The sequence below is a fragment of the Drancourtella sp. An57 genome, assembly GCF_002161525.1.
GTDB classification, from domain to species: Bacteria; Bacillota; Clostridia; order Lachnospirales; family Lachnospiraceae; genus Sellimonas; species Sellimonas catena.
Genome location: NZ_NFHY01000011.1, coordinates 1 through 57,671 on the forward strand (window position 1 = coordinate 1; position 57,671 = coordinate 57,671).

The window sequence follows — 57,671 nt, forward strand, 5'->3', positions numbered from 1 at the left end:
ATTCCGTGACTTCGGAGCCACTCAATCCGTTGCATAGAGCCACCCATTCCGAATGTCGGAGCCACCCATATGAGAAGGTGAATCCGCTGTTGAGAGCCACCTCTTAAAGCAATACAATGGTCCCAACGGATGAATCCGTAATACTTTGAGAGGAGGACGATTCAATGTCCAAAGAGAAACCTATTTTACAAATGCTTAGGGATGGATACAGCCAGCGACACATTGCCAGTTTTCTGCATGTATCCAGAAACACGGTGGCAAGGGTGGCTAAGGCTGCTTCCGAACGCCAGTTATCGAATGATGTGTTGGAGTCCATGGATGAAGTAGAAATCCGCCATACACTTTTTCCGGAAGAAGCATTGATCCCCACACTAGTTACGCCTGATTTCCCGTATATCCATAAGGAATTATTGAAAAACGGCGTAACACTGAAGCTTTTGTGGCAGGAATATGTGGACACCTGCCGTAATACCGGCAAGCCTCCCTATGGCTATTCCCAGTATTGTAAGTTATATCAAGATTATGTTACACAGCATAAACTTACCATGCATATCCAACATAAACCTGGTGATAAACTTATGGTTGACTGGGCCGGAACCGCGCTGCCCCTTTATGATAAGACCACAGGGAACAGCAGGAAGGTCTATCTTTTTGTAGCAACGCTGCCTTTCAGCATGTATTGTTATGCACAGGCCTGCGGCACCATGAAAGAGGAGGACTGGATCAATGCACATATCGCTATGTATGAATTCTTTGGCGGTGTCACCAGGATCCTGACTCCGGATAATCTAAAGGTGGGAATCCTGAGCAACAGGAAATATGAAGATCCTGTGGTCAACCGCTCTTACCAGGAACTGGCAGATCACTATCACACAGCATTGCTTCCGGCACGGGTGTTGGCGCCTCGCGACAAAGCAGCCGTAGAGGGAAGTGTTGGTAACCTGACTTCCCACATCATTGCCCGTCTGCGAAACCGGAAATTTTTTGATCTCCATACGATGAACACGGCAATCCGCAAGGAATTGGATCGGTTCAACGATACTCCTTTCCAGAAAAAAGATGGATCACGCCATTCTGTATTTCTGGAAGAAGAGGCTCCCTTTTTACAGCCACTTCCTAAATATCCGTACGAATTCGCTCAATGGAAATCAGCTACTGTTCAGTTAAACTATCATATCGCTATCGATTTCCAGAATTATTCAGTTCCTTACGAGTATGTTCGTAAAAAAGTAGATGTCAGATACACCAAAAACAGCATTGAGATTTACTATAAAGGAAACCGGATCTGCAGCCACAAACGTCTTTATGGACGCCGTGGACAGTATTCCACAGTTGTGGAACATATGCCTGTCAATCATCAGCTATACAGCGAATGGGATCAGAAAAGGTTCCTCAAATGGGCAGATGGGATCGGCGAGGCAACCCATCAGGTCATTCAGGGGATCTTTGATTCCTACCGGATTGAGGAGCAGGCCTATAAAAGCTGTCTGTCTCTTTTGAAACTGGCTGATAAATACAGTACAGAAAGACTGGAACATGCCTGCCGGGCAGCACTGGAGAGAATTCCAAGCCCGCGTTATAAAAACATTCGTCTCATCCTGGAATCCGGCAATGACAAAGTTGCTGACCCGTCAAACCGATCTGCCGTGACCAGCTATGACGAAAGCTATGCCCTGGTCCGGGGAGCATCTTACTACGGAGGTGGCAGCCATGAAAAATGATACATTGAAAAAGTTAAAGGCCATGAGACTTCCTGCCTTTGCAGAAGCTTATGAAAAACAGATCGCTCAGGAGAGCGACTATGAATCTATTTCCTTTCATGAACGTCTCATGCTGTTGGTGGATGCAGAATACGATTCCAGACATAACAATAATATCAAGAGATTGATTAAAAACGCAAAGTTTTCTGACGCATCGGCATTTCTTGGAAACATTGAATATCTGCCAGACCGGCATTTGAACCGGGATCTTCTGGAAAGCCTGGCGGATAATGACTACATCCGGCAGGGATTGAATGTCATCCTGATTGGAGCTACGGGTTCGGGCAAAAGCTTTATCGCTAATGCGCTGGGAGTGAATGCCTGCCAGTCAGGATACAAAACCAGATATCTTCGTCTTCCTGAATTGTTCAGTGAACTGGAAGCAGCAAGGATACAGGGGAAATATCATCAGGTAATGAAACAGCTGCAAAAACTCCCACTCGTGATACTCGATGAATTTCTTTTGATCCCTGCCTCCGATCAGGAACAAAGAGATCTTCTGGAACTAATGGAATATCGCTGTGGTCAGACGTCCACTATCTTCTGTTCACAGTTTATGCCTGAAGGGTGGCACGAAAGGCTGGGCGGCAGTGCTCTCGCCGATTCCATCCTTGACCGCATCATCCCTTCTGCTTACACTATGCGGATTGACGGAGATGTTTCCATGAGACAAAGGAAGAGAGTAATCAAGAGTTAGATCATCTTATCGGGAGCCATGAAGAAACTCATGGCTCCCTTCATCGGACGACTGGCTCTCGCTAACGGATCCGGTGGCTCTATTTCATGAGATTGGGTGGCTCTGCCACCGCAGAATATTCAATTATCAATTCCGTTTTAATCTTAAGAAAATCCACTTTATCTTCTTCAGATACTCCACAAAATCTCATCCACATTACTAATTAAATTTACCTCTCAGGTTCATTTGATTTCTTGACCATTCACCAATTATACGCTATAATAAATTTACCTCGCAGGTAAATCGAATCGAGGTGACCTATTGAAAATCACATACAGGACTAAAAAACTTGAAAAGATCTGCACGGATGTTTCACAGGCAGAAAAAAAGCACGGAAAGCAAACAGCAAACATTATCGAAATCGTGGATTATCACTAAACTAACTATGCGCAGCACTCAAAGGGGGAAACTATCATGGTAAAGAGTCGTACTTACATTGCCACGCCACCGGGGGCAACCATCAAAGAACAATTAGAAGATCGAGATATGAGCCAGAAAGAATTTGCAATTCGTATGGATTTATCTGAAAAACATGTAAGCAAATTGATTCACGGAGAGGTTGCTTTGACACCTGATGTCGCGGAGCGTCTGGAACTGGTTTTAGGAGTTCCAGCAAAGTTCTGGAACAATCTGGAGATCATCTATCGTGAGAAGATACTGAAAGCAAATGCAGAAAATCATATGGAACAGGATATTGAGATTGTCCAAAAGCTTCCCTACCGGGAAATGGCTAAAAACGGGTGGATTCCAGATACTCGTAAATCAACCGAAAAGGTAATCCATCTCAGAAAGTTTTTTGAGGTGGTTCAGCTTACCCTTATTGAAGATGAAAAGCTCAACAAAATCGCATGCAGAAGGCTGTCTTCTACTTCCAAAAGTGACTACGCTTTTTTAGCCTGGGCTCAGCAGGCAAAGCGTGAAGCAAGATCCCGCGAAACTGCTCCGATCAATCTGAAATACTTAAAAGATTCTCTCTCAACTATACGAGCTATGACTACTCTTGCACCTGAAGTTTTTGCTCCGAATCTGATACAACTTTTATCCAACTGTGGAATTGCCCTGATCTTTCTTCCACATATTGGCGGCTCCTTTCTTCATGGTGCTACACTTCAGGACGGAAATAAAATCGTGATGGGTCTAACCGTCCGTGGAAAATTTGCTGACAAATTCTGGTTCAGCCTATTTCATGAAATCGGACATATTTTAAATGGTCATCTTAATCAGCCGCATGGAACTTCAAAAGAAGATGAGGATACAGCGGATCAATTTTCCAAAGATATCCTGATCCCGGAACAGGAGTTTCAAATGATTGTTTCAAAAGGTGATTTTTCAAGAAATGCATTACTCCAATATGCCGTGGAGTTTGGAATTGATGTCGGCATTCTTGTCGGCCGATTGCAGAAAGAAGAGCTTATTGGATATACAGATCTGAATGATCTACGCTCAAAATATGAATTGAAATAGAAAAACTCTCCATACCAACCGGGCTCCTGTTTCCCTTTGATATGGAGAGTTTTATTTTTAGATCAGCTATCTATTTAAGGTACAGTATTAATCTCTCTCAAATAAATCTCTTGTATAAACTTTGTCTCTTACATCATCCAGGCAGGAATCGTAACGGTTTGCGATGATCACATCACATTCTTTTTTGAATGTTTCCAGATCATTCTCCACCTTACTTCCAAAGAAAGTAGAACCATTTTCCAGTGTCGGCTCATAGACAACAACAGTTGCTCCTTTTGCCTTGACTCTCTTCATAACACCCTGAATGGAACTCTGGCGGAAATTATCGGAATTGGATTTCATAGTCAGACGGAATACGCCGACTTTGACTTCCTTTTCTTTTTCCTGTGACCAGCTGCTGTTTGCCTCGTATGCACCTGCAATCTCAAGCACTCTATCCGCAATGAAATCTTTTCTTGTACGGTTGGATTCTACAATCGCTTCGATCAGATTGTTCGGAACATCTGCATAATTTGCAAGAAGCTGCTTCGTATCTTTTGGCAGACAGTATCCACCATATCCAAAGGATGGATTGTTGTAGTGGCTTCCAATTCTTGGATCCAGACATACTCCATCAATGATCTCCTTTGTATTTAAGCCTTTCATTTCTGCATAAGTATCCAGCTCATTAAAATAGGAAACACGAAGGGCGAGATATGTATTCGCAAACAATTTCACCGCTTCGGCTTCCGTAAATCCCATAAATAACGTGTCGATGTTTTCTTTGATTGCGCCTTCCTGAAGGAGCTTTGCAAAGGTATGAGCTGCTTCTGTTACCTTCTCATCCTCCGGATCGATTCCGACAATGATTCTTGACGGATACAGGTTGTCATACAATGCTTTGGATTCCCTTAAAAATTCCGGGCTGAAAAGAATGTTTTTGGTCTGGTATTTTTCCCGGATCTGCCGTGTATAGCCGACCGGAATCGTACTTTTAATAATCATCATAGCATCCGGATTAACTTTCATCACCAGTTCAATAACAGATTCTACTGCCGATGTGTCAAAAAAGTTCCGTTTGGAATCATAATTTGTTGGTGCTGCAATCACAACAAAATCTGCATCCCGATATGCACTTTCTCCATCTGTAGTAGCAATCAGATCCAGTGTATGATTTGCCAGATATTCCTCAATATAATCATCCTGAATCGGGCTTTTTTTCTGATTAATCAGTTCTACTTTTTCCGGAATAATGTCTACCGCTGTAACATGATGATGCTGTGCAAGTAATGTTGCAATAGATAATCCTACATAACCAGTTCCGGCTACTGCAATTTTTAACTCATGAAATTCCCTCATATTCATATTCCTTTCTCTTTCACTCTTGTTTTATTTGTTCATATAAAATTCCCGGTACCACTCGGCAAACTTACGCAGTCCTTCCCGAAGCGGGGTGGACGGTTTAAAACCAAAATCGCGTTCCAATGCGGAGGTATCTGCATATGTAACCGGAACATCTCCCGGCTGCATTGGTACCAGTTTTTTATGAGCTTCAAAATCATAATCTTCCGGAAGAACGCCTGCACGTATCAATTCCTGCTGAAGAATATCAACGAACTCAAGCAGATTTTCCGGATTACTATTTCCGATGTTGTATACTGCATACGGAGGAACCGGCAAACCATCTTCCCCGGTTCTTTTTTCAGGCGGTGCTGCCATTACACGCTTCACGCCTTCCACAATGTCATCTACATAAGTAAAATCCCTTTTACAGTTTCCGTAATTAAAGATCTCAATCGTTTTTCCTTCCCGAAGTTTATTGGTAAAACCAAAATAGGCCATATCCGGTCTCCCGGCTGGCCCATAAACGGTAAAAAATCGTAATCCCGTGGAAGGAATGTTATAAAGTTTGGAATAAGCATGCGCCATCAGTTCATTGCTCTTTTTAGTCGCCGCATAAAGGCTGACCGGATTGTCTACTTTATCTTCTGTACTGTACGGAACTTTTTTATTGGATCCGTATACACTGGATGAAGAGGCATATACAAGATGTTCTACGCCCGGCTGTCCATTATCGTAAGAATGACGGCACGCCTCCAGAATGTTGTAAAATCCAATCATATTGGATTCAATATAAGCGTCCGGATTCGTAATAGAATACCTGACGCCTGCCTGTGCTGCTAAATTGACTACGATTGACGGTTTATATTCATCAAATATCGCATTAATCTGATCCCGGTCTGAAATTGAGCCCTTAATAAAAGTCCATGTCGAATCTGGTTTTGATTCTGACATGGACTTGATTTTTTCTAATCGATATTCTTTTATGCTCACATCATAGTAGTCATTCATGTTGTCGATCCCGATGATATGTACCGGGTCGTCAGATCTTAGAAGTTCTAAGACTAGGTTGGAACCGATGAAACCAGCGGCTCCGGTGATTAGGATCACCTGATGATTCATTTCTAAAGACTTTTTCATTTAATCCACTTCCTTTTTACATTTTCCAACATAGATAAAACAAATTCATTTTTTGATTTTATAAAATATGTCAAACTCAATAAGCAATATACTAATGCACCAATTGCAACTTCGCACATCAAACCTATTACATTTTTTTCCAGAACTTGTTCTGAGGCTTTTACTACTATGCTCATAATAATCCCAATCGTTAAAAATGGAATTCCAAGTTTTAGATATTTTTTTATTTTAACCTCTTTTCTTAACCAAATTGCCTGTATAATGCTAACAGAAACCTCTGCTGCTACGTTTCCGAATACCGCCCCCATTGCGCCATAATATGGTATTAAAATAATATTGGCTACAATATTAATTAATGCACCACCAACAATCGCAAATGTATATACAATATCTTTTCCACGCGGAATCAAAAACTGTGTTCTTAATACATTCGCAAATGCATAAAATGGAATAACAATGGCATTAATTGCCACCAGTCTTGATGCCTCAGTAAATTCTTCTCCCCAAAACACAGGTGCAAATGTTTCTGATACAGACATTAATCCAAAGCATAGCGCAAAGGCAATACACATAATTAGCGGAATAGTTTTTTCTAGATAAGCCATTCCCTTTTCTTCGTCATTGTTTTTAAACATATTAGACATTTTCGGAAGCATTACATTACCAAACGCTATAATTAAGCTCATTGGTATATTGATAAGCTTTTGCGTATTATCAAAAAGCCCTAGTTGATATTCCCCTGCTATATTTCCTAAAATTATTTTTGATAATACTTGATAAATACTAGAAGCAGCTAATGGGATGAATAATAGACAAAGTGGTTTTAAATGCCGAAAACTTGATTTTACGGATACTTTACATATACTAACTTCTTTTTTCAATACAATCCATAAATAAAGCTGTGCAAATAAATTACCTAAAGCCATAATCCAAATATAAATAATCAAATCACTATTTGATCTCACAAAAGCAAATATTGATAGAACTGTAAGTATTTTTATAATTGTATTTCGCTTAACAGTAACATCAAATTTTTCCATTCCGAAAAAAAACCAATTTAGGTCAAACACAGATCCTAATACGTACATGGCTTGGAGATATGCATACATTTTATTTTCATTTACAAAAAAACTTACATAGAACAGATACAAGACAAAAACAATGCCCGATGTAATTAAATGTATACACAATATTTCTGAAAAAACTTTAGCCAACTCGGTTTTAGAGTTTTTTGTCTGTGCGATCTTTCTATTTCCATAATACTTGATCCCCAATAATGCAAATAGAGAAAAATAGTAAGCTACTGAATATGTATAGGAATAAATTCCTAAATTTTTTGCTCCTAATACCCTTGAAACATACGGGGAAGTAATTAATGGCAAAATTATAACGAGAATCTCATAGGCACTTTGGTATAAGAAATTCTTTTTTACACTAGCCATCCTAATTAGTTCCCTCTCACTTTCTTAATAATTTTTTTTCCTACATATTTAGTTTTTTCAATCTTACATTTAATATCATTTTTTCTCTTTTCTTTTTGAGTAAATTGTTTATTTTCTTCTACAAGTTTATGGGACAAAAATTCTTTCATCTCCTCATTTAACCAACTGCCGTCTTGAACCTTTCTATCACGCATTTCAGAATAATACGGAGTAGCCATTTCAGGAATTACTCCCAATGTTAATAAAGCATGCGCGTTATGACAATGTGGCTGAGAACACTTATTACCAACTGCTAAAAATGTAATCGGCTTAGATATATCTTCAAAAATATTCTGGGTGTATTGGCTCGCATAACATTGTGTCGTTATTCCATTTCCGGCATTGACCCATAATGACCAACATCCAGCATAACAATATTCCTTTCTCTTAACATTAAATGTAGACATTTTAAATCTAAATAATTCCGAGTCAAAAGTATTCCAAATTTTATAATAATCTTCTTTTGTATGATCAGATAATATAGGTAATCTAGGATCACTAGATTTTCTTGCAACAGTTACGTGACAATATGCTCCAAACTGTTCCAAGCAGAACTCTTTTATTTCATCAATGTATGGTATTAGTTCATCATAAGGTGTCATTTCAACAGAAATTGACATACCTGCTTCTTTTACTTTGCGAACATTGTTTACAAAATCATCTAATTTGTTTGTTCTTTTAAATTCCAGATAATGGAATGAAAATTTAAAGCCAAGTTGTTTTCTATATTTTTCTGGAATATTTAAGAATTGATCGAATCTTTTGCTTACTGTACCATTTGTAACAATCATAATATAATGACCTTGTTTTAGTAATTCATAAGTAATATCTACCACTTCTTCTGGCAATAAGGTTTCACCGCCTCCACAAATATTAATATGACATATTCCTCCTAATCTTTCTGCTGATAAGGCTTTCCCGATATGTTCTGCAGAATAATTAAACTTTGGTAATTCAGCTTTCCATTTACCTTCTTGTGTAATATAGCAATATGGACATTTTAAATTGCATGTAGTAACTGGCACATATAAATTAATAAATCTCTTCATAACTATTCTATAATCTCCTTCATTAATTTTATTAAAGATTCAAATTCTTCTTGTTTCTCTCTATACGTATATTCCTGATTTAAATATTTTTCTATAGATAACAATGTATTATCTAACTCTTTTTTGTCACTCAACATAATATATTCTAAATCTTTAATCCATTCATATACCCCTGAAACCTTCCTTGTTAAATTATCTATTGCTATACATGGGGTTCCTGTTATAACAGAGAAAATCATTCCGTGCAAACGATCTGTAATAACTAATTTATGAGCCGCAAATTCTTTGAATTTATCATTCAAAGCCTTTTCTCGTTCAACAGAATCTTTTAAATCTTTCTCAATTCTTGTTGTTCCAAATTCTATTTGCATTCCACGCTCAGCAACAAATTTTTTTATTATTTCTATATTGATGCTTTCTCTTTTTTCCTTATCGTTCCTTAAACATACTAATATATTATTTCTTTCTTCTGCCATTTTAGAAAGGCTCAAAGTCAGCACTATATCAGGAACACAAAATATATGATCACCATTTAATATTTTTTCTTTTATAGCAAATCTATATGACTTTTTCTCTCTTAAAAATAAAAATAGCTTTTCATGTTTATTGAAAAGCCGTCTGTCATTATTTAGTTCTCGTTTTCCCCTTCTATCTTGAGAATAAAAAATTGTTTGTGGAAAAATTATAATTGTATTCAATGGAAATCGTCTAACTATATCTCTTAATGAACTCATGCCATCTTTACTATATAAAGTTCCGAAAAATCCCCCTCCTGTATAAATCAAAATGTCCTCTTTTTCTATTTGACAAAATACCTCTTCTTTTATCCAGAACAGCATTTCTTGTGTTATTTCTACTATTGGAAGCTGAGAACAATACCGTTGTAAAAAAAGTAGTTCTGCTTTTGCTATTGCATGATCACCCAAATTTCCATATTCTGGTGTTCCAAATAATATGATTTTTTTTCCGGTTTTTTTTAACTCTTGGAATGAAGAGCAGTTTATATACTCCTCTCTTTTTTTCTTTTTATGCAAATAGACTTTAAGGTTTCGGGGAATAATCTTTTTTATGATTTTCCTTATTTTATTCATTTTCACGCGCCTCTCATTCTATATTTTATATTATTCCATATAATATAAATTCGAGGTGCAAAGTAAAACATCTTAAACTCTAATTTTCTAGTCTTACTTAATTTCAAATTTATTATTCTATGTTTATTCTTTTTTAGTAGTTCCTCTAGTTGTCTTTTAATATTTATTGCTTTATTTATACTTGCCAAATAATAATACCTTAATACAGTTTCATAATAATTTATTTCTGAAATCTCAGCCAACGCATTTAGCTTTCTTTCTTTTAACAGTTTTGTTCTTTCTTGCATAAGTATTAACTTATCTAAATCTTTTTTACTAAATCCTGAATTCATAATACTACCTTCGCGAATATTATAACAATACAGACATTTATCCAAAATACATATTTTATCTGCGTTTAAAAATGCTTTGGCTTCAAAAACAATATCTTCATGTACTTTTCCAACTGGAAATTTCAATCCATCAATAATTTCTTTTTTAAACAATTTTGACCATACTGATAAACGTGGCTTCTGTATCTTTTGTCCACTGCTCATCATCAGTTTTAATGCTGCTTGAGCATCATACAGATATGTTTTTGAAGATTCATTAACAATTTCTTCTTTTTCATTTCGGACATTTATACATTTACATTCTACAATATCAGCATTAGTATTTTTCATACATGTATACATTTTTTCATACATATCTTTTTTTATATAGTCGTCTCCATCCACAAACGCTATAAGCTCACCTGTAGCAATCTGTAGACCTGCATTTCGAGCATCAGACAACCCACCGTTTTTTTTGTGTATCACAATTATTCTCTTATCTTTCTTTTGAAAATCGTCACATATTCTATAACAATTATCAGTTGATCCATCATCAACCAAAATAATTTCTATATTTTTATAAGTTTGGTTTATGATCGAGGATACGCACTTTTCTAAATATTTTTCTACATTATATATTGGCACAATGATACTTATTTTATCCATATTTCTTAGCCTTCTTTCTTTTTTACAATCACGTTTAGCATTAACATGATGCTAAAAACACTGACGTATTTCAATACAAATGGTTCTTTTATTTCGACGACCATTAAAACAACTGCAAAAATTAACATCAATAATTTTACTTCTATATCTTTTATCTTAAAAATAGTTTTCAGAATGACAAAATATATGATTCCATAAAATAGAATCGACCATATCAAACCCATTGCAAAATAGCTTTGAAAATACCCTCCATCATTTTGAAAATCTATTCCGTTCCATCCTATGCCTCTAAATACCCCTGTTCCCCAATAGGTAGATACATCCAAAGGTGGAACTTCCATATTCATAAATCTACTGATAGAATCTTCTTGACTTCCCTGACTAAAAATTTTGGTTGCCCAGTTTAATATCCATTGTATACGTTCTATATCTCCATATTTTCCTACAAAAAAAATAAGCACTGCTAAAATAAGTGCTAAATAAAAAAGTGTTTTTATGACCTGTAAGAAACTTCCCTTTTTCATTATTATACGAAATAAATTATAAAGTCCTAGCAATGCCCCACAATAAAATCCTGTCCTAGCTACCGAAAGGGTCGCTGACAAAATAAAAACGTAGGCGACAATAAATTTATAATTATTATAGCATAATATAAAATAAGAACATGCGATTAACGAGATAAATAATGTTATAGATAATGCTGCTGCTTCTGCTCCAAGTCCTGTTGCCCTTTGTTCTCGTAAAAATTCCACATTACCCACTTGTTGAAAATAATTATTCAAAAAGTTTCTAAATGCTCCTGACAATAACTGTCCATAAACAATGAAAGATTGGATAATTCCCACAAACACAAATGAAACCATAAGTTGATCTGTGGATTTATAAAAATACCCCCATAAGAAACTTGCAAAAACGGAATATAATAAAAAGTAAATGAGTCTTGGAAGTATCATATATTCAGACTGGATCGAGAAGACCATTAATAATATTAATTCATGTATAATAACAGCAATTGTAATAAGAAATATCCCCCAATACGCCGAATATATACTATGATTTTTTATTAACGATTTGTTATATAGTAAAAAACAAAAAATTATAATTGCATAAGCTACTTTCCTACTCGAAAGTATTGACGGACTTCCTTTTAAAGTTATTTCATATAAAAACATGAATAATAGCATACTAATACCTATACATTTTAAAGTATCGATCTTGATATGTATTTTCATTTAATAACTACACCTTTCTTCTATTTCTACAAGCTATTTATTACTTTTATATATATATCATCGAGCCTTTGCATCTCTCCTGAAATATCAAGTCTTGCCTGTTTAACTTTTTGTGTTCCTGTATTTCTATCCCAATTAACCTTTCTCCCTAATGCAGATGTCCATTTTGTAATCGGATCTTTTAATGCAACACTATAACACATATTGGATAGCATTGCCTGCCTTGTAATCGTATCTGAAACGACACAATATAATCCTGATGCTTCTGCTTCAAGCAGTGCATTAGGGAATCCTTCATAATATGATGGGAAGAAAAATTTGTCTGCTGCCGATAATAACTCAGGTATATCACTACGTTGCCCTAAAAAAACTATATTTTTATCTATCTTAAGTTCGCAGACTTTACTATGTATTTTTTCTTTTAATGGTCCATCACCTACTAGGATTAGTACCGATGTGGGATTGTCTTTCAAATATTCTTTGAACACATCGATTAAAAAATCATGGTTCTTTTGTGTTCTAAAAGCCCCTATATGTATAATAACTTCCTGCTCATTACTGAGTTTTAATTCCTTTCTTATTTTATTCCTACTTGTTTCACTAAATTTGTATCTTTCAACATTTAAGCCATTATTTAAAACTGTAAATTTCCCTTTTTTACCAAACATCCATTGTCCAGCAAAATCTGATACAGCCACACAACATATCTTTTTTTTAGGCAAACAATAATAATTCATTTTGTGCAAAATCCTAGATTTTAATGAAACTATATTACCTGCATTTCTAGAGTGAACAATGACCTTATATCCTTTTTTTAATGCAATCATACAAGGTTCTATACAACTTAAAGAATTCAAGTGGCAATGAACAATATCAAAGTCTTCCTTATCATATAACGCATTTAGATCTCTAAGATATGCCATATAATTTTTTCTTCTTTGTTCAATATAAAAGAAATGGCATCCTAATTCTTCTAGTTCTTTTCTAAAACATGGTTCTGAACCTTTAAAAGCCAAGAAATCAAACTGATATTTTTCTTTATCTATATATGTCGCTATCTTCAGTAAATATGTTTCTATTCCTCCTAAATGAGAATCTATTCCAACATGCAATACACGTATTTTTCTTTCATTCATAATAATATCCCCTCAGATTTCTATAATAATCATTTTTTATTTGCTACTTTATGGATTATCCAGGCTAATGCAAGCGAAATAATCAAAACTTCGCAAACTATTAGGATAGGAAAATGTAAAACATAAGTAAATGGCTGTATAATTTCACTTACAAATATCGAATGTATAAGCCAAATATACAAGCTATATTTTCCTAAATGCCTTAATATTTTCAAAATAAATCCTGAAATCATGTTTTTATTTTCGTATATCTCATGTATAATGGTCATCAAAGCAAACATTACAAAGAGAATCAGAAAACTATCTATATTGGATGTATTTTTCAAGACAAAGTGCATAAAAAACTTTCCGCTAGAAGCTCCCAATAATATAATTAGAGATATAAATAAACATTTTTTCGAATTTAACTTTCCTCTAATCTTACCATACAAATTATATTGATATACCAATGTTCCAATTAAGATTGTTGGCATATTGGTAAAGTATCTCGATGCAATATTTAGTATCTCAATATTAATTATGTTATAACTATATAATATTCTAAATATAAATCTCATTATCAAAAATGCTATAATAACCATACATATTTTTAAATATGGAAAACCAGATACTTTATCTAATATACTTTTCAAAAATGGATATGTTATCACTGCTATTGCAAAGAAAAGAACATACCAGTTAAATTTTGAAATTTCCGAAGATACTGCCATCAAATTTTTAACTATTTCAGATACTCCCGGAATTTCCCATTTTCCAATGTCAATGCAACTTTCCAATTCATAAACCGGAAAATTAATAAAAGCTAAAATAATCCAGTACACGATATATAATTTTACAATTCTTCGCATACATTTTTTATAATATTGCTGCCTTTTGCATTTTGGCACAGGATATTCTCTCCCCCAAGCATATCCTGATATGAAAGCAAAAATTGACACGCAATAATTAAATATATCACTTATAATTGCGGCTAAAGGTATGTTATTTATTGTAATATCCCATATTTGAACGAATTTTTCCATCCATTCTAAAGTCATTACATGCCCTGAAACCATCATAATAATGGCTATCCCCTTCAATACGGTGGTGTCTTCTTTACTTATAGTTTTATCAACCATTACCTCTCTCCCTTTAAATGCTCTTTCCTATTTTTAAGTAAAACTTCTGAATCCATCTCGCATTTTCTCTAATATCATACCCAGCTTTCCTTATGAGATCAGAGGTACACTTTCTATTGTATTTTTGATGCTGTAATATTTTTCTGGCCCAAATAGCAGCACCTTTATCCAGTTTCACCTTCTCAACAAAATCTGTTACTATTGCTTCGTCAGGGATATTTTCTGAACAAATACAATACACTCCCGAAGCTTGTGCTTCAATTAATGAAATCCCCAAGCCTTCCCATAACGATGGAAAACAATACGCATCCATTGCTGCATAAAGTTCAAATGTATTACCTTTAGTCCCTGTAAAGATAATATCTTTTGCAAGTCCCTTATCTTTTGCACTCTCTTTTATCTCTTGAAGTAGTTCCCCATCTCCCACAAACAGCAATTTTACATTTTTCTTTCTTTGTTTTATTTCATTAAAAACATCTAATACAAACCACGGATTTTTTGGTGCTGTCACTCGTCCTAGGAATCCTAATACAAATTCCTTTTCTATTCCTAATTCTTTACGGGTTTTAATGCGTACGTCTTCGTTATATGCAAATTGTTCCAAATCTATAGCGTTTCTAATAATAAAGAAGTTTTTTTGTCTAACTATTCTCTTCCCGAAAAGCCACTGCCCTGCACATTTAGAACAAGCCATAAAATAGTCCGCTTGAAAGCGAAGCGGTATTTGCAAAATGTTTTTTATCAATGCTGTTGCTCCTCTTCCATTTGAAGTACTATGACTATGAATAATTGTTGTTATTCCAAACTTCTTAGCTATTGGCAAATAAAGAGAGGCATAACTTCTAACATGACTATGAAGGATTTTATATTCCTGATGATCTAGAAAAAATTTCTTCCACTTTTTTCTAATCTCCAATACATTGCTTCCTACGAATGTTGGCATTATAAATATTTTTCCACCAAGTTTGTGTATCTCATCAGCAAAATACATTCTATCAGGATGATCAACAATAAAATCAAATTGAAGCTTTTCACGATCAATCTTCCTATAAATATTCATAATCATTGACTGCGAACCACCCAATTCTAAACTTCCAATCATATGTAAGACTCTAACCATTTATATTTCCCTTTCATTGACACAAGACATTTGTTCTAAATATGCATTAATTACACATTCTCTGTTAAACTCACGCCTCACTTTTTCTCTTCCAGCTAATCCCATTTGTCGTCTTTTTTCATTATCAAGACTTAAAAATTTTTCTACTGCTTCAATTAAAGCCTTTGTATCTCTCTGAGGAATAATATATCCGTTTACTCCATCATCAATAACTTCTCTACATCCACTTCTGTCTGTTGATATAAGTGGTCTTCCTGATGCAGCACTTTCTAACAATACATTACTAATTCCTTCAGGATAATAACTCGGATGCACAGTACAATGTGTATATGATAATACTTCTCTCACATCCATAATGAGTCCATGGTAGGTTACAATCCCTTCTTTTTCATATTCCTTTAAAATATTTTCATATTCTTCTTCACAAAAGCCACAGATATGAAAATGTGTTTTAGGATATTTTTTCTTAATATACTTCGCCATCTCAAGATATTGGTCTATACCTTTTTCTTTCATGATTCTGGAAATAAATACAAATTCAACCTTATCATCACTTGGATAATCGAGTACGTGAAATTGTTCTAAATTAACCCCCGATCCCGGGAGCAATTTTAATTTATCCACAGCAATATGATTATCAATAAAAAATTTCCTATTTTCCTTATTTTGTACAAATACAGTTTGTACTTTCCTAAAAGCTAATTTATACGCTAATATCATCAATTTTTGCATTTTTCCTGGATTCTCAACTGCTGATCCAAGTCCTGTGATGTTCACTACAATCGGTACTTTACAAATAGATGCAGCTACTGCTCCATACAGATTAGGCTTTATTGTATAGGAAAAGATTATATTGGGTTTAACTGTTCGAATAAGTTCTATATAGTATAAAATAAGTTTAATTTCATCTATTGGATTTTTTCCATGACGATCTAATTTTACCGGAACATACTTACATCCCATTTCTTTTAAAAGGTCGATACGCTCACCATATGGAGAGGAAATAATAACTTCACATTCTTCTTTCAACAGTTCCTCTACCAGTTCTCTCCGAAAATTGTATATGACCACATCGTGGTTTACTAAAAATAAAACTCTTTTCATTACTCCGTTTCCTCTGTTGCTTTTATTGAATCTATCAATGTATGAACACGATAGTTTTCTTTATATGTACTCATTGTCAGATCATAAGCCAGATCTCCGAATACTTTTTCTGATAGAGCACCTATTTTTCCTGGTATATGCATCATAATTTTTGTAGCCCATGACATTCCTGGTATTATGAGCATCATATGATCATGTACCGTTGCAATCATCTGTACCATTTCTGACGTATTGGTATATTCTGCATTTTGAGGGAAAAATACTCCAGACTCTTCATTATCAATCATTAGTTTTACAAACTCGCATAAATTGTCGATATGGAGCATAGATCTTCTATTCTTTATTTTTGGAAAAACTGGAATTCTCGTAGCTAATTTCGCAAGCTCTGGATAATTTCCTTTACTTCCCTTTCCATAAATCATTGGAGGTCGTAAAATAACTACTTTAAACTTATCATCTTTAAGTTCCTGCAGCTTTTGATCTGCCTGCCATTTACTATCTCCGTAAAAATTAAGCGGCTGTGGTTCTGTTTTTTCTGTTATGATTTTCTCCTTACATCCAGAATAAACAATCATCGAAGACATAAAAATAAACTGCTTCACTCCACTTTTTTTTGCATATTCAGCCACTTCAACTGCCAAGTCAGTATTAACCTGATAATATAGTTTCTTCTGTTCCTCTGTTACATTTCCAACATCAGCATGCGCAATTCCTGCCACATGATATACCACATCATATACAGAGAAATCCGTGTTTTTCCACGCATCTCCAATCATATCTACTGTGTCTACATCATAGCTTTCTGGAAATCTTACAAGCCACTTCTCAACGGATTCTCCAATATAACTACCTTGGCCAGTAATTAAGATGCGCTTCTTAACACTATTTTTCTGATCACTATTATCTTTTTGCTTTGGTTCTTCATTTTTTAAAAGTTCTTTATAAATTTGTGTCCGGGCCTGGTTTTTTTTATAAACTGCTACTGCAGCACCAATTGCTGGAACACCAAGTAATACCGCCTTTTCTTTTAACGTGGATTTTCTATTTTTCATTTCAAGCACACCTCTACATTTTTTTAGATCGTCTCTTCATCTCGCCGGTTCCGCCTTCTACCACACCATCTGACCGCAGCACAGACAGGATCGTGCCAAAGAAGCATTTCACATCCAGACCGAAGCTTAAATTCTCCACATAATAGCCGTCCAGTTTTGCTTTCTCCGAAATTTCCAGCTCGTCTCTTCCGTGGATCTGTGCCCATCCGGTCAGTCCCGGAAGAATATCGTTTGCTCCATACTTGTCACGTTCTTCGATCAGATCATACTGATTCCAGAGTGCCGGTCTCGGCCCGATAATCGCCATGTCGCCTTTCAGGATATTAATGATCTGCGGCAGCTCATCCAGAGATGTTTTTCTCAGGAACTTTCCGACTTTTGTAATATACTGATCCGGATCTTTTAAAAGATGAGTCGGCATATCTTTCGGCGTATCTGTCCGCATGGTCCGAAACTTCAAAATGTAAAAATGTTTTTTGTGAATTCCTACGCGCTTCTGTTTAAAAAAGACCGGCCCTGGTGAATCCAGTTTGATTGCGATCATCAGCGCAAGAAAGAATGGCGACAGGAACACCAGCGCCATCAAAGATAAATAGATGTCCAGATATTGCTTTTTCTTCAGATAGTTTTTCTTCCTCATGACTACACTCCCATTTTCAAAGAGGATATCTCCCCCTTGCTTATCCCTTTCTCATTTCTTTTTGATTTTCTATCGCCATCCCGCAGGGTATCCTCTCTCCCTCCAGAATTCTGCTTCCTTTTATAATTGCTCCACAGTCCAGATGGACACCGTCTTCCAGCACGCAGTCATGATCGGTCAGGCTTCCGATCGAAAGAATACATACCTTTCCAATCGTCGCTTCCGTATGTACGACCGCTTTAGGAAGAATCACCGTTCCTTCTCCGATCGTTGCCGACGGACTGACATATGCTTCTGGATGAATCAAAACTGGAACTGTAAATCCAAAGCGTTTCGCCCGTGAATACAGTTCCAGCCGTTTTTGATACACACCCACTGCAGGGAATACATCCTGATATTCTTTTTTAAATACCGGCAGGTCGTTGATTTTCCCAACTGCCCCCGGTTTCAAATCGTCCAGAAAATCAATCTTGTCATATACCGGATTACCTTCCGTATCCCGCATAGCTCTTGCCGTTTCAGCTACTACACGTCCATGTCCTCCTGCGCCTAAAATCAGCAGGTTTTTCATTTCTTTCTCTCCTCCCTCGTCCGGATCCCGATCAGTATCTTCCTTCTCTGTCCGAACAGTTCTTTTTCTATCATTACATAACAAAGACGTATCTTTTTCTTTACGATATTTCCAACATAATGTTTCAGCGGTCCTTCTGCCGAAAGAATCTTCTTCTCGTCGTCCAGCTCTACATCCGACAGCCGGACAATCTTTTCCTTGTCTCCATCAATCAGATTCTCAAGAAATTCCTGTTCTTCTGATGAAACTGCAAGAAAGACGTCTTCCTCGGCCCGCAGTAATTTCGTAAGTCCGGGGATGTGTTTTAGTTCCCAGTACAGGGCTTCCGGATCTTTTGTGGTGACAAAGAGATACCCCGGAAACATGGTTTCCACATGGCAGATCTTCTGTCCTTCCAGACACCAGATCCTCTCTCTTCTTATGTAAAAGCAGTCTTCATAGAGATCTCTGTGAAGCTTGCTTTCGATGATCGTTTTCATTTCCTCTTCTTTTCCGGTCATCACCTGTATCACGTACCACATAGTCCCTCCTGAAAAAGGGCGTGCTTCGCCATTTCACGGCCTGCGCCCCGAACTCATTCCCTTTTCTTACGGCAGTTCTTTTCCCGGCAGTCTTTACTGTCGTGAAAATGTTTGCTGCTGTATTTTTGTATCATTCTGCCAGATCTGATCCCCTGGAAGGCGGATTCCAAACAGAATCGTTTCCTGTCTTCCAAAGAGTCCTACTTCTGCCAGTACATAGCGTTTTCTCAGACGTTTCCTGACAATCTGCCCGGAATATGGTTTGAGAATTCCACCGACCCGGATCAGATTTCCCTCGTCATCCGCTTCGACTTCCGACAGTCCCATTGGAACATCCAGCCGTTTTCCACAGACTTGTTGAAGAAAGTGCAGATCTTCCTCTTCAATCCGGACTGGACATTCTTTTCCTCCGACAGGCTGTGGGTATTCTCGCGATCTTTCCAGAACTTCTGCCAGTTCTCCCATCTGATCTGTTTTTACAAAAATAAATCCCGGAAACATCAGTTCCGTATCCAGAATCAGCTTTCCATCTGCACGAAACAGTTTTTGCTTTTTCAATACGCTGCAGACATCCCACAGTGCAGGATCTACTGTCTGGCGTAACAGCTCTGCCGCCGCTTCTTCTTTTCCGGGTACAGTCCTGAGTGCATACCAGTTTTCCATGCTCCACACCTCTCAGCTTTTTGACGTAATCTCAAGGCCGGTCCAGAATCCTTCATTCTGCCAGAGTTCTGACGGTCCTTCGATTTTTGCAAGACGCCGATGTCGGTCAATTTTCCTGATTCTTGCTTCGATTCCAACAAGAGGGCCTTCTGTCACTATCGTCACACCGTCCCGGATAATGCCTCTGGACATGGGAACATAATGATCCGCTCCACCAAGTCTGCGCAGAAATGCTTCTGTCTCTTCATCCACCGGAACCACTTCCTGATCCCTTGGAACGCAGTCTGTTTCACTTTCCAGAAAGAACATGCCCGGAAACAGCGGTGCATGGAGAGAATGCCAGCTTCCCTCATACCGTTTCATCCGCTCAAAGGTAAACAGAAATGCTTGTGCCCTGGCAGCGGAATCCTGCTGTTTCCAGTTCTGCACGGCCTCTGCTTCCTGTCCCTTTCCGCAATGCAGCATATACCAGATGGCTGCTTCCCCCTTTTCGTAAAGTTTTTTACTCTGCGAAAAGGCAGAGGCCGTATGGAGGCACCGACTGGTTTTTTGGAGGAGACTCTGTCTGACGTTTTTTATTGACGGGAAATGAAAAGACTTGGAAATAGAAAAATAATCATGAATTTCTTGTTTGATCATGGGAAACAAATACTGGACAGACAAGGATTTTGACGGTGAAAAGATCTTTATTATGTTTGAAATTTGTAAAGGACAGCATTGTGGACAGATAAAATCAACTGTTTTCTGCCATCGCAGTAGATAATCTCGTTGCTTTTTTTACTTATTGTGCTATAATAATTGAGGGTAACAGAAGAAAATGTTATCTCTATTTATAATGAAATAAAAAATATTTCACAGAGTAAAAAACTCTGTGAATTTTCCCATTAGAAAAGTACTGCTGTCCTGTAATGATATCTGATCATTCATGGACAGCAGTACTTTTCCTGTTTACAATTATCACTTTTCACTTCCATCTTTTTTTGGTTTCATCCCCCAGAATACAAGATTCATTGCCAGTACAATCAGAAGAACTGCAGATATAGATACCCAGAATCCCATATCCACTCCAAACAGACTGGTAGTTCCAAATAGTTTTATCCAGATTGTTGACCATTTCATTGTTCGCGCCCTCCTTATAATAATTCTCCATAATGCCTTACATATGCTTTTTTCAGACTGGTAGCCAGTGCCATATAAAGCAGAGTACACGGGATCAGAAAAGCAAAATAGCTTAATGGCAGAGGTGCAAATCCAAGTATTGTGCCAAGCGGGGTAAACGGAATCAGGGTAAGCACGGTTATACCTGCACAAGTCAGGAGCGTCAAAGGTGCAGACGCATGGCTCTGCACAAAAGGCAGTTTTGGTGTGCGGATCATATGGATAACCAGTGTCTGGCTCCACATGGATTCTATGAACCATCCCGCCTGAAACATGGCTGTATACATGGACTGCAGCCGGATAAGTTCTTCCCCCTGAAAATGTGACGGCAGATCATTATAAAGAATGCCTCCCGAGACGAAGACCGGGCAGAACACAAAATACAGGAAAATGTAAGTTAGAAAATCAAAAACAGAACTTGTAGGACCAATCCAAATCATAAAGTTTCCAACGGACGATGCATCCCATCGCCTTGGTTCAAGCAGAAATTCTTCGTCAACATTGTCCCAGGGAATTGCCGTGCATGAAAGGTCGTAGATCAGATTCAGAAAAATCAGCTGTACACTCATCATTGGCAGAAACGGAAGCAATGCTGATGCCGCCAGTACTGAAAACATGTTCCCGAAATTGGAGGAAGCGGTCATTTTAATATATTTAAGCATGTTGGCATAGGTTTTCCTTCCTTCAATAATGCCTTCTTCCAATACCATCAGATCTTTTTCCAGAAGAATAATATCTGCGGATTCCTTTGCAACATCAACAGCGGTATCCACCGAAATTCCGATATCCGCCGACTTCATTGCGGCTGCATCGTTAACGCCGTCTCCCATAAATCCTACCGTATGGCCTTTTTCGCGCAGTACCCTGACTACCCTGACTTTCTGCTCCGGTGTCAGCTTTGCGAATACATCTGTGTATTCAGCCTCTTCCGCCAGTTTTTCATCAGTCATAGTTTCCAGATCTGTTCCTAAAAGCATTCCCCGGACTTTCAGTCCTACCTGTCTGCATATTGTGCGTGTTACTTTCTCGTTGTCACCTGTCAGTATTTTTGTGGCAACCCCGTACCGTTTTAGTGCCTGAATCGCTTCCATCGTAGACTCTTTCGGCGGATCCAGGAAGGCCAGATACCCCATCATGACCATATCGCATTCGTCCTGTGCCCCAAAAACTCCAACCGGAGACGGATTGCTTTTCTGAGAAACCACCAGAACACGAAATCCTTTTTCATTTAATCCATCTACCGTGTTTATTATTTTCTCCCTGATTTCTCCTGTCAGCGGCACTACTTCTCCGTCATATTCTGCATAAGCACAGATGGAAAGCATTTCTTCCACTGCTCCTTTAGTTACCATCTGTATTTTCCCGTTTTTGTCCTGTACCAGCGTAGATAACCTTCGTCTTGTAAAATCAAACGGGATTTCATCTACTTTAATATAGTTTTCAGACAAATCTGTCAGCTGCGGATTTTCTGCCTCTTCCTGCTCGGTTTTATGGATAATCGCCAGATCCATCAGATTTTTATACCCTGTCTGAAAATAACTGTTCAGATATGCGTGCCGCAATACGCGCATGTCTTCTTTTCCGCTGACATTCAGGTGATATTCCAGCACGACTTTATCCTGTGTCAGTGTTCCGGTTTTATCTGTACAAAGGATGTCCACAGCGCCGAAATTCTGAATCGAATTCAGGTTTTTAACAATGGTTTTCTTTTTGCTCATGGAGACTGCTCCTTTGGCAAGACATGTCGTTACAATCATCGGAAGCATTTCCGGTGTCAGCCCGACTGCAATGGAAATCCCGAAAAGAAAAGCTTCCAGCCAGTCCCCTTTTGTAACTCCGTTAAAAATAAAGACAAGCGGAACCATAATGAGCATGAATCGGATCAAGACCCACGAAACTGCATTTACGCCTTTCGTAAAGCTTGTCTCGGCCGGCTCTTCGGCCATGGAAGCCGCCATGGATCCAAACAGCGTATGGTCCCCGGTACAGATCACAACCGCGGTTCCGCTTCCTGACACTACATTGCTTCCCATAAATGCTATATTACTGTACTCTGTGACTGCGTTTTCTTCAGCCTGAACCGCAACTGCCAGCTTTTCAACCGGCTCACTTTCTCCGGTCAGTCCGGACTGGCTGACAAAAAGATCTTTTGCGTCAAGTATCCGGACATCTGCCGGAACCATGTCTCCTACTGATAAATGTACGATATCTCCCACTACAAGATCGTCCATCGGTATTTCTTCTGTTCCGTGTTCTTTTCGGGTCACCGTACAGGTAGTTGTAATCATTTCCAGAAGTTTTTCTGCTGCATTCCCGCTTCTTGATTCCTGTACAAACCGGAGTGTGCCTGATACAGCTACCATAACAAGAATGATAGCGACAGTAAGGCAGTCAAAATCCTCCGGAGTATGGCCAAGTATGGAAAAATACGGCAGTATCATGTCCGTCACCGTGGATACGGCCGCAAGACAGAGCAAAATTGCGGTAAACGGGTTGATGAATGCCCCGGCCATCCGTTTCGGCAATGATTTTTTCTTTTCATGAGTGACTTTATTTGTTCCATAGCGTGAACGGTTTTCCATGACCGTTTCCGGATCAAGCCCGCGCAGGCTTGTATTCAGTTCTTTCAAAATAACTTTTACCGGGCCCTCCGCAGCTGTCCGGACAGTCAGTTTTCTTTCTTTGAGCATGTTTTTATCTCCTTCCTTTTCATTTGTTCAACGGCAGATACCTCCTTTCATTTTGAGTATAGAAAAAACGCAGAAAAAATCACATGGTTAAATCCTTGCGATTTTCTTGCGTTTACAGTAAGAAACACCCTTTCCGGCCGAATGATCTTCAGCCGTGAAAGGGTGTTTCTGCAGTTATATCCGGTCATTAAATTTATATCCGATTCCCCAGATGGTCAGAATATATTCCGGTGCATCCGGATTTGGCTCGATTTTTTTCCTCAGTTTCCTTATGAACGCCATGATGTTGCTGTCATCCAGCATATATTCTCCTTCCCACACTGCCTTGTAAATCTGCTCTTTTGTAAATATTTCTCCCCTGTTGCGGGCCAGAAACCAGAGAATATCAAATTCTTTCGGGGTAAGCGGGATTTCCGCCCCTTCCCGGATGACTTTCCGAAATCTTGGATCAATGGAGAGTGCGCCGCAGACGAGTAAATGGTTTGACTGTAAAACCGGTGTTTCTGTTTCATCCAGCTCCAGCATAAGAGAATCAACGGCACCATTTAGCAGATCCTCCAGTCCTTCCTGAAAATCCTGAGCTGCCATTCCTCCTTGCGAGGATATGCGTAACTTTTCATAAATCCATTTTGCAGTGGAGGAATCCAGACTGATTAAACCGATTTTCTTTTTCATTCTGCTTCCTCCTTTTAAAATAATTCTTTATATTTGCGGACATAAATCCCTTTGGCAACAGTTACAACAAAAAGATATAAAATCACAACCCCGACCAGAAAGCCAAAATAGGAAACCGGCATCGCCATCATTCCAATTATCTTTCCAAGCGGTGTGAAAGTTAAAACAGTAAAGAAGAGAATTCCAACTGTTGTAACGAACATCACCGGGCCGGAAGGCCTGCTCTGCAGCATCGGTATTCTTCTTGTCCGGAGCAGATGAAGAATCAGCACCTGAGTCCACATGGATTCCAGAAACCATCCGGTCTGGAAAAGCATAATAAACTGTGTCTGTGCCGCAGTTTCCGTAAGCTGCGCAAATTCTCCCCCGCACAGGGCCGGACAAAAAATGAAATACAGGAACAAAAATGTAATCACATCAAAGAAGGAACTGACCGGGCCGAAAAATTTCATAAACCGTCCCAGCGTCCGTCCTGACCATTCCAGTGGCCTGGAGCATGCATCCTGGTCGACGTGATCCCATGGAAGGACAAGGCACAGTGTATCATACAGCAGATTCAGCAAAAGGAGCTGCACAGATGTAATCGGCAGAAACGGAAGTACAACACTTGCAATTACTATTGAAAAAATATTTCCGAAATTGGATGAGGCTGTAATCCGTATGTATTTGGTCATATTGGAAAAGGCTTTTCTTCCTTCCAGTATCCCTTCCTCCAGCACGTTGAGATCCTTTTTCAGAAGAATGACATCCGCGCCTTCTTTTACCGCCTCTGCTGCCGTATCCACCGAAATTCCCACATCGGATTCCACCATGGCGGGCAGATCATTCATTCCATCTCCTAAATATCCTACTGTATGCCCGTTTGCCTGCAGTGTTTCAACAATCTCCGCTTTCTGTTTTGGAGACAGCTCCGCAAAAACCATTGTGTTCTCAATCTGCATGATCTGTTTTTCTTCACTCATAGCGTCCAGCTCTGCTCCGGTAAGTATCTGACTTGTGTCAATTCCCAGACGATGACAGACTGATGCCGCAACGCTTTTTTGATCTCCTGTTAATACACGGATTCCGACCTGAAGGGCTTTCAGCTTCCCGATCGCATCCGCCGCCGTCTTCTTCGGAGCATCAAAAAAGGCAAGATAGCCGATCAGTATCAGGTCTGTTTCATCTTCTTTTGTCAGATTATTCTTTTTCACAGGCTTGTAGGCTACTGCCAGAACTTTCATCCCGTCTTCGAGTATCTCATCTACAACCGCATGGACATCGAAACTATTTTCGGGTTTCTTTTCTCTTTTTTCTCCTTTATACTCCACATATCTGCAGCGGCTGCACACTTCTTCAATACTGCCTTTTACAATCAGGAGGTTGTTTTCTTCTCCGCCTACCAGAATACTTGCGATCTTCCGCTCATAGTCGAACGGAATCTCATCCAGTTTGGCTTTCTGCTCTGCAGCCCTGCCGAGTTGTTCACCAAGCCCCGGCATTTCTCTGTATTTCAAAACCGCTGTGTCAAGGTGATTCCGGACTCCTGTATGATAAAGGCTGTTCAGATAGGAAAGTTCGAGTACCCGTTCACTTTCATTCCCAAGGATATCCATATAGTATTCCAGCAAAATTATATCTCCCGTCAACGTTCCGGTTTTGTCGACGCAAAGTACGTCCATGCTTCCAAATCCCTGCATGGCATTAATGTTTTTTACTACTGTCTGCTTTTTCCCCATAGAAGCACTCCCTTTTGCAAGGCAGGCATTAATAACCATGGGAAGCATTTCCGGGGTAAGACCTACTGCTACGGACAGGGCGAACAGAAATGCAGCCGCCCAGTTTCCTTTTGTAAGGCCGCATGCAACAAATACAATTGGAATGAGGACTCCCATAAACCGAAGCAGTACCCGGGCAATAGAAGCAGCTCCCTGGTCAAACTTGTTTTTCCGCTGCGATATCATTCCCGAAAAGCCGCCGTACACTGTATCCGGCCCGACAGCCAGCACAATCCCTTCTCCGGATCCGCCCATTACCGCCGAGCCCATCCATGCAATATTTTTATAATCGCTGTAAGTGCAGCTGTCCTGTATACTGATTTTCCCCGATGTTTTTTCCAGCACGGCACTTTCTCCTGTAATGACAGACTGTGAAAGAAACAAGTCTGCTGTTTTTGTGAGACGGATGTCTGCCGGAATCCGGTCTCCGGCGAAAATGCGTACCTGATCTCCAACTGTCAGCTCGGAGGATGAAAGTTCTGTCCATTTTCCTTCTCTAAGCACAGTCACGGTAGAATGCAGAAGGCTGACCAGGTGATCCGCCACCTTTTTTGATTTCATTTCCTGAATAAAACGTATCATTCCACTGACAACAAGCATGCAGAAAATAATCGGTGAAGCTGTCACATTGCGGCTGAAGCTTTCGACCTGCAGCATATCTGTAATAAACGATACTACTGCAAGTGCCAGCAGTACCGTTGTAAACGGATTGATAAACGCCCTGCGCAGGCGGTAGAATATCGTGTCGGACGCGCGGCCGGAAATCAGGTTGCTTCCGTACTTTTCTCTGCTTTTCTCTGCCTGCCTTTCCGTATAACCTGTGTCCTTGATGTTCAGATCACAATAAAGCACTTCTTTTTCCTGTTGTGCGTAATACATTACTCTTTTATGGATCGAGCCGCCATGCTTCATCTTTTCACCTCCTGAGAATTTCTTCCATTATATCATGCAGGCCTGTCTATATGTATGTGGAAATCCTTGCTTTTTTCTTGCTTCTGTTTCACTCTTTTCTCAAAAAGAACTCCTTTCACGATCAGCCTTTCTCATGCCTCTCATGAAAGGAGTTCTTTTTATTCCACACTCTTCAGTGATTCCACCATATCAATCTTCTTCAGTTTATAATACATTACCCAGTTGACAAACAGGGAGAATGCCGTGGTGAACAGTGCGCTGTAGAGATAACTCTGCCAGTTAACCACTCTTCCGAACATAACCGCGTCCACTTCCACAGTCGTGATGACAAACCGGTGAAGAAGTGCCCCGAGCACGATGCCGACCGCGATACTGAATATTGTCAGCATAATGTTTTCCCTGTAAACATAGGAACTGACTTCCATATCATAAAATCCGAGTACTTTCAGGGTCGCAAGCTCCCTGCGGCGTTCTGTGATATTGATATTGTTCAGATTGTACAATACCACAAAGGCAAGCAGTCCCGCGGAAACAATCAGTACCACGATAACAAGATTCAGGCTTTGCAGCATCGTATTTAACTGATCCTCAATACTGTTTGTATAGGTGACATTCAACACGCCGTCATACTTCAACAGTTCTTCTCCCGTCTGTGACAGTTCCCGGGTGGACGCATCCTTCAGATCAAAAAGAATGCTGTTGTATTCCGGTGCTTTTCCGTACAGTTCCTGATAAAGTTCCGGCGACATATAGACGTAGTGCTCCATATAGTTTTCGCAGACCGCCGTGACGGTTACTTCTTTTTCCGATCCGTCCGCGCCGAGATAGATGGTATCTCCGCTGGAAACATCCAATGTATTGGCCATTTTTTCTGTCAGAATAACACCTTCATCCTGAATATGGTAGACCTCTCCTGTCGTCCGGCTTCGGAAGTTCATAAAGTCTTCGATCGCGTCTTTGTCCTCCGGTACGCACAGGTAAACGTCCTCTGTGCTTCCGTCAATGGATACGGACACCGGTTCTCTGGTCATCTCCATCTCAATGTAACGGTCCATCTTATTCATTCCATCCATGGCATCCTGAATCTGCTGAATCTGATCCTCTGTCACACTGCTGCTCAGATAAATCATGCCATCATAGACCTGAATCTCCTGATACTGGATGGTTCCAATGCACATGATCGAATCCCGGATACCGAATCCGACTACCATCAGCGCCATACAGCCGCCGATTCCGGCGATTGTCATGAAAAACCGCTTCTTATAACGGAAGAGATTCCGGATTGCGGATTTCCATGTAAAGTTCAAATGTTTCCAGATCAAAGTCACTCGTTCCAGAAGAATCCGCTTTCCTTCTTTCGGAGAAGGCGGCCTCATCAGTTCCGCCGGCTGTGCCGCCAGTTCTTTATAACATGCATAGAACGTGGCAAGCAGCGTACATGCCAGTGCCGCTCCCGTTGCCATCACCGCATAGCTCCACTGATAAGGGATCACAATGTGCGGCAGATGGGTATACATAATCTGGTATGAATAAAGAATGACATATGGAAATAGTTTTTCTCCGATCAGTACTCCGAATATACTGCCGCCCATCGTCGCAAGAAATGCGTACATCATGTATTTTCCTGCAATGGCTCCTTTTCCGTACCCAAGCGCTTTTAATGTACCGATCTGGGTTCGTTCTTCCTCCACCATCCTTGTCATGGTTGTCAGACTGATCAGAGCCGCCACAAGGAAGAAGAGTTCCGGGAACACTTCTCCGATAGCACGCATCCGGTCTGCGTTTTCGCCGTAGCTTGTGTATTCTGCCAGAACGTCTCTGTCATTGACATACCATTCCTGATCTTCGATCTCATCTACCTCTGCTTTCGCATCGTCGATCTTTATCTGAGCATCCGCCAGTTCTTTCTCGGCGTCTGCTTTCTGTGTTTCGTATTCTTTCCGACCGGACTCCAGTTCGGCCCGTCCGTCTGCAAGTTCGGCTTCTGCCTGTGCCAGACTTGTCTCCTGCTCCGTAATCGTATTTTTTGCAGCCTCAATCCGGGATCTTCCGCTTGCAATCTGAGATGCCGCCGAAGAAAGTTCGGACTCGGAAGCACGGATCTTTGCTTCGGCAGCGGCAATCTGCTCATCTCCTGACGCAAACCTGGCCTCTGTCGCCTGCTTTGCACTTGCAAGTGCCGCTTTTCCTTCTTCCAGCGCCTTTACGCCGGCTTCCCACTGAGCCTTCCGTGTAGACAGCTCCTCTCTTGCTGCGGCTGCCTGTTCCTGAAAGACTGCTTCCTGTTCCGAAAGGGTCTGATCCGCCTGTTCCAGTTCGCTCTGTGACGCCGCAAGATCTGTCCGCTGTGTCTCGATCTCCTGCAGCGCTTCCTGCGCTTGAGCTTTCTTTGCCTCCAGCTCAGTTCTTGCATTCGCAAGGACACTGTTTCCGCTTTCCCACTGGCCTTTCAGTTCCGAAAGCTTTGCCTTCATCTCTTCTGTAACAGAGTCCGGATCCGATGCTATCGTCGCTTCCAGTTCGTCGATCTGTGCCTGCAGTGCATCCAGCTCCTGCTGTTTCTGACTGATCTCCTGCTCCGCCTGAGCAAGTCCGGAGTTGATTTCCTCTTCCTGCTGATTCAATGCCTCAAGTCCGGCTGCAAGCTCTGCTTTTTTCTGATCCATCTCTTCTCTTGCCGAAGTCAGCTCTGCTTCCTGAGCGGCAAGTTCCTGCTCGGCCGCATCGATCTGCTGTTTGGCCGAATCCAGCTGGCCCTGGGAATTTGCAATCTCTTCCTCCTGCTTTGCGAACTCTGCCTGAGCCTGACTTTTTCCGGATGCAAGAGCTTCCTTCTGACTTGCCAGTGCAGTTTTTCCGGACTGTAACTCAGCCGCTCCGCTCTGATACTGAGCCTCGGCATTCTGCAGGGTCTTCTCCTGACTGCTGATCTCTGCCTTGCCGGATTCCAGTGCTGCCTTGCCATCGTCAATCTGCTTCTGTCCGTCCGTAATCTGCTGCTCGGCATCCTGTAATTCCTGTTCTGCCTTTGCGAGCTCCTCATCTGCTTCTTTTTTCGCATCATCCAGCTCACTCTGGGAATCCGCGATTTCCTGAAGTGCCTCCGCTTTGATCTCCTCCGTCCTGCGGACGCACTCCACATCAGCAATATCTTCCACCCGCTTTTTGACTTCCGCGATCAGATCATCGTACCCGTCTGTGTAGCAGGTTTCGGCTTCTGCTCCGTCTACAAGAAGATAAATTTCCGTATATACATCCAGTACGAAAGCCTCCGGTGCCACCACCGCAAAGGCGGAGACTTCACCGTTTCCGATCAGGGAGCTTCCTCTTTCAATGGAGATGTATTCCGGGCTGCTGCCTGCTCCCACTATCGTAAGATCTTCCTTTTTCAGACTGTCTGTCAGCGGATCTTCCGTGCCGGAAGAGAGTTCAATCGTATCCCCGATCTCATAGCCGTTCGCCTCCATAAAGTCTTCATCAAGAACACACTCGGAATCCCCTTTTGGCATTCTTCCTTCGGATACTGTCGTCTGATTGACCGTGTCATAGGAAGATGCAATATGTATGACTTCTTCATTTTCACCCACTTTGCAAAGGGCATCAACACTGTATCCGCCCTCCGCCGACCGGATTCCCTCTACTTCGGACAGCGCCTTCACATCGTCATCCGTAAGCCCCAGGCTCCCCTGTACTTTCAGATCCATAAGGTTTGTCTCATCGTAATATCTGTCTCCGGAAACCCGCATATCCGGTTCCGAGGCACGGATTCCGGAAAAGAACGAAACTCCCAGAGCGACAATCAGAAAGATCGAAAGGAAACGGCCCGGACTTTTTCTGATCGACATCCAGAACTCTTTTCTTAATGCCGTCTTTTTCATATTATCACCGCCATTCGAACTCGATTCGTTAAATTATATTACTTTCCAATGTCCAAAACGCTTTCCACCTTCACGAACAATCTTCCCCTGTTCAGAAAGCTTCTTCATTGCTCGCTGTACGGATGCTATGGATCGACCTGTTTTTGCAGCTATTTGCTTTTGGCTCAGCCTGTTATTCTCGGTCAAAAATTGGATTATCTGATTTTGCAAAACATCTTTTAAAACATCATTCAAAACATCATTTTGATGTTTTGGATTTTTTTCATCCTTATTATTCTGCTCATCTTTCCATGTCTCCCGGAGATTCCTGTAAAACACAACGACAAAATCGTCTTTTGAATAGTAAAGGACTCCTGTAAACGCTTTTTTCTTTAAATTTCTTGTAGAAACTATTATCATATAACATGTTTGCGATAATCAATCATATCTATTCTATAAATCTGCGTATCGACACATTCACATAAATCAGGATCAAATAAGGCAAGATTATACCCATCACTATGCATTACACTTTTATACTCTATACCAGCATATTCAGCAGCACCATCATTACGAATAATACTCTTGACAAAATCGGTAATATATTGCGTTGGAACATAGTCCAAAGCACTATCACTTCTCCTCATAATTTTACCCATTTCGTCATTTATCTTATTTAAATGCTCCTTATTAATCGCATACTCTAAACAATCTATCCCTTCTATAAATGGACTGATTTGATTAATTTCCTTTAAATCAACAACAATAATGTCCTTCTTTAATTTAAATGTACCAACCGTTACATAATCATACGCTCCAGCTCTCGTCTCATGGATCGTAGTTTCAGGACTATCGCCTAAGTACAAACACCTGATTCCTCTTGCATTTGCCCTACCATCCGTAGTTAATTTTTTTGGAGGCGCCCCCATTTCATTAGACGGAATCCCTTCTTCCGTCGATATCCTGCATCTATAAAACAACTCACCTGCCTTATAGGGTTTACGAATGTATGAACAAAATCTTTCCAACAGATTTAAATCCACATAATGAGTGTGAAAACGATTCTTTGTTTTTATCGCATTTACAAAATCATCCCAAGAATTAGTAACTAAAAGAGAATGTTTTGATAAATAGTCTTGGTCATATAATTCCTGAATACCAACTGGATGATCAAATAGTTCTGCGTTATACTTATATTTTTCCTTGCATATCGCTGTTATTATATTATACACATCAGACTCGCTCTTTTTATTAAAAATATTCCAGTTATTAATTAAATCACTCTTTAATAAACGAGTATCTGATTTTGGATATGACTCTGGCAGCAAAGAAACTGGTGTATATATACTTATCAATTCATCAAACATCATACTCAGATCTTCATATTTATCCGTATCATATATATGTACATTTTTACATTTACACAGTGGGCAGTCCCCAATCTCTGCTTTGTTCCGGATAACAGAAATAACTTCTGTATCGCAAAAACATTTTTCGCAAATTATCATAAGCTACTCCTTATCCAAATATCTTCCTATTAGTTCCAAATGATGCATAATAGATAATTTTTTCACTGTTCCTAATCCCGGATAAGCCTCTCGACGATATAAATCTTCGAATTCTTTCATTGCCGCAGTATCAAGTTGCTCTTCTTCGTTCCATACCACTAATTTCGACAATGCTTCTTGAAATTTCCCAGCTGGGTCACTTATATCATCATTCGAATCAGACACAAAATGTCTTACACGTAAACTATTATCTGAATCAAAATATACGATATGTATTGCAACTGCATAAGGTGCAAATCCAGTTTCATTATATTCCTTGCCAACCACAGAATAATCTGCAAAACCAATATACCCATCTTCTAAATAGTATAAATGATCTTCCGAAAAAGGCTCATCATCAACTTCAATATAATCATTATTTCTGGGCATCTTATTGAATCTATCCGCCAAAATCACTCTGTTTTTTCTTATTTTTCTTCTAAATCCACTTTCATCCGGTATTAAATTATACTTAACATCTGCTAAAGCAAAGTATTCTTCATAAGTAGAAATTGCATCTTTATCGTCACAAATCGTTCCCATATTGTTTGAATATTTATCAATAAATTTGTCGGGTTTTGAATTTGGCCTTAATAAATTCATAAAAAGAATATTGCTATTTTCTGTTAAACATGCAGACAAACTTTCTTTTAACTGCTGATTTTTCTTTTCTTCAGCATCAATAATAAAGCTGCCCACCTTAGGGTTAGTAATAATGGCTAACTGCTTATTATTCTCCTTATATGTTTCTATAGTTTTGACTAGCGTAGAAGATAACTTTACAGGTTCAATAATTGGCGTTATTTTACTGCTCAAAACATCTTTCTCTACCAGTTCACGCAATGCGATTAATTCAAATTGTCGTCCTCTCAAATAAGGGAAATACATACTACGCACCTCCATATTGACGTTCTAAGAAAATTTCAAGTTTCTGATAATCATCATATGTAAATTCCATAAAATACACCAAAAACTTTAATTCATAAGGGATCTTAACAAATTCCTCTTTTTCTAGTTGCATTCTCTTTTTCAATATTCGCAAAACTTGTAAATATGACTCTTCTATGGGTATCTGCAAAAACATTTTTTTACAAGTAGAATAATATTGGAACTGTGTAACTTCTGGCAAATAACCATATTGCTGTGCAATTATATATTCATATTCACTTTTTCTTAATAACTTAAAAATAATTTCCTTGTCCAAATCACCTGTGTATTTTTGAGGCTTTCGAACTGTACCTAACTTTCCATTTTTTCTTAATACATAAATACCTACCGGTCTATCAATATTATCCAATACTTTTTTCAACTGTTTCAGATTCTTTTCATAAGTGACCACAGCCACATGCTCAAACGCTTTATAATAGTCATCTATCTGAGACTCTAATCTTTCCAGATTATCCAATTCCGTTTTTATCTCATATACAACGGCTTTCCCATTTATTAATATAAAATCTGCTTTAGATTTTGCAATGGCAATTTCCGTTAAGGCTGTTGTCGTATTAACACTGTGCACACCTAAAAGTAATTTGTTCAACAAAGTATTCTTATAAAAATATTCATTCCGATAATTATTTTGTAATTCACAATATATTTCACTTATTAGTTCCCGGTTGTTTTTTTGGTCGGCATTACTTATATAACGTCTTACTACTGACGAATAGGCATTATCTACTTTTCCTTCTATAAAGTGGCGAAGCATATTGCGGGTAAATATTCTATTCAAATTACTTATTTTATTTGTGTTCATCATCTTCGCCTCCTTTCATATCTCGTCTTTATGATTTTCCTAAGATTTAAATTTACATCTACCACTCAATCGTCTCCACAGGAACCGGATGTTCGTTCCTGATCATCTTTGATACTTTTCCATTTTTAATATGAATGACCCTGTCCGCCATCGGCGTAATGGCCGAGTTGTGCGTAATCAGGATCACAGTCACACCCTTCTCCCGGCAGGTATCCTGCAAAAGTTTTAAAATTGCTTTCCCTGTATTATAGTCAAGCGCTCCCGTCGGCTCATCGCAGAGCAGAATCTTCGGATTCTTCGCCAGCGCTCTTGCAATGGAGACTCGCTGCTGCTCACCCCCTGAAAGCTGCGCCGGGAAATTCTTCATGCGGTCGCCCAGTCCGACTTCCCGCAGCACTTCCGCAGCGTCCAGCGGATCCTTGCAGATCTGAAGCGCAAGTTCTACATTTTCCAGTGCGGTCAGGTTCTGAATGAGGTTGTAAAACTGAAATACAAATCCGATATCATCCCTCCGGTAGCCGGTCAGCCGCCGGGCTTTAAATTTCGTGATGTCTGTCCCGTCAATCCACACTTCCCCGCTGGTGGCCGTATCCATCCCGCCCAGAATGTTGAGAACAGTCGTCTTTCCGGCGCCGCTCGGCCCTACAATTACCGCAAATTCACCTTTTTCTATCTCGAAATCAATGCCGTCCACAGCACGGATTTCCACTTCTCCCATTTTATAAATTTTCCGTACATCTTTTAATGTTACAAAGCTTGTCATGTGCTGTCTGTCACCTCTAATTTTATCTTGCATCAAATTCTTACTATCTTTATAATAACAGATAAGGGATTGAAAAAACAGCCCGAAGGAGGAATTTTTATGGGAACATTCAGAATGGAACAGGCTGTGACCGATGTCGCTCTGGACAAGATCGCGGCGCTTGCAAATGAAATCTGGCACGAGCATTTTGTCCCGATCATCGGCCTTGAGCAGGTCAACTACATGGTCGGCAGGTTCCAGTCTTATCCGGCCCTGAAAGACCAGGTGAAAGACGGATATGAATATTATCGGATCTTCTGTGACGATGCGTTTGCAGGCTATGCGGGGATTCATCCGGAGAAGGATGCTCTGTTCCTGAGCAAGCTTTATCTTCACAAGGATTTCCGGGGACAGCATCTTGCCACACAGGCTGTGGATTTCTTAAAGAACTACTGCCGTGAGAAAGGGCTTAAAAAGATCTGGCTGACCTGCAACAAGTACAACAGCCATACACTGGACGTTTATCATCATCTTGGTTTTCACGATGTCCGCTCTGAAGTAACCGACATCGGAAACGGTTTTGTGATGGATGATTATATTCTGGAAATGGAAATTTAATTTGAGAGGAAACTATATTTTGGAGGGATACAAAAACATGGAAAAAGCAAAAGTATATTTTTCAGATCTCCGGGCTCTTCCTGGAACAAATCTTCCAGGCAAGCTGAAAAAACTGATCAGAAAAGCCGGCATCGGGGAGATTGATTTTGAGAAGAAAATGACAGCCATCAAGATCCACTTTGGCGAGCCGGGCAATCTTTCCTACCTTCGCCCGAACTGGGCAAAAGCTGTTGCTGATGTCGTAAAGGAGCTTGGCGGACGTCCGTTTCTGACAGACTGCAACACCTTATACGTAGGACGCAGAAAAGATGCTCTGGAGCATATCGAAAGTGCCTACGAAAATGGATTTACCCCGTTTTCTACCGGATGTCAGGTCATCATCGCCGACGGACTGAAAGGTACGGACGAGACCTATGTACCTGTGGAGGGCGGTGAGCTTGTGAAAGATGCGAAGATCGGAACTGCCATTATGGATGCGGACGTCTTCATTTCTCTGAATCATTTCAAGGGACATGAGGCAACCGGATTTGGCGGTGCCCTCAAAAATATCGGAATGGGATGCGGTTCCCGTGCCGGAAAGATGGAGATGCACAACAGCGGGAAACCTTCTGTCGATCAGGAACGCTGTGTAGGCTGCCGGACCTGTGCAAAGAACTGTGCCCACGGAGCGATTTCTTTTGATGAAAACCGTCGTGCCTCCATTGACCACAGCAGATGTGTCGGATGCGGCCGTTGCCTCGGATCCTGCAATTTTGATGCCATCTACAACGAGAATTCTTCCGCGGTGAAGGAACTTGATATGAAAATCGCCGAGTATTCCAAGGCAGTTCTGGATGGACGCCCGAATTTCCATATCAATCTGGTGATCGACATTTCCCCGTACTGCGACTGCCACGGTGAAAACGATGTGCCGATCCTTCCGGATATCGGAATGTTCGCAAGCTTCGACCCGGTTGCGCTGGATCAGGCCTGCGTGGACGCATGCAATGCACAGAATCCGCTTCCTGGAAGTCTTCTTGATGACCGGATGCATGAGGATGGCTTCTGTGACCACCACGATCATTTCGTCAACACAACCCCGGAAGCCGGATGGGAAGATTGTCTCTCCCACGCTGAGAAAATCGGCCTCGGCACCAGATCCTATGAATTAATCACAGTAAAATAACTTCAGAAAGCAAATCAGAGGCCCGGAGTTTTTCCGGACCTCTGTTTCATTTCTACTTTCTATTCTACGCTGCCAGTGCTGGCTTCTCGATTACTCGCCGACTGTTTTCTCTGTCTCCCCGACTTCTACAAGGGATTTCACAAGACCTGCCACTCCCTGAATTTCGGATGGAATGATGATCTTCGTCGCCCTGCCGTCTGCGGCCTTTTCAAATGCTTCCAGACTCTTTAATGTCAGGACTGCCTCATCGACGCCGGCTTCCTTCAGGAAACGGAGACCGTCTGCGTTAGCCTTCTGGACTTTCAGGATCGCTTCCGCTTCACCTTCTGCCTCTTTGATCATCTTCTCTTTTTCTGCCTCTGCATGAAGGATAGCCGCCTGCTTATCCGCCTCCGCGTTTAAGATTGCGGACTCCTTATTTCCTTCTGCCACAAGAATCGTAGATTTCTTCTCACCCTCTGCACGAAGGATGGCCTCTCTTCTTTCACGTTCCGCTTTCATCTGCTTTTCCATCGCATCCCGGATCGCTGCCGGAGGAATGATATTTTTCAGTTCCACACGGTTCACCTTGATCCCCCACGGGTCTGTAGCGAGATCAAGTTCTGAGCGCATTTTCGTGTTGATTGTCTCTCTGGATGTCAGTGTCTGGTCCAGCTCCAGATCTCCGATGATATTTCGAAGCGTCGTAGCAGTCAGATTTTCAATCGCCATGATCGGATTTGCCACTCCGTAGCAGAACAGCTTCGGATCCGTGATCTGATAAAAGACAACCGTATCAATCTGCATGGTAACGTTATCTTTCGTGATTACCGCCTGCGGCTCAAAATCAACCACCTGTTCTTTTAAATCAATCCGTCTTGCCACACGCTCAATGATCGGAATCTTAAAATGGATTCCAACGCCCCAGGTCGCCTGATATGCGCCGAGACGCTCGACCACAAGTGCCTGTGCCTGATGTACGATCTTAATGCAGGAGATCAGAATCAGCACAATCAGAATCAGTAAAATAATCCCAAGAATACTCATAATCGTGGATGCATTCATCATATTACTTTTCCTCCTTTTCCCTCACAATCAGCTTCACGCCCTCGATCTTCTCGACAACCGCATACTTTCCAGCTTCAATTGTCCCGTCATCTTTCACGCTTCTTGCGGTCCACTCCTGTCCGTCATAGACCGCTGCCCCCGTCTGGTCTGTGTTGCTGATACGCTGTGTCACTTTGACTGTTTTCCCAATCAGACTTTCGTAGTTGGTCTTTTCCCGGTTTCTGTTGACATACCTGAGGGCCCACGGCCTTGTAAAAATCAGCAGGACGATGGAAACGGCCAGAAATATGCCGGTCTGCCATCCGATCCCGGCACCTGTCAAAGACAGGAGAAATGCCGCCGCCGATCCCGCCGCAAACCAGATTGTCGTCAGTCCCACGGTAATCAGTTCGATCACCAGAAGAATCACAACAAGCAAAAGCCAGATAATCCTCATTGTTTCCGGTGTCAGAGCGTCCACATGTCACACCTCCTTACGTCAGATATCCTTCCGGATCCGGAAAGACAGAGATGGTTCTTTTTCAAAACTTTCTCCTCTTTTTCTGATTTTTTTAACTATTTCGATTTATTATCAGTTTACTAGAGTTCCTGCTGTTTTGCAACCAGAAACAGATCATTCTCCTCTTTTTCCCAGTTTTCTGTAGACAGTCACATACATGGTGGCGAAACATGCCACACCTCCGATCAGATTGGAAACCGGCTCTGCAAGGAATACACCGTTTACACCAAGCCCTCCGATCATCGGGAGGCAGATGGTAAGCGGAATGACAATAATCGCCTTTCTGAGCAGGGAAAAGAACACCGCCTGCTTCGATTTTCCAAGTGCTACAAAAGTGGACTGGCCGGTAAACTGAAGTGCCATCAGAAAGATTCCGAAAAAATATATCCGAAACGCGCCCACCCCTGCTTCAAGCAGCTCCGGTTCACTGTTGAACAGATGAATAAAAAACTGTGGTACGGCAAACAGAACCGCCCAGACCGCGCAGGTAAATACGATACAGCTCGTACCCATAAAACGGATGGCTTTCTTTACTCTTTCGTATTCCCCCGCTCCATAGTTGAATCCGATCACCGGCTGTGCGCCGTTGGTCAGGCCGTTCACCGGCATGGTAATAATTTCCCGGACAGAATTGATTACCGTCATGACTCCGACGTACAGATCCCCTCCATACCGGGAGAGCATAGCATTGCAGACGATCTGTACCGAACCGTTCGTCACCGACATGACAAACCCGGAAAGTCCAAGTCCTGTAATTTCCCGGATCAGTTTCCCCTCCAGTCTCATATCTTTTTTATTCAGCCGGAAAAGAACATGATTCCCTCTCAGAAACCAGAACACGTAGGCTGCCGACACTCCCTGGGAAATTACGGTCGCCGCCGCCGCTCCGTATACGCCCATATGAAATCCGAAAATAAAAACCGGATCCAGCACGATATTCAGGACTGCACCGATCAAAACAGTGAGCATTCCCATCTTTCCAAAGCCCTGGGCGTTGATAAAGTTGTTCATACCAAGACTGATCATCACAAACAGTGTCCCTGTCAGATAAACGGAAAGATACGCCTGTGCATACGGATAGGTCTGGTCGCTGGCACCGAAAAGGTAAAGCATCGGTCTCATGGTGAGATAGCAGAACGCCATCAGGATCACGCCTGTCATCAAAAGCAGCGTAAAGGAATTCCCCATAATTTTCTCAGCCCGTTTTACGTCTCCCGCTCCTCTTGCAATCGAACAAAGCGGAGCACCTCCCATGCCGAACAGATTGGAAAATGCTGTAATCATCGTAATAACCGGAAGCGCAAGCCCGATCCCGGTCAGCGCCTCTGTCGACGCATCCGGAAGATGTCCGATATAAATCCTGTCTACCACACTGTAAAGCACGTTGACAAGCTGGGCCACTGTCATAGGGACAGCCAGACTCCATATATTCTTTGCCACGCTTCCTTTACTGAAATCATTTTTTGTATCCAAATTTCATCGCCTCTTTTACTCGTTTCTGCACAACTGCTTCATCTGGTCACACACTTCGCCGTTGTGCGCTTCGTCGGTCATTGTGATAATAACATCCCCGGTCTGAATCTTTGTTTTTCCTTTCGGGATCAGTTCTTTCTCACCCCGCCGGATCGATACAAGCAGGCACGCTTTTGGCCAGCTGACCTCTTTTACCATGCATCCGGCAACAGGAGAACCTTCTGCCACCGCATAATAATCCAGTACCTTTTCTCCTCCTTCTTCCAGCATCTGCCCGTTTTGCCCTTTCAGAAGTCCTGCAAGAAGACTTTCATAAATCGGCTCTGACTTTAACATCATGGCCGTTATGTATGCAATGACCGTGACAACAGACAGGGAAAGCATCTGGCTCAACGATCCTGTCAGCTCAAAAATCAGAATGATTCCGGTCATCGGGGCGCGTACCACCGCCGTAAAAAATCCCGCCATTGCAAGCAGAATGAAATTGTTGATATATTCTGCCGGAACGCCGAACATTTCATTGCATACTGTCCCGAAAACGCATCCTGCAAACGCGCCGAGCACCAGCATCGGGAAAAAGATCCCGCCCGGGACCCCGGAGCCGAAACTGACTGCTGAAAATAAAAACCTTAAAACGAACAGCACAATCAACGTCTGCAGCACCATTCTCTCATGCGTCATCGTATCGATCAGGCTGTGTCCGTTTCCCAGAATCTCCGGTACCGTAAATCCGAGAATCCCGGCAGCCAGGAACGGGAACACCGCTTTCCCGACCGGGCCCGGAAAGGAGACCTTCTTGTAGAGGCTCTGGACTTTCAAAGTAAACCAGTTATAAAACACACCGAAGACGCCTAAAACCAGCCCCATGATGATGAGCAGTCCATAGTATTTCTGCGGCAAATTCCCTGCAATGTCAAACTGAAACACCGGATCCATCCCCAGAACATGAGAGGTCATATAGTCGGCAACAACCGCCGAGGTCATGGCAGAAATGAACACCGGAGCCGTGAAATTTTTATGAATCTCTTCCATGGTAAACATCACGCCTGCAAGAGGTGCCTGAAACGCCGCCGCCATTCCCGCACTGGCGCCGCAGGTCAAAAGAAATTTTTCTTCCGTCTTTCCGCGTTTTAACACACGGGAAATCCCTTTCCCCGCCATAGCTCCAAGCTGAATGGACGGGCCTTCCCGACCAAGGGCAAGTCCGCCGAACATTCCCAGAAAGCCGCCCAGAAATTTCGCCGGAAGAATCCGGTACCACCGCTGTTCCAGCTTTCCTTCCATCTCACCTTTTAACTGCGGGATACCGCTGCCCGAAATCATCGGCTCCCACCGGACCAGAAGCCCGGTCACAACCGCCATCAGAAGAAGCGCTCCGATCCAGAGCGCCGACCGGAGCGGATCTCCTTTGCACATCTCCAAAATCTGACGCATCCATGTCCCCGCATAGTTCAGGCAGATCCGGTACAAAAGCACAATGCCTCCGGCAACGGCTCCCACCAGAATTCCTTCCCCGATCATAATAACCGGGAAATCCGCAGATCTGCGAATCGTATAAGATATATCTTTCTTTTCTCTCATCGTTTCACCCATTTCTTTAGATCAATTCTCTCACAGTTTTCAGTATAGCACAAAAGCAGGGAAGCCGGTCATTTGATTTTGACCGGCTTCTTCCATGATTCGGTGAATTTCTCCCAGATATTCTTATTCTCCTTCTCCATCTTTATCATTTCTCTATTAAGATTTACTCCATCAATACTGTTACATTGTCAAATTGGTCGGCTGTCTCTTCAATCTTCGCTCTGTTTCCAAGAACACAGACAATTCCCTCTTTGGCAAAGCTCTCCATCGTCTGATACCTGTTTTTCAAATCTTCTTCCGATGCTTTTAACATCCCTTCTCTGATCTTTGCTCTGGTCTGTGGCTCTTCCTGCCTCAGATACCAGGAATCCATTCGTTTTGCCTGTACATATGTTTTAGAAGTCCGGTCATATCCGGCAACTGCACCAATCTTATAATTCAGAAGTTCCTGCTCTCCTAATTCAAGATTTTTCAACCACCCTGAAGCGCTTTGGAAGACTTCTATCGTCCTTTTTACGTTCGGATCTCGATAGGAGCTCATAATCCAGCTTTGATTTGGGAGTACAGACATCCGGCATCCGTAGGCCCCTCCTTCAGCGCGGATTTTGGCCCACAGATAATCAAAGCTCACCATTCTGCCAAGAAGATAATCCTCACCGGTATATTCCCCGATTCCTCCAAGCGCAACATAGGATACCTCCGACGGAATAATGAATGCCTCTGATTTCCCGGGAAGCAATTTATCCTGATACCACCCGGGATCCCCTTTTCTTTCACTACCGACGAACCTCGAAGCTGCTATCAACTTACGGAAACCGGTATAAGATTTCTCTGTGCCTGTAAAGCTCATCACCAGATTAGACTTACTGCAAAGCTTCTTCTGAATTTTCTTAAGCTCCCGGATAATCTGCCCCTGATCCACGTCAAAGTTCTTTAGAAGTTTTCCCAAGAACTGATAATAGCGAATTCCGTTATAACGTTCCCTTGCCGCTCCTTCCGGCATATAGTGTGCTGCCACGCGGCCAGATGCATAACTGTCTCCGCTGGTAACAAATCCCCTCTCCAGTTCCATCCGGCTCTGCCTGATCCTTTTCAGAATAATCTCCGGATGCTCCAGAATGGTGTCATACAGCAACTCTTCTCCCAGTTTTACCGCTCTTGGAAGATTCTGTTCCAGACAGCTTACATCCATCACAAATTTAAGCCTGACATGCCGGATATCATCTGCATTGGTGTACGCTTCCAGATAAGTCCTTACATTTCCAAGCCACATATTTTTCTCAATCACTAATTCTTCCAGACTGTGTATTCTTGTAGGAAGACTTCCCAGAAGTTCGGAAAACAGCTTGGCATAAGGAACTTCCTCCGGTTCCAGCTCACTGATATCAAAATAGCAGCTTTGATATGCCACTCCTTTTGAAGGGATCTCCTGCTTCAGATATGTAATCCCCTCCTCTTCCTCTACCCTTGTAAGCGGCTCCTCTTTCTTTTGAAACAGGTCATCCACAGACAGCGCCGGCAGATCTTCTGTCTCTTCTTTTTGCTTCTTCTCTTCGACCTTTTCAAGAGGTTCCAGAAAAACCTCTGCCTCATAATCATTTTCCAGGAAGGTTTCTCTTAGAAGTGCTTCAAAGTATCTTTCCTTTACAAGAGTCCTCATCTTTCTGTATGTTTCTTCAAATTCTATCATCTCGCAAGGTCCGGTTCCCTGTGCCCATCCTCCGGCAATATCCAGTACACATTCTATTCCCTCCGGCTGGTTTCCGCCTTTTTCCCTCATCCAAAATTCCAGACGGTTAATTGCCGAAATCAATACTTCTTCTTTGATTCCTTCTCTGCAAAGTCTGTCCGCCTGTTCCTTGATAACCGTTTTCAACTGGCCGGCAGTTTCTTTGTCCGTATTCTTTATTTTAATGGCAAGATAGGGTTGTCTGATACCATCCATAATAAAATACTGAATTTCCGGGATTCCAAGACTCTGAATAAGCCCTTTTTTCATCGGTGCTTCGTCTTCCCCCATAATCGCCTGCATAAGAATATAGACTGCATTCATACGTTCCCGGTTGTCAAAATCTCCCAGACTATAGGTGCATGACGCAAACACCCCCTGATCACCGAACTTATCCTTGTCATACAGCTTTTTTCGGATTCCCTTTACAGGTTTCTGTCTCATGACCGGCTTCGCAGGTTCTGAGCGTTTCATTTTTCCCAGATAAGCTTTATCAATATACTCAAACAGTTGTTCCGTATTCATTCTTCCATATAGAACAATACAGCAGTTGGACGCATTATAAAACGTCCTGTAATATTCCAGAAATTCCTCATAAGATAGAGCAGGAATCGTATCCGGAAATCCTCCGGATACAAAACGGTAAGCCGTTTCCGGAAACATTGCTTTAGATATTTCATCCTCTAATATGTTGTCCAGGGATGAAAAGACACCTTTCATCTCATTATAAACAACGCCATTAATCTCCGGAGTTTTTCCGTCTTCGCACTGAAAATGCCAGCCCTCCTGTTCAAAGATCTCTTTATCCGTAAGAACATTCGGACAAAATACCGCGTTTAAATAAACATCCGCCAGATTCATAAAATCCTTTTCATTCTCTGTACAAAAGGGATATACTGTATGATCCGGATACGTAATTGCATTTACGAATTCTGCCATGGAATGTTTCATCAGATTGACGAACGTATCTTTATCCGGATATTTGCGGGAACCGTTCAGCACAGAATGCTCCAGAATATGAAAAACTCCCGTGCTGTCCTTTGGTATGGTCCGAAATCCAATCAAAAAGCTCTTTTTAACGTCCTGATTGTCTATGACGATAACCTGCGCCCCGGTTGACAGGTGCTCCATCTGAATAATATCTCCCTCAACCTCCCGCACATACTTCTTTTCTTTAACTTCAAATCCATAGATTTTTTCCCCGATTTCCATATCCATTCCCTCTTAATACATGAATTCTGTGATCTTCTTTTTTATCTCTTCCACTTCCATCACACCTACGTTTTCATACTTCTTTTCACCGTCTTTGTAGAATTGAACGGTTGGAACACCAAAAATACGATTCTCTTTGGCAAGCTTCGGATAATCTGTAGTATTCACTTTGACGATATGGATAAACGGAAGTTCCGCGTCTAACTCTTCTAAAATACGTGAAAAGGCTTTACAGGGTACGCACGTTGTGGAAAAGAAATCCACGATCACAAATCCTTCCTTAATCTGTTCCTTAAAACTCTCATCATCCGCATATTGAATTGCCATCTACTTTTCCTCCTTAAAAAAATTCTCTGTCACATATTCTTTTACCTTATTGTAATAATAATTTACATAAAATAAAATTTCCGAATATTCATAAGTATTGATTTTTTCTGCATTTTCTTTCGTTTCATGCCAGAATTTCACGTACTCATCTATATCGTCCCGGTATTGCTCCATCGTATATCCAACGCCGCTTTTTTCTGCGTATTCCCGCCCCAGAAGGTAGCCGCAGAGTCTGTCCCATGAATCGTTCTGCACGCTTGCGAATAATTCATAATAGCTTGAGAACGGCATCTTTCCTTCAAATTCCTCTGGCGTCATGGTTTCCAGATTCAACCCCTGTTCTTTGGAAATTGTCTTCAATCTCTTAATTTCATGATCTGTCATTTCTTTCCAGTCCGCCTTCTTAAGATCAAACGTACTGGCCTCAAAAACTTTGTCTATCACATATTGGACTGCTTCGTATCCCTCGTTTTTTGCAATCTTCTTTTTCTGTTCCCGGATCAGACGAGCCTCATATTGTTCTATATTGCTCACTCCTTCAATTCCAAGAGCTTCTATCATCCCGTCCGTGATCACAGGAATCTTTTTTTGCTGAATGGAACGAACCGTTACAGTCACTTTCTCTCCGTCGACGTCCAGCTCACCGGCCGTCCCTTTTTTCAGCCCGATGCACATCGTTTCCAGCTTCTTGTGAAAGAACCCCTGTCCTACCATAATTTTCACGTTCTCTCTGTTAAAAAACGGATTTGCCGATTCCATATCGCATACAATAAGTGCTCCGTCCGTAACTTCCCCCGCTTCTTCCCATGTGCTGTTCTTGTTTTTTATAAAATCTATTTCTTTCTTGTACGCCTTCTCATCAAGCTTGAATACTTTCTTGTACATACTGATATCCACCTGATCATATTCGACAAACGATAAAACTTTTGACTTCATCTTTCTCCTCCTAAAGCGTAAGCTTCGCATATTTACTTTTTAGCAGTTGGAGTACTTCCTTATATTTCTCGCGACTCACCATAACTTCCCCTGCATATCCGTCGAAAATCAGCGCAAAATTTTTCGATTCATTATCCGCCCGAACATAAGATACTTTGGAAAGATTCACGATAAATGACTGATAGCACCGGTAAAAATTATAACCTTCCAGAATCTGTTCCAATTCATTCATGGAATATCCGGCAAGGACCATCTCTTTTCCGTCCACCATCACCATCTTGTTCTTTCGGTCCGTCCGTTCGATAAAAAGAACCTTATCAATATTCACGAGCTGATATCCGTTTCTCGTCTTGATCATCATAGAACGGTTCACAGATAACCGTTTGTATTGGAGCAGCTCAAACAAATACTGCAGCCGCTTAACCACACGCTGAAGCACACGGTTATCGAACGGAAGCCGAAAATATTCATCGCAGCAGCAGTCAAATACCTGCCCTGCCTCTAACTTTTCTTCTGAATACAACACCACCAAGACATCCGGCTTTATCTGGGACAGATTGTATGCCAGAAAGGAGCCGTCCCCGCTATATCTTGGATTTCCTGTTTTTATGTTGATAAACACCGCGTCCACATCGTTCAGACAGATATATTTATTGGCTTCATTGATTCCGTCAAAGGTATGCACAATGTCAAATACATTATAAAACGCCAGTAATTCTTTCAGTTCTGTACACAATGTTTCATCACTTTCTACCAAAACAAGCTTCATTTTCATCAATCAATTCTCCTGACCAAATTCTTCAAACGCTTTTTCTAATGCCTCCACATCACCTTCATAATAGGTTGATAAAAGTGCAAAAGGACCATTTTTCTTCGGCATAATAATCGTACCGGCTCCATATAAATTGATTTCGCCTTTTGTCCTGAGACTCTCATATGCCTGATACTCGTCAGATTCCGGATCCAGATTTTCCAGATCCCACCAGTATATTTCGGCTCCGTCATACCTTAGCGCGAGCGTACACAGGCCTTCCGCACTAAGCGTCACTTTCGTGTCCGCATGGATCAGCCCCTTCTCCTCCAGAAATGAGACAAGTTCATCCACTGTCTTATTCCAGACAGGCATTTCTTTATCCTCTTCTTCAGGCACAGCCGCTTCTTCCTCTTTTGGAGGCATAAAGTCTTTAGACGACGCCACATATCCTACCATCCCACAAAACAGTAATACGAAAAGCAGGGAAGACACAATCGTAAATTTTTTCATAATCATTCCTTCTTTCTTTTAAGATGCCTCAGCAGACTGCAGATATTCCTGATAAGTCCTGCTTACGGCAAGTACTTCTTCATGGGTTCCGCAAGCTTCAAGGCGTCCGTGACACATAACAACCAGATAGTCTGCTTCTGCAATCTCGCGCATATCATGGGCAATGAAAACAATCGTATTGCCTTCCATCTTTTTCTCGATACTATGATAGATTTTCATATACGTGTCATGATCCAGACTCGCCCCTGCCTCGTCAAGAATCAGATACTCCGGCTTCGCAATCAATGCCCTGGCAATGGCTATTCTCTGTTTCTGACCGCTTGACAAACGGTTTCCTGCCTCTCCAAGAGTTGTATCATATCCGTTGGGAAGCGCATCTATAAAAGAATCCGCTCTGGCTTCTTCCGCTGCTTTTTTCATCTCTTTCTCCGTCGTTTCTCCCTCTGCACCATACAGAATGTTATCCCGGATTGTACCTGACATCAGCGGATTGTTCTGGAGTACATAGCCAAATTTTTTATGACATTCCCGGGGACTCGTTTCGCTTATTTTGTTTCCTCCGACCCATATTTCTCCCGAATCAGGTTGGTAGAATCCCTGTATCAGTTTCATGACTGTAGATTTTCCGGAACCATTATCGCCGATCACTGCCGTTGTCTTTCCTCCCGGAATGCAAACGGAAAAGTCGTGAAGGATTTCTTTTTCGTTCCCGTATCCAAAGTTCACGTTTTTGAATACAATATCTCTGTTCTCGGATTCTGTCCAGGAATTGCCTTTTTCTGTATGTTCCTCTTCCATATCAAGAATATCCCCGACATGAACAAGTGCGCCTTTTGAGCCCATCACGTTCTGCCACACCGTCAAAAGCTCCGCCATATAAAGATTCACCTGCGTCATATAGGTGCTGAACATATTAATCCCTGTTGATTCCATTTTCCCGGCGTTAATCAATCTGGAACCGCCCACTGCCATTACAACAGTCGTAAGAAGCGAATAAAGGGAATTGGCCAGAACCTGAATCTGCTCCATGAAAGCATAGTATATATCTGCCTTATACCGTGAATCGATTGCCGCATATCCGCTTTCCAGCTCTTTTTCTTCCATTACCTGCGCTTTTACATATTTCCCGGCCGACAGGTGTTCGGAGAAAAATGTGGTCATTTCATTCAACGCCGCATAGCGCTTTTTCATTATAGTAAACTGCAGCCTGCCGACGATGATAAACATTGCCACCGCAACCGGTATGCAGATCAAAAGGTATGCTGTGAGAGGCGAATTGTATTGATACAAGATCATACAGGCGCGGACAAATCCAAACAGCGACGCAGCTCCTGAGAATATTCCGCTGATCACCAGAGTTGCCTGAGTTACGTCGTTCGTAACGGCCGACACCAGCGAGGACGGCTGTTCCTTTTCGAACTGATCCATCGGAAGATGCAGGATCTTCCTCCACATCGAAAGCCTTACCCGCAGGATCACTTTTTGATTGGCATACTCTTGCACAAGCGGCCGCAAAAATCCCAGCAACGATTAAAAATCGTAAAAAACACATAGCCTAAAATAACAGAATTATATAGTTCCCCCTTGTTCACACGGACCAGATACTCCGATACTCTCATTCCGATCTCGGCATAAACCACGCCGCTTCCGAATGCAATCAGGTAGAGCCACCAGGGGATCGAAAGCCTTCTGTAAAAGTTCAGAAAAAACGATATTACATGTTTGTTGTTTTTCATCTGCCCTGTCCCTCACTTCCTATTAATTCTCGGTAATATGTATTCTCGGCATATACTTCCTCCGGTTCTCCCTGACAGATAATCCTTCCGTTATGCATTACTATGATATAATCTGCTTTCTGTACGGTCTGTCTGTCGTGGGCAACCATAAGCACGGTTTTACCTTCCATATGCCGTTTCACACTCTTCCATACCTGATCTTTTCCCCGGATGTCCATAGCCGCGGTCGCCTCATCCATAAACAGATAATCCGATTGTTTTAGAAGCGCCCTCGCAAAAGCAATCCGCTGTTTCTGTCCGCCGGAAAGTTTGTCGCCCTGCTCGCCTACATCCGTCTGGAAGCCCTCCGGCTGTTCCCTGATAAAATCCATGATTTCTGCGTCCGTACATGCTTTTTCCAGTTCTTCATCCGTGACTTCTCTCTTAATTCCGAACAGGATATTGTCGCGGAGCGTTCCTGCAAACAATGTACTTTCCTGTGTTACGTATGAGATCTCGCTTCGGAAGCTCTTGAGCGAATACCGTGCGGTATCTTTGCCCCCAAATAAAATCTTGCCTCCCGAAACCGGATACATACGCTCCACCAGATTCAGAAGGGTCGTCTTTCCGCTTCCTGACGGTCCGATAAGCGCCGTCACGCGCCCTGCAGGGATCTTCAGATTGAGTTTATCGAATATAAGTTTCTCTTCATAAGAAAAATCAACCTCTTTTAATTCAATATCGCCGCTGAGACGTTCCACATGCTCGCCGGCTTCTACGTCTTCTTCCATTTCTTCCATAATCTGAGCTACTCTTCTGGTCGCTCCCTGGGAACCCTTGAAGGTTGTCCAATATACACAGTACGTGCTGAGCTGATTAACGATATTCACCGCGAATCCATAATAGGCGATCCATTGGGTAAGAGTCAATGCGCCGGATGAATAAAAGCTTCGGCCTACCATCACGATCACAATAAACTGCATAGCTCCCACCAATGCATACATTGGAGTTGCGAATCCCAGCCATGCATTCAGAATCGAACTCTTATAGAGCTCTTTCATTTTCTCCCGCCCTGTCTGAAGTTCTTTTTCTTCTTTTCCGTAAGATTTGACGAGAAGAAGATTATTGGTTTTTTCTGCAATCGTCTGTGTCAGCTCTGCATTTTTTTGATTTACCAGATCCAGCACTCCGAACTTCATCTTTCCCATGACGAATGCAATGACTAAATTCAGCGGAAGAACCGCGATCAGAGCAATCATCAGCTTCTGGTCGTAGGATCCGATTTTTCCCAGCGTAATGACCAGCGTATATGCGGAAGTGAGAATCGCAACAAATACTTGCATGATTAACTGACTGATTGCCGTGATATCTGTTGTAATACGGGAAATCATTTCTTTGGGCTTATTTTTTTCGTAATATCGAAGCGGCAGCCTGACGGTCTTACTCCAGATCATTTTCCTGATATTACGGTCAATTCGCGCAACACACAAGTTACTCATAATCTTGCTGACCGAATTGATCAGCTGAGATAATAATGTAAACGCCAAAAACGGAAGAACCACAGTACCAAAATTCACATTCCCGGCAAATAATTCGGCCGTGTATTCCGTTACGCTGATTCCTACATTGCTAAGAAGAGCTGTAATGGCAATATATGCAAGAATCCACAGATAAGGAAGTCTTGCCTTCTGCAGCATGCGGAAGAAGCGTCCCATGCTGCCCCTGTCTTTTCCAAAAACCCGTTCCATATTGTTTCCCTACCTTTTCTTAATTTCAGAGCATTGGTACTAGAATATAAATAGTGCAAATCACATTGAACTGTTATTCGTTTTCTATCATTTCAAACACTTTAACCGCATCCTGTTTCTTTTCATAATCCTCTGAAAATGCAATTGCGTAAGTTCCGTTTACCGCTTCCGTCTCAAGGACCGCAGCGCCTCCGGCAAGGACTATCGTTCCTTGGTTGGCAGCCATAGACTCATAGTTTTCATATAGATCCGTCTTGTTTTCCGGATCCCACCAGAACAGCCAGAGTCCATCATAATCATATGCTTTATCCGCCACTTTCGTCTCAGTAAACTGTCCATTCGTATTGTCTGTGAGATATCCTGGTGTTTCATTGATATCTACCGGTTCGCAGTCCTCCAAAATGAGTCCTTCCTGCTCAAAATAATCCACCATATCTTCGTATGGAGAAGTGGACGCATTCACTTCAATTTTTTCTTCTTTCGACGTACATCCCGCCATCATTCCGCATACAGTTGCTGTTACAATGGCAGCTGCCACAATCTTCTTCATCCTTTTTGTGCTCATCTCATCAATCTCCTTTTATAAAAATTTTACAATCAAGTTTCTTTATTTTTACAATAAAATCAGCAGTTTAACAAGAAGGTTATCCTATTTTGTCCTTCATTTCGCTCATAGTGTCTTTTTATCTCTCATCTCAGTTATTTTCACTTCCGCCTCCTGCTCTGTCTGATAAGCTCTTTTAGGAGATCTTTAAAAAGTCATTCATCAAAAAACTCCCCTGCCCGTCTACAGGCAAAGGGAGTTTTTTAACTGGCGCCGCATTGATTTAAGAACCGTACTATACTCATGCCAGAGCCACGAGTACGGACCGGATGCAGCCCTTTCCGACTGGATCATTCTTTTTAAAAATTACTTCATTGGATAAGTATTGACAAAACCTTTTTAGAAATTCAGTTATATTTTCGCAAAAAATAAAAACACCGTAAAACCCTGATATTAAGGCTTTACGGTATCTAATAAAAAAATCGGAGTGACAGGATTTGAACCTGCGGCCTCTACGTCCCGAACGTAGCGCTCTACCAAGCTGAGCCACACTCCGAAAGCTACGGATAGAGGACTCGAACCTCTACTAACAGAGTCAGAGTCTGCTGTGCTGCCATTACACCAATCCGCATCGCTGCTTTCTGTCTTTCAAAGCGTTTTTAATATATGTTGTTTTCATCGGCAAAAATTGAGTTTTTCCGGTGATCGGAGTGACAGGATTTGAACCTGCGGCCTCTACGTCCCGAACGTAGCGCTCTACCAAGCTGAGCCACACTCCGATAACTACGGATAGAGGACTCGAACCTCTACTAACAGAGTCAGAGTCTGCTGTGCTGCCATTACACCAATCCGCATCAGCATTTGCCGTGTCACTGTTTTATCAGCGAACAAGACTATTATATCAAAAAAATTTTGATTGTCAACACTTTTTTTCATTTTCTCTTCCACCTTCTTCCAAACCCTGATATAATACGAACAACAATGGTTTTTCAGGAGGCGCTTATGAAACAGTATTTTAAAATCGGAGAAATCTCAAAGCTGTATCAGATCAGTGTGGACACACTGCGTTACTATGAGGAGCTTGGTCTCCTGACACCGAAGCGCGGTGAAAACGGATACCGCCTCTATCGTCTCAATGATATCTGGCGTCTGAATGTGATCCGGGATCTTAGGGGGCTTGGATTTCCCATGGAGCGGATCCGGGAATATTTAAATGACCGGAGTATTCATACGACGGAACAGCTGCTCCGGGATGAGCTGGATGCGATCCGCCTGAAAATCACAGACCTTACGAAGCTTCAGTCTAATGTGCAGGAGCGCCTTGCAACGATCCGGAAGGCGGAGGATCAGCCTCTTGAGACCGTCACGGAAAAATTGCTTCCTGCGCGGTCCTGCCATATTCTTCACTCTGGTTATCAGAAGGACGAAGAGATGGATGTACTGATGAAACAGCTGTTTAACCAGTCCCAGGACACTCTCTATATTATCGGCAGCAATCATATCGGTTCTTTGCTGCCTGCCGCATCTGCCAGGGAAGGAAATTACACTGGCTACGAGGGAGTATTTCTCATTGCCGAGGACGGTCCGGATACCTTGCCGGAAGGACGTTATCTTTCCTACAGCTACCATGGAAGCACCGTCCACAATGCCGAAGGCATCCCGAAACTGCTCTCCTACGCCCAGGAGCATGGACTTACGGCCGGGCCATGGTTTCTTGAGCTGCTCTGGGTTGATATCCATCAGTCTGCGGACCCGGATGAACACATCACAGAACTTCAGCTTCTTGTCACCTGAAAGGACATCCCCGTTTTTCGGAGATGTCCTTTTTTGATGCTTTTATTTTTCACCTGATTCTTTCGGCCTGCTTTTTCGCTTTCCGGAGCGTCCTACAGATTTTTGATCCTCTCTACTGCCGCCTTTGTATTTTCGTAAGTACCGAATGCAGTCAGACGGAAATATCCTTCTCCGCTTGGTCCGAATCCGGATCCCGGTGTTCCTACAACGCCTGCCTGTGCAAGCAGATAATCAAAGAACTCCCAGGACGTCATGTTGTCCGGTGTCTTCAGCCAGATATACGGCGAATTTACGCCTCCGGATACAGTATAGCCTGCGTCTTTCAGCCCGTCATAGATTGTCTTTGCGTTTCTCATGTAGTAGGCAATCTGCTCTTTTAACTGTGCTTTTCCTGCCTCGGAATACACTGCTTCTCCTGCTTTCTGTACGATGTACGGAGCCCCGTTGTACTTGGTTCCGTGACGTCTTGCCCAAAGGGAGTGAAGCATCACGTCGCCGCATTTGAGATCCTTCGGGATCACTGTTGCGCCGAGACGCACTCCTGTAAATCCGGCATTTTTGGAAAAGCTGCGAAGCTCGATGGCACAGGTTCTTGCGCCTTCACACTCGTAAATCGTGTGCGGTACGTTTTCCTCGGAAATATATGCCTCGTATGCTGCATCATAAATGATGACGGATCCGTTTTTATTTGCGTAATCTACCCACACCTGAAGCTGGTCTTTTGTGATGGCAGATCCTGTCGGATTGTTCGGGAAGCACAGATAAATCAGATCCGGCACTTCCTTTGGAAGCTCCGGCACAAATCCGTTTTCTGCCGTACACGGCATGTAGATCACATCGCTCCAGATTTCGGACTTCGGATCATAGGTACCGGTACGTCCTGCCATGACGTTCGTATCCACATATACCGGGTATACCGGATCGCAGACAGCGATTTTATTGTCCTGGTCAAAGATCTCCTGAATGTTTCCGGAATCTCCCTTTGCTCCGTCGGAGATAAAGATTTCGTCTGCGTAGATCTCACAGCCTCTTGCCTCATAATCATTCTTTGCCATTGCACTTCTCAGGAACTCGTATCCAAGATCCGGGGCATATCCGTGGAATGTCTCTGCGTGCGCCATTTCATCCACCGCGCTGTGAAGCGCATCGATAATCGCCGGTGCCAGCGGCTGTGTCACGTCACCGATTCCAAGCCGAATGATAGATTTGTCCGGATTTGCTTCGGTATATGCCGCTACCTTTTTTGCAATATTTGAAAAGAGATAGCTTCCTGGAAGTTTCAGATAATTTTCATTAATTTTAAACATACCCTGTCTCCTTCTCTTTATTTCTTTAGTGTATTAAACTCATGCCGCGTCTATCATAACACATTTCACGAAACACGTAAAGGAGATTTTTCAGATCCGTAGTACAATTTCGTACTACGCTTATTTTTTTATCTATCCGACACTTCCGGGGTACTCCCCTTCACATACAAAACGGCATCCTCCGGTCAGATACATCTGCCCGTCACTGTCCCATTCTACTTCCATCATACCTCCCGGCATTTCAATATTCACTTTCTGTTTTGTTCTTCCGCTCCGGATGGCCGCCGCTGCCGCGGCACAGGCTCCGCTTCCGCAGGAAAGGGTCTCCTTACTTCCTCTCTCCCATACGCGGATTTTCATACCGGTCTCGGAATATACCTGCACCAGCTCTACATTAATCCCGTCCGGAAAGTCCGAATGGGTACTGACAGCTTCCGCCTTTTTCATATTCCATGTTTTCCAGCTTCCCTCCTCCGGCTCCATGAAAATGACTGCATGGGGATTTCCCATGGAGACAATCATCATCTCCGTCTTCTGTCCTTCCATCGAGATCACGTAAGGCTCCTCCTCAATAACCGGGGTGCCCATGGCCACTGTAGCCTTTCCGGAATCTTCCAGAATCCGGACCGTATGGATTCCACTGTCGGTCTCTACCGCAATCTCCTCTTTTCGTATCTTTTTATAATCATAGAGATATTTTGCCACACAGCGGACACCGTTTCCACACATTTTTCCTCTGGACCCATCCGCATTATACATTTCCATCCGGCAGTCTGCCGTATCGGACGGACAGATCAGAATCATTCCGTCCGCTCCAACGCCAAAATGGCGGTCACTGATTTTTCTCGCCAGGGTCTGCGGATTTACGATCTGCTCTTTTTCCTGATCCACGTAGATATAATCATTGCCGCATCCCTCCATTTTTACAAAATGCATCTGCACAAATTCCTCCTGTTGTTTTCTGGTATTGTATGAAGAAAAGCGGCATTTTATGTCATCCTTGGGATCTGTCTTCCTTTTACATCCATGTGATAATTGTCTCTTAGTATCATCTCCGAAACCGGAACAATCTCATATGACTTTTCCTCTATGTTTTCGATCAGTTCTTTTAATGCACCTTTTGTAAATTTTGCTTCGCTGTTCAGACGGATAATGGCTCCATTCCGGAGCTCTTCACTTTCGACCACTTCCTTGATCAGACTTCTTTTCCCATAGTTTTTCCAGTCCCGTGAATCGATTGACCAACAGATCGTAAAAAACCCTTCCTCCGCAGCAGTCCGGATCAGTGTGTCGCTGTATCGTCCATAGGGAGGGCGGAAAAGTTCCATGGAAATCCCTTCCTCTTTAGCGGTATGTTCTGCTTCCTGCAGTTCTGCCCTGATTTCCGCGGATGTCTGTTCCGACAGATTTTCATGGCGGACTCCCATCGTTCCGATGTCATGTCCTTCCGCTTTCATTCTTCCGACCAGATCCGGATGCTCCCGCATCCATCCGGCAGTCACAAAAAAGGTGGCGCGTATCTTCTCTTCTTTTAATATGTCCAGGATCTCCCCGGTCTTTTTGTCTCCCCAGGCAGTCTCAAAGGTCAGGGCCGCCTGTTTTTCATCCGTCTCCACAGAACAGACCGGCATTTCATGACCGTTTACGCTGTTTCCGACAGTGGTGTATTCTTTTACATACCAGATTCCGCCCGACAGCAGGAAACAGGCTGCCGCGGCAAAAAGGATGTATTTCTTCCATGCTTTTTTCTGAAAAGACATAAAAAAACTCCGGAGCATCTATTGTTCTTATAGTATATGCTCCGAAGTTTTCTTTTACGCATTTACCAGATTCCCAGAAAATGCTGTATCAGAAGGCTCACTCCCGCTATTCCGATCCAGCAGCAAAGTCCCATGAAAATCGGTTTCCCGCCTGTCTTGACCAGCTTCACCAGATTCGTATTAAACCCGATGGCCGCCATTGCCATAATAATAAAGAACTTACTCAGCTCTTTAATCGGTGCAGTCACTGTCACCGGAAGGGAAAATACTGTTGTAATGATAGAAGCGAGCACGAAAAACAGGATAAAAAACGGAAAGATCTTTTTCAGATCAAAGGTTCCGCCTGCCTGCTCTCCGTTTTTCTTTGCCTTTCGCATCTGCCAGATGGAGAGAACCAGTGTGATTGGAATGATCGCAAGAGTCCTTGTCAATTTGACAATCGTCGCCGCATCCAGCGTATTGCTGCCGTGAATTCCATCCCATGCCGCTGCCGCCGCCGTCACGGAAGAGGTGTCATTGACCGCCGTTCCGGCAAAAAGACCGAACCCCTCATTGCTCAGTCCCAGAACGGCTCCGAGTTTCGGAAAGATCAGCGCCGCGATCACATTGAAGAGAAAAATAACAGAGATCGACTGGGCAATCTCCTCATCGTCCGCATCAATGACCGGTGCCGTCGCCGCAATGGCCGAACCACCGCAGATACTGGACCCCACCCCGACCAGCGTCGAGATTTTGGATGGAATCCGCATGACCTTGTGAAGTACAAAGGCAATCACAAGTGAGGTGGAGATCGTCGCAATGATAATTGGAAGAGACTGGCGTCCTTTCTCCAGAATATCCGTCAGATTCATGCCGAATCCAAGCAGAATCACCGCGTACTGTAAAATCTTTTTGGATGTAAATTTGATCCCCGGCTGAAGGGGCTCGCTTTTTTTCACGACCAGGGCAAGACACATCCCGATCAAAATCGCAAACACCGGCCCGCCGACTACCTCAAACTGTTTTCCAAGCAGGAACGCCGGAATGGAGATCAGCAGACAGAACAAAATACCTTTATAAGTTTCCTGAATTGTTTTCATGGTTATCTCCTCTCTTTTATTTCTGGAAGTATCATATCAAAGGAAATGAATCATGAAAAATTATATATATTTATTTATGCATAAACATATGTTATGATTAGGAAAAGGAGGCATTCTTATGCTGGATTTTCGTATTTATACATTTTTGGAAGTCTGTAAATATATGAATTTTACAAAAGCCGCCGAGGCGCTTCATATCACGCAGCCTGCTGTCTCGCAGCATATCCGCTATATTGAGGAATACTATCAGACCCGTCTTTTTACATTTCAGGGAAAAAAGCCGGTTCTGACCGAAGCCGGGGAATACCTGCTCCACGCCTTTACGACATTGAGCCATGACCAGGTCTATCTGAAAGAGCAGCTCCTTTCCATGCAGAAAAAAAAGCCGGCCCTGATCTTTGGCGCGACTCTTACAATCGGTGAATATGTCATGCCGCGTTTTCTGATCGAATACCAGACACGGCATCCGGATACTGTCCTGACCATGATCACGGCAAACACTCACGAACTCCTCGACCGCATCTCGGACGGAGAGATTGATTTTGCGATCGTAGAAGGCTATTTTGACAAGACCCAGTATGACTATCTGACGTTTTCCTCGGAACCGTAT

General features: G+C 42.0%; 51 protein-coding genes and 4 tRNA genes (1 of these 55 running past the window's edge). 7 read left to right on the forward strand and 48 right to left on the reverse strand.

The annotated features are described in order from the left end of the window. Nucleotides 1-164: 164 nt before the first annotated feature. The 3 genes from istA (at nucleotide 165) to B5G11_RS10185 (ending at nucleotide 3,960) form a co-directional block, all read left to right on the forward strand. Nucleotides 165-1,721 (forward strand): IS21 family transposase, encoded by a 1,557-nt coding sequence (gene istA / locus B5G11_RS10175; RefSeq protein ID WP_087253343.1) that lies wholly within the window; start codon nucleotides 165-167, stop codon nucleotides 1,719-1,721. Continuing rightward, complete coding sequence (istB, locus tag B5G11_RS10180) at nucleotides 1,711-2,457, forward strand: IS21-like element helper ATPase IstB (RefSeq protein ID WP_087253345.1); 747 nt, start codon at nucleotides 1,711-1,713, stop codon at nucleotides 2,455-2,457. Before istA ends, istB begins: the two co-directional genes overlap by 11 nt. Before the next feature lie 453 nt (nucleotides 2,458-2,910). Further along, nucleotides 2,911-3,960 (forward strand): helix-turn-helix domain-containing protein, encoded by a 1,050-nt coding sequence (locus B5G11_RS10185; protein WP_087253347.1) that lies wholly within the window; start codon nucleotides 2,911-2,913, stop codon nucleotides 3,958-3,960. Nucleotides 3,961-4,047: 87 nt separating this feature from the next. Here the strand turns inward: B5G11_RS10185 and B5G11_RS10190 are convergent, their stop codons facing one another. From B5G11_RS10190 to B5G11_RS10320, 27 genes are all read right to left on the reverse strand, one after another. Then, nucleotides 4,048-5,298, reverse strand: a complete 1,251-nt coding sequence (locus B5G11_RS10190; protein ID WP_087253507.1) for a nucleotide sugar dehydrogenase — start codon at nucleotides 5,296-5,298, stop codon at nucleotides 4,048-4,050. Between the two features lie 30 nt (nucleotides 5,299-5,328). Beyond that, a complete protein-coding gene (locus B5G11_RS10195; RefSeq protein WP_144289689.1) occupies nucleotides 5,329-6,402 on the reverse strand; it encodes an NAD-dependent epimerase/dehydratase family protein in 1,074 nt (357 codons plus the stop codon). 14 nt (nucleotides 6,403-6,416) lie between these two features. Then, the gene (locus B5G11_RS10200; RefSeq protein WP_087253353.1) at nucleotides 6,417-7,862 is read right to left on the reverse strand and encodes a flippase; all 1,446 of its coding nucleotides are present in this window, start codon (nucleotides 7,860-7,862) and stop codon (nucleotides 6,417-6,419) included. A 5-nt stretch (nucleotides 7,863-7,867) separates the two neighbouring features. Then, the gene (locus B5G11_RS10205) at nucleotides 7,868-8,950 is read right to left on the reverse strand and encodes a radical SAM protein (RefSeq protein ID WP_087253354.1); all 1,083 of its coding nucleotides are present in this window, start codon (nucleotides 8,948-8,950) and stop codon (nucleotides 7,868-7,870) included. A 2-nt stretch (nucleotides 8,951-8,952) separates the two neighbouring features. Continuing rightward, nucleotides 8,953-10,041: a polysaccharide pyruvyl transferase family protein gene (locus tag B5G11_RS10210; protein WP_087253356.1), complete on the reverse strand. Its 1,089-nt coding sequence runs from the start codon at nucleotides 10,039-10,041 to the stop codon at nucleotides 8,953-8,955. Between the two features lie 2 nt (nucleotides 10,042-10,043). Further along, complete coding sequence (locus B5G11_RS10215) at nucleotides 10,044-11,018, reverse strand: glycosyltransferase (protein ID WP_087253358.1); 975 nt, start codon at nucleotides 11,016-11,018, stop codon at nucleotides 10,044-10,046. Between the two features lie 5 nt (nucleotides 11,019-11,023). Then, nucleotides 11,024-11,881: a hypothetical protein gene (locus B5G11_RS10220; protein WP_144289685.1), complete on the reverse strand. Its 858-nt coding sequence runs from the start codon at nucleotides 11,879-11,881 to the stop codon at nucleotides 11,024-11,026. Nucleotides 11,882-12,276: 395 nt separating this feature from the next. Continuing rightward, nucleotides 12,277-13,386 (reverse strand): glycosyltransferase, encoded by a 1,110-nt coding sequence (locus B5G11_RS10225; RefSeq protein WP_087253362.1) that lies wholly within the window; start codon nucleotides 13,384-13,386, stop codon nucleotides 12,277-12,279. A gap of 29 nt (nucleotides 13,387-13,415) precedes the next feature. Then, nucleotides 13,416-14,504: an acyltransferase gene (locus B5G11_RS10230; protein ID WP_087253364.1), complete on the reverse strand. Its 1,089-nt coding sequence runs from the start codon at nucleotides 14,502-14,504 to the stop codon at nucleotides 13,416-13,418. 13 nt (nucleotides 14,505-14,517) lie between these two features. Then, a complete protein-coding gene (locus tag B5G11_RS10235; protein ID WP_158099257.1) occupies nucleotides 14,518-15,606 on the reverse strand; it encodes a glycosyltransferase in 1,089 nt (362 codons plus the stop codon). Between the two features lie 18 nt (nucleotides 15,607-15,624). Further along, nucleotides 15,625-16,728: a glycosyltransferase family 4 protein gene (locus B5G11_RS10240; protein WP_087253367.1), complete on the reverse strand. Its 1,104-nt coding sequence runs from the start codon at nucleotides 16,726-16,728 to the stop codon at nucleotides 15,625-15,627. Beyond that, nucleotides 16,728-17,780 (reverse strand): NAD-dependent epimerase/dehydratase family protein, encoded by a 1,053-nt coding sequence (locus tag B5G11_RS10245; protein WP_087253369.1) that lies wholly within the window; start codon nucleotides 17,778-17,780, stop codon nucleotides 16,728-16,730. The genes B5G11_RS10240 and B5G11_RS10245 overlap by 1 nt, the downstream gene beginning before the upstream one ends. A gap of 13 nt (nucleotides 17,781-17,793) precedes the next feature. Further along, nucleotides 17,794-18,420, reverse strand: coding sequence for a sugar transferase (locus B5G11_RS10250; RefSeq protein WP_087253371.1), 627 nt, complete (start codon nucleotides 18,418-18,420; stop codon nucleotides 17,794-17,796). Between the two features lie 40 nt (nucleotides 18,421-18,460). Beyond that, nucleotides 18,461-18,991, reverse strand: coding sequence for a hypothetical protein (locus tag B5G11_RS10255; protein ID WP_087253373.1), 531 nt, complete (start codon nucleotides 18,989-18,991; stop codon nucleotides 18,461-18,463). Beyond that, entirely contained in the window at nucleotides 18,988-19,512 is a 525-nt protein-coding gene (locus B5G11_RS10260; protein ID WP_087253375.1) for a transcription termination/antitermination NusG family protein, read from the reverse strand. Before B5G11_RS10260 ends, B5G11_RS10255 begins: the two co-directional genes overlap by 4 nt. A 93-nt stretch (nucleotides 19,513-19,605) precedes the next feature. Further along, the gene (locus B5G11_RS10265) at nucleotides 19,606-20,175 is read right to left on the reverse strand and encodes a transcription termination/antitermination NusG family protein (protein ID WP_087253377.1); all 570 of its coding nucleotides are present in this window, start codon (nucleotides 20,173-20,175) and stop codon (nucleotides 19,606-19,608) included. 12 nt (nucleotides 20,176-20,187) lie between these two features. Beyond that, a complete protein-coding gene (locus B5G11_RS10270) occupies nucleotides 20,188-20,640 on the reverse strand; it encodes a hypothetical protein (RefSeq protein ID WP_087253379.1) in 453 nt (150 codons plus the stop codon). Nucleotides 20,641-21,132: 492 nt separating this feature from the next. Continuing rightward, nucleotides 21,133-21,294: a hypothetical protein gene (locus tag B5G11_RS16530; protein ID WP_087253381.1), complete on the reverse strand. Its 162-nt coding sequence runs from the start codon at nucleotides 21,292-21,294 to the stop codon at nucleotides 21,133-21,135. Between the two features lie 14 nt (nucleotides 21,295-21,308). Then, complete coding sequence (gene mgtA, locus B5G11_RS10280; RefSeq protein WP_087253383.1) at nucleotides 21,309-24,023, reverse strand: magnesium-translocating P-type ATPase; 2,715 nt, start codon at nucleotides 24,021-24,023, stop codon at nucleotides 21,309-21,311. A 174-nt stretch (nucleotides 24,024-24,197) separates the two neighbouring features. Next, complete coding sequence (locus tag B5G11_RS10285; RefSeq protein WP_087253385.1) at nucleotides 24,198-24,698, reverse strand: winged helix-turn-helix domain-containing protein; 501 nt, start codon at nucleotides 24,696-24,698, stop codon at nucleotides 24,198-24,200. A gap of 14 nt (nucleotides 24,699-24,712) precedes the next feature. Next, nucleotides 24,713-27,367 carry a magnesium-translocating P-type ATPase gene (mgtA, locus tag B5G11_RS10290; RefSeq protein WP_087253386.1) on the reverse strand — a complete coding sequence of 885 codons (2,655 nt, stop codon included), beginning with the start codon at nucleotides 27,365-27,367 and terminating at the stop codon, nucleotides 24,713-24,715. A 158-nt stretch (nucleotides 27,368-27,525) separates the two neighbouring features. Beyond that, a complete protein-coding gene (locus B5G11_RS10295) occupies nucleotides 27,526-31,245 on the reverse strand; it encodes an FtsX-like permease family protein (protein WP_087253388.1) in 3,720 nt (1,239 codons plus the stop codon). A 33-nt stretch (nucleotides 31,246-31,278) separates the two neighbouring features. Next, nucleotides 31,279-31,644 carry a winged helix-turn-helix domain-containing protein gene (locus B5G11_RS10300; RefSeq protein WP_087253391.1) on the reverse strand — a complete coding sequence of 122 codons (366 nt, stop codon included), beginning with the start codon at nucleotides 31,642-31,644 and terminating at the stop codon, nucleotides 31,279-31,281. Next, nucleotides 31,641-32,732, reverse strand: coding sequence for an RES family NAD+ phosphorylase (locus B5G11_RS10305; protein ID WP_087253392.1), 1,092 nt, complete (start codon nucleotides 32,730-32,732; stop codon nucleotides 31,641-31,643). Before B5G11_RS10305 ends, B5G11_RS10300 begins: the two co-directional genes overlap by 4 nt. A gap of 3 nt (nucleotides 32,733-32,735) precedes the next feature. Beyond that, the gene (locus B5G11_RS10310; protein WP_144289687.1) at nucleotides 32,736-33,659 is read right to left on the reverse strand and encodes a sce7725 family protein; all 924 of its coding nucleotides are present in this window, start codon (nucleotides 33,657-33,659) and stop codon (nucleotides 32,736-32,738) included. A 1-nt stretch (nucleotide 33,660) separates the two neighbouring features. Continuing rightward, nucleotides 33,661-34,521, reverse strand: coding sequence for a sce7726 family protein (locus B5G11_RS10315; protein WP_087253396.1), 861 nt, complete (start codon nucleotides 34,519-34,521; stop codon nucleotides 33,661-33,663). Between the two features lie 58 nt (nucleotides 34,522-34,579). Beyond that, nucleotides 34,580-35,284 (reverse strand): ABC transporter ATP-binding protein, encoded by a 705-nt coding sequence (locus tag B5G11_RS10320; protein ID WP_087167677.1) that lies wholly within the window; start codon nucleotides 35,282-35,284, stop codon nucleotides 34,580-34,582. A 99-nt stretch (nucleotides 35,285-35,383) separates the two neighbouring features. Here B5G11_RS10320 and B5G11_RS10325 point away from each other — a divergent pair, with 99 nt between their 5' ends. Both B5G11_RS10325 and B5G11_RS10330 read left to right on the forward strand, forming a co-directional pair. Beyond that, nucleotides 35,384-35,881: a GNAT family N-acetyltransferase gene (locus B5G11_RS10325; protein WP_087167678.1), complete on the forward strand. Its 498-nt coding sequence runs from the start codon at nucleotides 35,384-35,386 to the stop codon at nucleotides 35,879-35,881. 37 nt (nucleotides 35,882-35,918) lie between these two features. Continuing rightward, nucleotides 35,919-37,046, forward strand: coding sequence for a DUF362 domain-containing protein (locus B5G11_RS10330; RefSeq protein ID WP_087167738.1), 1,128 nt, complete (start codon nucleotides 35,919-35,921; stop codon nucleotides 37,044-37,046). 90 nt (nucleotides 37,047-37,136) lie between these two features. On the opposite strand, the gene B5G11_RS10335 is transcribed toward B5G11_RS10330, so the two are convergent. The 17 genes from B5G11_RS10335 to B5G11_RS10410 form a co-directional block, all read right to left on the reverse strand. Then, entirely contained in the window at nucleotides 37,137-38,072 is a 936-nt protein-coding gene (locus B5G11_RS10335) for an SPFH domain-containing protein (protein WP_087167739.1), read from the reverse strand. Nucleotides 38,073-38,094: 22 nt separating this feature from the next. Continuing rightward, nucleotides 38,095-38,553 (reverse strand): NfeD family protein, encoded by a 459-nt coding sequence (locus B5G11_RS10340; RefSeq protein WP_330620393.1) that lies wholly within the window; start codon nucleotides 38,551-38,553, stop codon nucleotides 38,095-38,097. 153 nt (nucleotides 38,554-38,706) lie between these two features. Continuing rightward, nucleotides 38,707-40,065 (reverse strand): MATE family efflux transporter, encoded by a 1,359-nt coding sequence (locus B5G11_RS10345; RefSeq protein ID WP_242959032.1) that lies wholly within the window; start codon nucleotides 40,063-40,065, stop codon nucleotides 38,707-38,709. A gap of 15 nt (nucleotides 40,066-40,080) precedes the next feature. After that, nucleotides 40,081-41,646: a ClC family H(+)/Cl(-) exchange transporter gene (locus tag B5G11_RS10350; protein WP_087253398.1), complete on the reverse strand. Its 1,566-nt coding sequence runs from the start codon at nucleotides 41,644-41,646 to the stop codon at nucleotides 40,081-40,083. 163 nt (nucleotides 41,647-41,809) lie between these two features. Beyond that, on the reverse strand, nucleotides 41,810-44,587 hold the full coding sequence (locus B5G11_RS10355) for an insulinase family protein (protein ID WP_162610151.1): 2,778 nt from the start codon (nucleotides 44,585-44,587) through the stop codon (nucleotides 41,810-41,812). Between the two features lie 12 nt (nucleotides 44,588-44,599). Next, nucleotides 44,600-44,914: a thioredoxin family protein gene (locus tag B5G11_RS10360; RefSeq protein ID WP_087253399.1), complete on the reverse strand. Its 315-nt coding sequence runs from the start codon at nucleotides 44,912-44,914 to the stop codon at nucleotides 44,600-44,602. Beyond that, nucleotides 44,915-45,850, reverse strand: coding sequence for a hypothetical protein (locus B5G11_RS10365; protein ID WP_087253401.1), 936 nt, complete (start codon nucleotides 45,848-45,850; stop codon nucleotides 44,915-44,917). It lies immediately after the preceding gene. 10 nt (nucleotides 45,851-45,860) lie between these two features. Beyond that, nucleotides 45,861-46,625 carry a LytTR family DNA-binding domain-containing protein gene (locus tag B5G11_RS10370; RefSeq protein ID WP_087167682.1) on the reverse strand — a complete coding sequence of 255 codons (765 nt, stop codon included), beginning with the start codon at nucleotides 46,623-46,625 and terminating at the stop codon, nucleotides 45,861-45,863. 3 nt (nucleotides 46,626-46,628) lie between these two features. Beyond that, nucleotides 46,629-47,114 carry a hypothetical protein gene (locus tag B5G11_RS10375; protein ID WP_087167683.1) on the reverse strand — a complete coding sequence of 162 codons (486 nt, stop codon included), beginning with the start codon at nucleotides 47,112-47,114 and terminating at the stop codon, nucleotides 46,629-46,631. An 18-nt stretch (nucleotides 47,115-47,132) separates the two neighbouring features. Next, the gene (locus B5G11_RS10380; RefSeq protein WP_158099258.1) at nucleotides 47,133-48,617 is read right to left on the reverse strand and encodes an ABC transporter ATP-binding protein; all 1,485 of its coding nucleotides are present in this window, start codon (nucleotides 48,615-48,617) and stop codon (nucleotides 47,133-47,135) included. Beyond that, complete coding sequence (locus B5G11_RS16335) at nucleotides 48,590-48,850, reverse strand: hypothetical protein (RefSeq protein ID WP_158099259.1); 261 nt, start codon at nucleotides 48,848-48,850, stop codon at nucleotides 48,590-48,592. Before B5G11_RS16335 ends, B5G11_RS10380 begins: the two co-directional genes overlap by 28 nt. Continuing rightward, entirely contained in the window at nucleotides 48,847-50,577 is a 1,731-nt protein-coding gene (locus tag B5G11_RS10385; protein WP_087253406.1) for an ABC transporter ATP-binding protein, read from the reverse strand. Before B5G11_RS10385 ends, B5G11_RS16335 begins: the two co-directional genes overlap by 4 nt. 73 nt (nucleotides 50,578-50,650) lie before the next feature. Further along, nucleotides 50,651-51,142 carry a hypothetical protein gene (locus B5G11_RS10390; RefSeq protein ID WP_087167686.1) on the reverse strand — a complete coding sequence of 164 codons (492 nt, stop codon included), beginning with the start codon at nucleotides 51,140-51,142 and terminating at the stop codon, nucleotides 50,651-50,653. 461 nt (nucleotides 51,143-51,603) lie between these two features. Beyond that, a tRNA-Pro gene (locus tag B5G11_RS10395) sits at nucleotides 51,604-51,677 on the reverse strand. 4 nt (nucleotides 51,678-51,681) lie between these two features. Continuing rightward, nucleotides 51,682-51,752 (reverse strand) — tRNA-Gln (locus tag B5G11_RS10400). A 74-nt stretch (nucleotides 51,753-51,826) separates the two neighbouring features. Next, nucleotides 51,827-51,900, reverse strand: a tRNA-Pro gene (locus B5G11_RS10405). Nucleotides 51,901-51,904: 4 nt separating this feature from the next. Then, nucleotides 51,905-51,975: transfer RNA gene (locus B5G11_RS10410), tRNA-Gln, on the reverse strand. Between the two features lie 148 nt (nucleotides 51,976-52,123). Here B5G11_RS10410 and B5G11_RS10415 point away from each other — a divergent pair. Then, complete coding sequence (locus tag B5G11_RS10415) at nucleotides 52,124-52,915, forward strand: MerR family transcriptional regulator (RefSeq protein WP_087253408.1); 792 nt, start codon at nucleotides 52,124-52,126, stop codon at nucleotides 52,913-52,915. Between the two features lie 92 nt (nucleotides 52,916-53,007). On the opposite strand, the gene B5G11_RS10420 is transcribed toward B5G11_RS10415, so the two are convergent. The 4 genes from B5G11_RS10420 to B5G11_RS10435 form a co-directional block, all read right to left on the reverse strand. After that, nucleotides 53,008-54,222, reverse strand: coding sequence for an LL-diaminopimelate aminotransferase (locus B5G11_RS10420; protein WP_087167688.1), 1,215 nt, complete (start codon nucleotides 54,220-54,222; stop codon nucleotides 53,008-53,010). A gap of 132 nt (nucleotides 54,223-54,354) precedes the next feature. Then, on the reverse strand, nucleotides 54,355-55,158 hold the full coding sequence (gene dapF / locus B5G11_RS10425; protein WP_087253410.1) for a diaminopimelate epimerase: 804 nt from the start codon (nucleotides 55,156-55,158) through the stop codon (nucleotides 54,355-54,357). A 53-nt stretch (nucleotides 55,159-55,211) separates the two neighbouring features. Further along, on the reverse strand, nucleotides 55,212-55,982 hold the full coding sequence (locus B5G11_RS10430; RefSeq protein WP_158099260.1) for a polysaccharide deacetylase family protein: 771 nt from the start codon (nucleotides 55,980-55,982) through the stop codon (nucleotides 55,212-55,214). A gap of 62 nt (nucleotides 55,983-56,044) precedes the next feature. Further along, nucleotides 56,045-57,061 (reverse strand): YeiH family protein, encoded by a 1,017-nt coding sequence (locus B5G11_RS10435; protein WP_087253414.1) that lies wholly within the window; start codon nucleotides 57,059-57,061, stop codon nucleotides 56,045-56,047. 118 nt (nucleotides 57,062-57,179) lie between these two features. Here B5G11_RS10435 and B5G11_RS10440 point away from each other — a divergent pair, with 118 nt between their 5' ends. Beyond that, nucleotides 57,180-57,671, forward strand: partial view of a LysR family transcriptional regulator gene (locus tag B5G11_RS10440; RefSeq protein ID WP_087253416.1) — the 5' portion only. It continues 393 nt past the right edge of the window; only the first 492 of its 885 coding nucleotides appear in the window; it begins with the start codon at nucleotides 57,180-57,182; its stop codon lies off the right edge, out of view.

Excerpts from the sequence above, each read along its gene's own strand:
- istA (WP_087253343.1), top strand. The coding sequence starts at position 165 with ATGTCCAAAGAGAAACCTATTTTACAAATGCTTAGGGATGGATACAGC.
- istB (WP_087253345.1), top strand. The coding sequence starts at position 1,711 with ATGAAAAATGATACATTGAAAAAGTTAAAGGCCATGAGACTTCCTGCC.
- B5G11_RS10185 (WP_087253347.1), top strand. The coding sequence starts at position 2,911 with ATGGTAAAGAGTCGTACTTACATTGCCACGCCACCGGGGGCAACCATC.
- B5G11_RS10190 (WP_087253507.1), bottom strand. The coding sequence starts at position 5,298 with ATGAGGGAATTTCATGAGTTAAAAATTGCAGTAGCCGGAACTGGTTAT.
- B5G11_RS10195 (WP_144289689.1), bottom strand. The coding sequence starts at position 6,402 with ATGAATCATCAGGTGATCCTAATCACCGGAGCCGCTGGTTTCATCGGT.
- B5G11_RS10200 (WP_087253353.1), bottom strand. The coding sequence starts at position 7,862 with ATGGCTAGTGTAAAAAAGAATTTCTTATACCAAAGTGCCTATGAGATT.
- B5G11_RS10205 (WP_087253354.1), bottom strand. The coding sequence starts at position 8,950 with ATGAAGAGATTTATTAATTTATATGTGCCAGTTACTACATGCAATTTA.
- B5G11_RS10210 (WP_087253356.1), bottom strand. The coding sequence starts at position 10,041 with ATGAATAAAATAAGGAAAATCATAAAAAAGATTATTCCCCGAAACCTT.
- B5G11_RS10215 (WP_087253358.1), bottom strand. The coding sequence starts at position 11,018 with ATGGATAAAATAAGTATCATTGTGCCAATATATAATGTAGAAAAATAT.
- B5G11_RS10220 (WP_144289685.1), bottom strand. The coding sequence starts at position 11,881 with ATGGTTTCATTTGTGTTTGTGGGAATTATCCAATCTTTCATTGTTTAT.
- B5G11_RS10225 (WP_087253362.1), bottom strand. The coding sequence starts at position 13,386 with ATGAATGAAAGAAAAATACGTGTATTGCATGTTGGAATAGATTCTCAT.
- B5G11_RS10230 (WP_087253364.1), bottom strand. The coding sequence starts at position 14,504 with ATGGTTGATAAAACTATAAGTAAAGAAGACACCACCGTATTGAAGGGG.
- B5G11_RS10235 (WP_158099257.1), bottom strand. The coding sequence starts at position 15,606 with ATGATTGGAAGTTTAGAATTGGGTGGTTCGCAGTCAATGATTATGAAT.
- B5G11_RS10240 (WP_087253367.1), bottom strand. The coding sequence starts at position 16,728 with ATGAAAAGAGTTTTATTTTTAGTAAACCACGATGTGGTCATATACAAT.
- B5G11_RS10245 (WP_087253369.1), bottom strand. The coding sequence starts at position 17,780 with ATGAAAAATAGAAAATCCACGTTAAAAGAAAAGGCGGTATTACTTGGT.
- B5G11_RS10250 (WP_087253371.1), bottom strand. The coding sequence starts at position 18,420 with ATGAGGAAGAAAAACTATCTGAAGAAAAAGCAATATCTGGACATCTAT.
- B5G11_RS10255 (WP_087253373.1), bottom strand. The coding sequence starts at position 18,991 with ATGAAAAACCTGCTGATTTTAGGCGCAGGAGGACATGGACGTGTAGTA.
- B5G11_RS10260 (WP_087253375.1), bottom strand. The coding sequence starts at position 19,512 with ATGTGGTACGTGATACAGGTGATGACCGGAAAAGAAGAGGAAATGAAA.
- B5G11_RS10265 (WP_087253377.1), bottom strand. The coding sequence starts at position 20,175 with ATGGAAAACTGGTATGCACTCAGGACTGTACCCGGAAAAGAAGAAGCG.
- B5G11_RS10270 (WP_087253379.1), bottom strand. The coding sequence starts at position 20,640 with ATGCTGCATTGCGGAAAGGGACAGGAAGCAGAGGCCGTGCAGAACTGG.
- B5G11_RS16530 (WP_087253381.1), bottom strand. The coding sequence starts at position 21,294 with ATGAAATGGTCAACAATCTGGATAAAACTATTTGGAACTACCAGTCTG.
- mgtA (WP_087253383.1), bottom strand. The coding sequence starts at position 24,023 with ATGCTCAAAGAAAGAAAACTGACTGTCCGGACAGCTGCGGAGGGCCCG.
- B5G11_RS10285 (WP_087253385.1), bottom strand. The coding sequence starts at position 24,698 with ATGAAAAAGAAAATCGGTTTAATCAGTCTGGATTCCTCCACTGCAAAA.
- mgtA (WP_087253386.1), bottom strand. The coding sequence starts at position 27,367 with ATGAAGCATGGCGGCTCGATCCATAAAAGAGTAATGTATTACGCACAA.
- B5G11_RS10295 (WP_087253388.1), bottom strand. The coding sequence starts at position 31,245 with ATGAAAAAGACGGCATTAAGAAAAGAGTTCTGGATGTCGATCAGAAAA.
- B5G11_RS10300 (WP_087253391.1), bottom strand. The coding sequence starts at position 31,644 with ATGATAATAGTTTCTACAAGAAATTTAAAGAAAAAAGCGTTTACAGGA.
- B5G11_RS10305 (WP_087253392.1), bottom strand. The coding sequence starts at position 32,732 with ATGATAATTTGCGAAAAATGTTTTTGCGATACAGAAGTTATTTCTGTT.
- B5G11_RS10310 (WP_144289687.1), bottom strand. The coding sequence starts at position 33,659 with ATGTATTTCCCTTATTTGAGAGGACGACAATTTGAATTAATCGCATTG.
- B5G11_RS10315 (WP_087253396.1), bottom strand. The coding sequence starts at position 34,521 with ATGAACACAAATAAAATAAGTAATTTGAATAGAATATTTACCCGCAAT.
- B5G11_RS10320 (WP_087167677.1), bottom strand. The coding sequence starts at position 35,284 with ATGACAAGCTTTGTAACATTAAAAGATGTACGGAAAATTTATAAAATG.
- B5G11_RS10325 (WP_087167678.1), top strand. The coding sequence starts at position 35,384 with ATGGGAACATTCAGAATGGAACAGGCTGTGACCGATGTCGCTCTGGAC.
- B5G11_RS10330 (WP_087167738.1), top strand. The coding sequence starts at position 35,919 with ATGGAAAAAGCAAAAGTATATTTTTCAGATCTCCGGGCTCTTCCTGGA.
- B5G11_RS10335 (WP_087167739.1), bottom strand. The coding sequence starts at position 38,072 with ATGAGTATTCTTGGGATTATTTTACTGATTCTGATTGTGCTGATTCTG.
- B5G11_RS10350 (WP_087253398.1), bottom strand. The coding sequence starts at position 41,646 with ATGAGAGAAAAGAAAGATATATCTTATACGATTCGCAGATCTGCGGAT.
- B5G11_RS10355 (WP_162610151.1), bottom strand. The coding sequence starts at position 44,587 with ATGGAAATCGGGGAAAAAATCTATGGATTTGAAGTTAAAGAAAAGAAG.
- B5G11_RS10360 (WP_087253399.1), bottom strand. The coding sequence starts at position 44,914 with ATGGCAATTCAATATGCGGATGATGAGAGTTTTAAGGAACAGATTAAG.
- B5G11_RS10365 (WP_087253401.1), bottom strand. The coding sequence starts at position 45,850 with ATGAAGTCAAAAGTTTTATCGTTTGTCGAATATGATCAGGTGGATATC.
- B5G11_RS10370 (WP_087167682.1), bottom strand. The coding sequence starts at position 46,625 with ATGAAAATGAAGCTTGTTTTGGTAGAAAGTGATGAAACATTGTGTACA.
- B5G11_RS10375 (WP_087167683.1), bottom strand. The coding sequence starts at position 47,114 with ATGAAAAAATTTACGATTGTGTCTTCCCTGCTTTTCGTATTACTGTTT.
- B5G11_RS16335 (WP_158099259.1), bottom strand. The coding sequence starts at position 48,850 with ATGAAAAACAACAAACATGTAATATCGTTTTTTCTGAACTTTTACAGA.
- B5G11_RS10385 (WP_087253406.1), bottom strand. The coding sequence starts at position 50,577 with ATGGAACGGGTTTTTGGAAAAGACAGGGGCAGCATGGGACGCTTCTTC.
- B5G11_RS10390 (WP_087167686.1), bottom strand. The coding sequence starts at position 51,142 with ATGAGCACAAAAAGGATGAAGAAGATTGTGGCAGCTGCCATTGTAACA.
- B5G11_RS10415 (WP_087253408.1), top strand. The coding sequence starts at position 52,124 with ATGAAACAGTATTTTAAAATCGGAGAAATCTCAAAGCTGTATCAGATC.
- B5G11_RS10420 (WP_087167688.1), bottom strand. The coding sequence starts at position 54,222 with ATGTTTAAAATTAATGAAAATTATCTGAAACTTCCAGGAAGCTATCTC.
- dapF (WP_087253410.1), bottom strand. The coding sequence starts at position 55,158 with ATGCATTTTGTAAAAATGGAGGGATGCGGCAATGATTATATCTACGTG.
- B5G11_RS10430 (WP_158099260.1), bottom strand. The coding sequence starts at position 55,982 with ATGTCTTTTCAGAAAAAAGCATGGAAGAAATACATCCTTTTTGCCGCG.
- B5G11_RS10435 (WP_087253414.1), bottom strand. The coding sequence starts at position 57,061 with ATGAAAACAATTCAGGAAACTTATAAAGGTATTTTGTTCTGTCTGCTG.